Source organism: Streptomyces sp. NPDC041968 (assembly GCF_055589025.1).
The window spans coordinates 566,237-621,927 of record NZ_JBVJCB010000002.1 but is presented as its reverse complement, the minus strand read 5'-3'; the positions used below and the strand labels follow the sequence as shown (position 1 = coordinate 621,927).

General features: G+C 73.4%; 51 protein-coding genes and 1 pseudogene (1 of these 52 cut by a window edge). 19 read left to right on the top strand and 33 right to left on the bottom strand.

The features are described from left to right. Positions 1-11: 11 nt before the first annotated feature. From ACZ6EG_RS07920 to ACZ6EG_RS07910, 3 genes are read right to left on the bottom strand one after another with little or no spacing between them, the layout of a single operon-like run. On the bottom strand, positions 12-737 hold the full coding sequence (locus ACZ6EG_RS07920; RefSeq protein ID WP_391969075.1) for a metallophosphoesterase family protein: 726 nt from the start codon (positions 735-737) through the stop codon (positions 12-14). Further along, entirely contained in the window at positions 737-1,033 is a 297-nt protein-coding gene (locus ACZ6EG_RS07915; RefSeq protein WP_391969074.1) for a BON domain-containing protein, read from the bottom strand. The genes ACZ6EG_RS07920 and ACZ6EG_RS07915 overlap by 1 nt, the downstream gene beginning before the upstream one ends. Next, positions 1,030-1,764: a nucleotidyltransferase family protein gene (locus tag ACZ6EG_RS07910; RefSeq protein ID WP_469602584.1), complete on the bottom strand. Its 735-nt coding sequence runs from the start codon at positions 1,762-1,764 to the stop codon at positions 1,030-1,032. The genes ACZ6EG_RS07915 and ACZ6EG_RS07910 overlap by 4 nt, the downstream gene beginning before the upstream one ends. Before the next feature lie 142 nt (positions 1,765-1,906). Between ACZ6EG_RS07910 and ACZ6EG_RS07905 the strand changes: the two genes are divergently transcribed. Next, complete coding sequence (locus ACZ6EG_RS07905; protein ID WP_391969072.1) at positions 1,907-2,212, top strand: hypothetical protein; 306 nt, start codon at positions 1,907-1,909, stop codon at positions 2,210-2,212. Between the two features lie 57 nt (positions 2,213-2,269). Here the strand turns inward: ACZ6EG_RS07905 and ACZ6EG_RS07900 are convergent, their stop codons facing one another. After that, the gene (locus ACZ6EG_RS07900; RefSeq protein WP_469602581.1) at positions 2,270-3,454 is read right to left on the bottom strand and encodes a PP2C family protein-serine/threonine phosphatase; all 1,185 of its coding nucleotides are present in this window, start codon (positions 3,452-3,454) and stop codon (positions 2,270-2,272) included. A gap of 178 nt (positions 3,455-3,632) precedes the next feature. Here ACZ6EG_RS07900 and ACZ6EG_RS07895 point away from each other — a divergent pair, with 178 nt between their 5' ends. Beyond that, positions 3,633-4,046 (top strand): SRPBCC family protein, encoded by a 414-nt coding sequence (locus ACZ6EG_RS07895; protein ID WP_391969070.1) that lies wholly within the window; start codon positions 3,633-3,635, stop codon positions 4,044-4,046. A gap of 166 nt (positions 4,047-4,212) precedes the next feature. Here ACZ6EG_RS07895 and ctaD read toward each other — a convergent pair whose 3' ends face one another. Beyond that, complete coding sequence (gene ctaD / locus ACZ6EG_RS07890; RefSeq protein ID WP_391969069.1) at positions 4,213-5,931, bottom strand: aa3-type cytochrome oxidase subunit I; 1,719 nt, start codon at positions 5,929-5,931, stop codon at positions 4,213-4,215. Between the two features lie 688 nt (positions 5,932-6,619). Between ctaD and ACZ6EG_RS07885 the strand changes: the two genes are divergently transcribed. The 4 genes and pseudogenes from ACZ6EG_RS07885 (at position 6,620) to ACZ6EG_RS07870 (ending at position 10,882) form a co-directional block, all read left to right on the top strand. Continuing rightward, the gene (locus ACZ6EG_RS07885; protein WP_391969118.1) at positions 6,620-7,654 is read left to right on the top strand and encodes a polyprenyl synthetase family protein; all 1,035 of its coding nucleotides are present in this window, start codon (positions 6,620-6,622) and stop codon (positions 7,652-7,654) included. A 112-nt stretch (positions 7,655-7,766) separates the two neighbouring features. Then, positions 7,767-8,116 (top strand): annotated as a pseudogene (locus ACZ6EG_RS07880) (ATP-binding cassette domain-containing protein); the annotation flags it as partial. A 707-nt stretch (positions 8,117-8,823) separates the two neighbouring features. Beyond that, complete coding sequence (locus ACZ6EG_RS07875; protein WP_469602578.1) at positions 8,824-10,152, top strand: cation:proton antiporter; 1,329 nt, start codon at positions 8,824-8,826, stop codon at positions 10,150-10,152. 286 nt (positions 10,153-10,438) lie between these two features. Then, positions 10,439-10,882 carry a hypothetical protein gene (locus ACZ6EG_RS07870; RefSeq protein ID WP_384698153.1) on the top strand — a complete coding sequence of 148 codons (444 nt, stop codon included), beginning with the start codon at positions 10,439-10,441 and terminating at the stop codon, positions 10,880-10,882. A 99-nt stretch (positions 10,883-10,981) separates the two neighbouring features. Here the strand turns inward: ACZ6EG_RS07870 and ACZ6EG_RS07865 are convergent, their stop codons facing one another. Beyond that, on the bottom strand, positions 10,982-12,145 hold the full coding sequence (locus ACZ6EG_RS07865; RefSeq protein ID WP_391969067.1) for a S1 family peptidase: 1,164 nt from the start codon (positions 12,143-12,145) through the stop codon (positions 10,982-10,984). A 316-nt stretch (positions 12,146-12,461) separates the two neighbouring features. Between ACZ6EG_RS07865 and ACZ6EG_RS07860 the strand changes: the two genes are divergently transcribed. From ACZ6EG_RS07860 to ACZ6EG_RS07830, 7 genes are all read left to right on the top strand, one after another. After that, positions 12,462-12,968 carry an SRPBCC family protein gene (locus ACZ6EG_RS07860; RefSeq protein WP_391969066.1) on the top strand — a complete coding sequence of 169 codons (507 nt, stop codon included), beginning with the start codon at positions 12,462-12,464 and terminating at the stop codon, positions 12,966-12,968. Next, on the top strand, positions 12,961-14,580 hold the full coding sequence (locus tag ACZ6EG_RS07855; protein ID WP_391969065.1) for a phytoene desaturase family protein: 1,620 nt from the start codon (positions 12,961-12,963) through the stop codon (positions 14,578-14,580). The genes ACZ6EG_RS07860 and ACZ6EG_RS07855 overlap by 8 nt, the downstream gene beginning before the upstream one ends. Before the next feature lie 46 nt (positions 14,581-14,626). Then, a complete protein-coding gene (locus tag ACZ6EG_RS07850) occupies positions 14,627-15,505 on the top strand; it encodes an SDR family oxidoreductase (protein ID WP_391969064.1) in 879 nt (292 codons plus the stop codon). 384 nt (positions 15,506-15,889) lie between these two features. Next, on the top strand, positions 15,890-17,407 hold the full coding sequence (gene crtI / locus ACZ6EG_RS07845) for a phytoene desaturase family protein (RefSeq protein ID WP_391969063.1): 1,518 nt from the start codon (positions 15,890-15,892) through the stop codon (positions 17,405-17,407). Next, complete coding sequence (locus tag ACZ6EG_RS07840; RefSeq protein ID WP_469602574.1) at positions 17,404-18,411, top strand: phytoene/squalene synthase family protein; 1,008 nt, start codon at positions 17,404-17,406, stop codon at positions 18,409-18,411. The genes crtI and ACZ6EG_RS07840 overlap by 4 nt, the downstream gene beginning before the upstream one ends. Next, positions 18,408-19,418, top strand: a complete 1,011-nt coding sequence (locus ACZ6EG_RS07835) for a DUF5914 domain-containing protein (RefSeq protein ID WP_469602571.1) — start codon at positions 18,408-18,410, stop codon at positions 19,416-19,418. The genes ACZ6EG_RS07840 and ACZ6EG_RS07835 overlap by 4 nt, the downstream gene beginning before the upstream one ends. A 15-nt stretch (positions 19,419-19,433) precedes the next feature. Beyond that, positions 19,434-19,922 carry an MSMEG_6728 family protein gene (locus tag ACZ6EG_RS07830; protein ID WP_356609564.1) on the top strand — a complete coding sequence of 163 codons (489 nt, stop codon included), beginning with the start codon at positions 19,434-19,436 and terminating at the stop codon, positions 19,920-19,922. A gap of 5 nt (positions 19,923-19,927) precedes the next feature. On the opposite strand, the gene ACZ6EG_RS07825 is transcribed toward ACZ6EG_RS07830, so the two are convergent. Continuing rightward, on the bottom strand, positions 19,928-20,650 hold the full coding sequence (locus ACZ6EG_RS07825) for a hypothetical protein (RefSeq protein ID WP_391969060.1): 723 nt from the start codon (positions 20,648-20,650) through the stop codon (positions 19,928-19,930). Between the two features lie 242 nt (positions 20,651-20,892). Here ACZ6EG_RS07825 and ACZ6EG_RS07820 point away from each other — a divergent pair, with 242 nt between their 5' ends. Next, positions 20,893-21,831: a DMT family transporter gene (locus tag ACZ6EG_RS07820; RefSeq protein ID WP_391969059.1), complete on the top strand. Its 939-nt coding sequence runs from the start codon at positions 20,893-20,895 to the stop codon at positions 21,829-21,831. Here the strand turns inward: ACZ6EG_RS07820 and ACZ6EG_RS07815 are convergent. The 7 genes from ACZ6EG_RS07815 to ACZ6EG_RS07785 form a co-directional block, all read right to left on the bottom strand. Next, positions 21,795-23,261 carry an MFS transporter gene (locus ACZ6EG_RS07815; protein WP_469602568.1) on the bottom strand — a complete coding sequence of 489 codons (1,467 nt, stop codon included), beginning with the start codon at positions 23,259-23,261 and terminating at the stop codon, positions 21,795-21,797. The genes ACZ6EG_RS07820 and ACZ6EG_RS07815 overlap by 37 nt on opposite strands. Before the next feature lie 231 nt (positions 23,262-23,492). Then, entirely contained in the window at positions 23,493-24,827 is a 1,335-nt protein-coding gene (locus tag ACZ6EG_RS07810) for a lipase family protein (protein WP_469602565.1), read from the bottom strand. Positions 24,828-25,447: 620 nt separating this feature from the next. After that, positions 25,448-27,520, bottom strand: coding sequence for an iron ABC transporter permease (locus ACZ6EG_RS07805; protein ID WP_469602562.1), 2,073 nt, complete (start codon positions 27,518-27,520; stop codon positions 25,448-25,450). Positions 27,521-27,527: 7 nt separating this feature from the next. Then, positions 27,528-28,511 (bottom strand): ABC transporter substrate-binding protein, encoded by a 984-nt coding sequence (locus ACZ6EG_RS07800; RefSeq protein ID WP_391969055.1) that lies wholly within the window; start codon positions 28,509-28,511, stop codon positions 27,528-27,530. Continuing rightward, positions 28,508-29,368 (bottom strand): ABC transporter ATP-binding protein, encoded by an 861-nt coding sequence (locus ACZ6EG_RS07795; protein WP_391969054.1) that lies wholly within the window; start codon positions 29,366-29,368, stop codon positions 28,508-28,510. Before ACZ6EG_RS07795 ends, ACZ6EG_RS07800 begins: the two co-directional genes overlap by 4 nt. 102 nt (positions 29,369-29,470) lie before the next feature. Then, positions 29,471-30,034: an MSMEG_1061 family FMN-dependent PPOX-type flavoprotein gene (locus tag ACZ6EG_RS07790; protein ID WP_391969053.1), complete on the bottom strand. Its 564-nt coding sequence runs from the start codon at positions 30,032-30,034 to the stop codon at positions 29,471-29,473. 254 nt (positions 30,035-30,288) lie between these two features. Continuing rightward, positions 30,289-31,467 (bottom strand): spore photoproduct lyase family protein, encoded by a 1,179-nt coding sequence (locus tag ACZ6EG_RS07785; RefSeq protein ID WP_391969052.1) that lies wholly within the window; start codon positions 31,465-31,467, stop codon positions 30,289-30,291. A 157-nt stretch (positions 31,468-31,624) separates the two neighbouring features. Between ACZ6EG_RS07785 and ACZ6EG_RS07780 the strand changes: the two genes are divergently transcribed. Further along, complete coding sequence (locus tag ACZ6EG_RS07780; protein WP_053126814.1) at positions 31,625-31,810, top strand: hypothetical protein; 186 nt, start codon at positions 31,625-31,627, stop codon at positions 31,808-31,810. An 18-nt stretch (positions 31,811-31,828) separates the two neighbouring features. Here the strand turns inward: ACZ6EG_RS07780 and ACZ6EG_RS07775 are convergent, their stop codons facing one another. The 7 genes from ACZ6EG_RS07775 to ACZ6EG_RS07745 all read right to left on the bottom strand — a co-directional run bounded on the left by ACZ6EG_RS07775 (position 31,829) and on the right by ACZ6EG_RS07745 (position 41,071). Next, on the bottom strand, positions 31,829-32,620 hold the full coding sequence (locus tag ACZ6EG_RS07775) for an SAM-dependent methyltransferase (protein ID WP_391969051.1): 792 nt from the start codon (positions 32,618-32,620) through the stop codon (positions 31,829-31,831). A gap of 113 nt (positions 32,621-32,733) precedes the next feature. Beyond that, positions 32,734-33,375, bottom strand: a complete 642-nt coding sequence (locus ACZ6EG_RS07770; RefSeq protein WP_391969050.1) for a sugar O-acetyltransferase — start codon at positions 33,373-33,375, stop codon at positions 32,734-32,736. Between the two features lie 93 nt (positions 33,376-33,468). Continuing rightward, positions 33,469-35,517 (bottom strand): RICIN domain-containing protein, encoded by a 2,049-nt coding sequence (locus ACZ6EG_RS07765; protein ID WP_391969049.1) that lies wholly within the window; start codon positions 35,515-35,517, stop codon positions 33,469-33,471. A gap of 120 nt (positions 35,518-35,637) precedes the next feature. Continuing rightward, positions 35,638-37,683 (bottom strand): beta-galactosidase, encoded by a 2,046-nt coding sequence (locus ACZ6EG_RS07760; protein ID WP_391969048.1) that lies wholly within the window; start codon positions 37,681-37,683, stop codon positions 35,638-35,640. A 78-nt stretch (positions 37,684-37,761) separates the two neighbouring features. Further along, positions 37,762-39,105: an ABC transporter substrate-binding protein gene (locus tag ACZ6EG_RS07755; RefSeq protein ID WP_391969047.1), complete on the bottom strand. Its 1,344-nt coding sequence runs from the start codon at positions 39,103-39,105 to the stop codon at positions 37,762-37,764. 81 nt (positions 39,106-39,186) lie between these two features. Beyond that, positions 39,187-40,137, bottom strand: a complete 951-nt coding sequence (locus ACZ6EG_RS07750; protein ID WP_391969046.1) for a carbohydrate ABC transporter permease — start codon at positions 40,135-40,137, stop codon at positions 39,187-39,189. 7 nt (positions 40,138-40,144) lie between these two features. Continuing rightward, positions 40,145-41,071, bottom strand: coding sequence for a carbohydrate ABC transporter permease (locus ACZ6EG_RS07745; RefSeq protein WP_469602553.1), 927 nt, complete (start codon positions 41,069-41,071; stop codon positions 40,145-40,147). A 319-nt stretch (positions 41,072-41,390) separates the two neighbouring features. Between ACZ6EG_RS07745 and ACZ6EG_RS07740 the strand changes: the two genes are divergently transcribed. Continuing rightward, positions 41,391-42,383 carry a LacI family DNA-binding transcriptional regulator gene (locus tag ACZ6EG_RS07740; protein ID WP_391969117.1) on the top strand — a complete coding sequence of 331 codons (993 nt, stop codon included), beginning with the start codon at positions 41,391-41,393 and terminating at the stop codon, positions 42,381-42,383. Between the two features lie 201 nt (positions 42,384-42,584). Here the strand turns inward: ACZ6EG_RS07740 and ACZ6EG_RS07735 are convergent, their stop codons facing one another. From ACZ6EG_RS07735 to ACZ6EG_RS07685, 11 genes are all read right to left on the bottom strand, one after another. Beyond that, complete coding sequence (locus ACZ6EG_RS07735) at positions 42,585-43,391, bottom strand: ribonuclease BN (RefSeq protein ID WP_391969045.1); 807 nt, start codon at positions 43,389-43,391, stop codon at positions 42,585-42,587. Positions 43,392-43,709: 318 nt separating this feature from the next. Then, positions 43,710-44,111, bottom strand: coding sequence for a hypothetical protein (locus tag ACZ6EG_RS07730; RefSeq protein ID WP_469602551.1), 402 nt, complete (start codon positions 44,109-44,111; stop codon positions 43,710-43,712). 144 nt (positions 44,112-44,255) lie between these two features. Further along, positions 44,256-45,479, bottom strand: a complete 1,224-nt coding sequence (locus tag ACZ6EG_RS07725) for a cytochrome P450 family protein (RefSeq protein ID WP_391969043.1) — start codon at positions 45,477-45,479, stop codon at positions 44,256-44,258. Further along, positions 45,476-46,708, bottom strand: a complete 1,233-nt coding sequence (locus ACZ6EG_RS07720; RefSeq protein ID WP_391969042.1) for a cytochrome P450 — start codon at positions 46,706-46,708, stop codon at positions 45,476-45,478. Before ACZ6EG_RS07720 ends, ACZ6EG_RS07725 begins: the two co-directional genes overlap by 4 nt. After that, positions 46,705-47,325: a GTP-binding protein gene (locus ACZ6EG_RS07715; protein WP_469602547.1), complete on the bottom strand. Its 621-nt coding sequence runs from the start codon at positions 47,323-47,325 to the stop codon at positions 46,705-46,707. Before ACZ6EG_RS07715 ends, ACZ6EG_RS07720 begins: the two co-directional genes overlap by 4 nt. Further along, complete coding sequence (locus tag ACZ6EG_RS07710; protein ID WP_356609609.1) at positions 47,306-47,653, bottom strand: DUF742 domain-containing protein; 348 nt, start codon at positions 47,651-47,653, stop codon at positions 47,306-47,308. The genes ACZ6EG_RS07715 and ACZ6EG_RS07710 overlap by 20 nt, the downstream gene beginning before the upstream one ends. Beyond that, entirely contained in the window at positions 47,650-48,057 is a 408-nt protein-coding gene (locus tag ACZ6EG_RS07705) for a roadblock/LC7 domain-containing protein (RefSeq protein WP_356609611.1), read from the bottom strand. Before ACZ6EG_RS07705 ends, ACZ6EG_RS07710 begins: the two co-directional genes overlap by 4 nt. Next, positions 48,054-49,763: an ATP-binding protein gene (locus ACZ6EG_RS07700; RefSeq protein ID WP_469602544.1), complete on the bottom strand. Its 1,710-nt coding sequence runs from the start codon at positions 49,761-49,763 to the stop codon at positions 48,054-48,056. The genes ACZ6EG_RS07705 and ACZ6EG_RS07700 overlap by 4 nt, the downstream gene beginning before the upstream one ends. Positions 49,764-49,939: 176 nt before the next feature. Continuing rightward, positions 49,940-51,253, bottom strand: coding sequence for a cation:proton antiporter (locus tag ACZ6EG_RS07695; RefSeq protein WP_469602541.1), 1,314 nt, complete (start codon positions 51,251-51,253; stop codon positions 49,940-49,942). Between the two features lie 75 nt (positions 51,254-51,328). Then, positions 51,329-52,021: a GAF and ANTAR domain-containing protein gene (locus ACZ6EG_RS07690; RefSeq protein WP_391969039.1), complete on the bottom strand. Its 693-nt coding sequence runs from the start codon at positions 52,019-52,021 to the stop codon at positions 51,329-51,331. Between the two features lie 116 nt (positions 52,022-52,137). Then, a complete protein-coding gene (locus tag ACZ6EG_RS07685; RefSeq protein ID WP_469602538.1) occupies positions 52,138-52,569 on the bottom strand; it encodes a hypothetical protein in 432 nt (143 codons plus the stop codon). Positions 52,570-52,719: 150 nt separating this feature from the next. On the opposite strand from ACZ6EG_RS07685, the gene nsrR reads away from it, so the two are divergent. Both nsrR and ACZ6EG_RS07675 read left to right on the top strand, forming a co-directional pair. Then, entirely contained in the window at positions 52,720-53,166 is a 447-nt protein-coding gene (nsrR, locus tag ACZ6EG_RS07680; RefSeq protein WP_469602535.1) for a nitric oxide-sensing transcriptional repressor NsrR, read from the top strand. Positions 53,167-53,276: 110 nt separating this feature from the next. Then, positions 53,277-54,473, top strand: a complete 1,197-nt coding sequence (locus ACZ6EG_RS07675) for a globin domain-containing protein (protein ID WP_469602532.1) — start codon at positions 53,277-53,279, stop codon at positions 54,471-54,473. Positions 54,474-54,511: 38 nt separating this feature from the next. Here ACZ6EG_RS07675 and ACZ6EG_RS07670 read toward each other — a convergent pair whose 3' ends face one another. Then, positions 54,512-54,862 carry a hypothetical protein gene (locus ACZ6EG_RS07670; RefSeq protein WP_391969036.1) on the bottom strand — a complete coding sequence of 117 codons (351 nt, stop codon included), beginning with the start codon at positions 54,860-54,862 and terminating at the stop codon, positions 54,512-54,514. 156 nt (positions 54,863-55,018) lie between these two features. Between ACZ6EG_RS07670 and ACZ6EG_RS07665 the strand changes: the two genes are divergently transcribed. Then, on the top strand, positions 55,019-55,691 hold the 5' portion of the coding sequence (locus ACZ6EG_RS07665; RefSeq protein WP_469602529.1) for an adenosylcobinamide amidohydrolase. Its footprint extends 11 nt past the window's final position; only the first 673 of its 684 coding nucleotides appear in the window; the start codon lies at positions 55,019-55,021; its stop codon lies beyond the right edge, outside the window.

Genomic DNA, 55,691 nt, shown 5'->3' with positions numbered 1-55,691 from the left:
CCCGCCCGCGGTCAGGCGGCCCCGAGTCGGTAGACGTTGAAGGCGCGGCGGATGACCGGCTGCGCCACGTTGCGCACCCGCACCCCGCCCGCCGTCATCCCGTGCTCCGTGCCCAGGTGGGCGTGGCCGTGCACGGCCAGGTCGGCGCCGGCGGTGTCGATCGCCTCGGCCAGCAGATAGCTGCCGAGGAACGGGTGGATCTCCGGGGGCTCCCCGGCGAGCGTGTCGGCGACGGGGGAGAAGTGGGTGAGCGCCACCCGGGCGGCACAGCCCTCGGCGTCCAGCTCCTTCAGCGCGGCGTGCAGACTGTCCGCCGAGCGGCGGGTGGTGCGGACGAACTCCTTCATGACCGGTTCGCCGAACTCACCGGCGCTGCGCCCGACGAAACCGCCGCCGAACCCCTTGGCCCCGGCGATGCCCACGCGCGTCCCGGCGCACTCGACGACGGTCGCCTGCCCCTCCAGTACGGTCACCCCCGCGTCCTGGAGCAGGGCGGTGACCTTCTCGGGCTGCTCGTCGTGGTGGTCGTGGTTGCCGAGGACGGCCACCACCGGCACCGGCAGGTCGCGTACCTCCTGCGCCACCACCCGCGCCTCCTCCGGGGTCCCGTGCCGGGTCAGGTCACCGGCGAGCAGCAGCAGGTCGGCGCATTCGGGCAGGGTCTCGAAGGCGGGACGCAGCAGCCCCTGGCTGTCCGGGCCCATGTGGATGTCTCCGACGGCGGCGACGCGGATCATCACAGCTCCTCCGCATGGTCGGGGCTGGTCGTCTCCGCCACCACGAGGTCGGCGTGCACGGTGAGGCCGGCCAGTTCCTCGCGGGCGACGCGCAATACGGTCTCGCGGCACTGAGCGGAGGGCACCGTGCCCGTGAGCGCGATGGCCCCGGCGCGGATCTCGGCGCGGACACCCAGCTCGCCCAGTTCCTCGGCGGCGAGCCGGTCGTGCAGGTGGGCGACGCGGTACTCGACGTTGCCGGCCGCGCCGGCGGGGCCGCTCGCCGCGGGCCCCTGGTGTGCGACGGGGTCGCTCATCGCTGTTCCTCCTTCGCGGCGGTGGCCGCCGCGGTGGCCGGGGAGCCGCCCGAGGCGCCGGCCGGAGGGATGATGTCCAGCCGTTCGAGGATGAAGAAGAACGCGGCCGGCATGGGGTCGTCACCGCACTCGCGGCGCAGCTCCTCCCAGTCGATCTTCTCCCGCAGGGTGCGGGCGATCGGCAGCACCGCACCGAAGTCGCAGTGGTGCTCGGAGAAGGCCGCCAGCAGCCCGTGCAGCAGGTCGGTCGGCGACAGCACCGGCATGAGGACGGAGTCGACCGAGAGGTCCTGGGCCCGGGCCAGCAGCTCCGCCGTGACGGGCTCGTGCGCCAGCTCGAAGATCAGGTCGACCTGCTGCCCCAGGCAGTTCGCCTTCAGCAGCCAGTCCTCGGGCGGCGTGTACACCGCCAGACCCGCCTCCCTGAGCGTCGCCGCGACGGCCTCCGCGTCGTCCGGCCGGATGCAGAAGTCCACGTCGTGCTGGAGGTTCTGGGTGCCGCCGTGCGCGTAGACGGCGACGCTGCCGGCCAACGCGAACGGGTGCTCCTTCTTCTTCAGGATCGACCCGACCTGTTTGGCGGCTTGCAGAATCGCCTGGTTGCGGTCGAGCGGGAGATCCTCGTGGCGTGGGTCGTTCAGGGGGACGAAGTCGGGGTCCCCCGCGGCCAGACGGAGCTCCGAAACGCCGGCGCGCTGGTCGAGAGCGCTGTCGTCGGCGTGCTGCGTCATTGCTGTCCCCTTCCGGACGGTCACCTTCCGTGGACCGGTCAGCCGGTCCGCCCCTGGGAATCCGGGTACCCGGCGTGGTACCCCCGACACGGGACGCTGTTTCGGGGTGAGCCGTCCGGGGGATCGGGGGCACTCGGACGGCATGGACGACAAGCAGCAGCCGACCGGACCCGAGGACCGACGCACCGTGGAACGGCTGGTCACGGCGTGGCTCGCGGAGACCGAGCAGCACGATCGCGCCGCGGCCCGGGAGGCCCGCGCCGGATGGGAGAGCGGCGCCCTCCCGGAGCGGGCCGCCCAGGACCTGGCCACCTGGGTCACCGCCAGGATCACGGACACGGGCTTCACCGAGGACGAGGGACCCTACGTCGAAGGACCCGTGCGGATCACCCCTGCCGACAAGGAGACCGTGCGCGACTGGCTGCGTGCACGGGGCCACCAGGTCTGAGACACGCCCCCCGCGCCACCGGGGCGCCCGCTCCACCCGGGAACGCGCCGCCGACGGTCAGCGGACCGGCGGACGCCATTCGAACATCAGGATCGTCGCGTCGTCCCGCAGCCGACCGCCCGACTGGGAGTCGAGGATCGAGTGGATCAGACGGCGCAGCGCCTCGGGTGCGAGCTCGCCGCCCGCCGTGGCCCGGATGACGTAGTCGGCGAACCGTTCGAGTCCGAAGAGCGTCTCCTCCGGGGTCCGCGCCTCGGTGACCCCGTCGGTGTACACCAGCACCCGGTCACCGGGCTCGAGCCTCGTCTCGTGCGTCCGGCGAGGAGCGGCGGAGAGCTGGGCCGGCGACCCCATCGGGGGGTCGGCGTCCCGTTCCAGCGCGTCGGTGATCAACTGCTCGTCCCTGATCAGGAGGGGCGCGGGATGACCGCAGTTGCTCCAGCGCAGCAGACCCGTCTCGAAGTCCAGCTGCGCGAGGACGGCGGTGCAGTATTGATCCGGGAGCCAGCGGGCCAGGGCGTCGTCGACGGAGGTCACGAGCGTGGGCAGGTCGGCCCCGTTGCGCCGGGCGTTGCGGCAGGCGGCCAGCGCCACCGCGCTGGTCAGCCCGGAAGCCAGGTCGTGCCCCATGGCGTCGACCACCGAGACGTGCAGGGTCGTCTGGGTGAGCGAGTGGTCGAAGGCGTCCCCGCCCAGCTCGTAGGCGGGTTCGAGGACGGCTGTCGACACGACGTGCGAGTTGCCGATGGTGCGGGGCGGCAGGAACGCGCGGAGCATCTCGGAGGGGAGGTGCATCGGCTCGGTGCGGGTGTGCCGGACGAAGGAGTCCTCGAAGGCCCGCTTCGAGGTGATCATCATGGCCAGCAGCGAGGCGAGGGCCCGGCCGCGGACCAGGGTGGCGGACGTGAGCGCCGAGGCGTGCACCGCCAGTACCCCCAGGCGCTCCGCCCCGTCCAGCAGGGGCAGCCACGCCGTGACACCGCCGGTCTCGGACTCCTCCACCCGCAGGGCCTGGGTCCGGTAGGCCCACCCCGCGAGCGAGCCGTCGACGGGGATGCTCGACGCCACGTCGGTCTGCGGCACGAGGTGCCGTTGCTGCAGGTCCACGAGGTAGACCACCGCGTGCTGCAGGTCCAGGGCCTTGGCACAGCGGGCCACCGCGGCGGACAGGTCCAGGGTCAGATGCGCGGGATCGGCGAGGAAATCCTGCAGCAGCACGTCGCTCGCCTCGGACGTGGACACCTCGTCTCCCCTCGCCGGTCCGCCCGCCGTGACGCCACGACGGGGCACGTTGCGCAGCAGTCTGGCACCGCACACCCGGCGCCGCCCGCCGAGCCGATCATTCGCGGGGCGCTTCGGCCCGGGCGGACGGGGGCACGCGTCCCCTGGTACGACGACGAGTGCCGAGGAGTGGTGACCCATGTCCGAGTACGAGCGTTCCCGCACCATGCCCGCCGGGGCGGAGCAGGTCTTCGACCAGGCCGCGAACGTCGGGCAGCTGGACACCTGGCTGCCCCGGGACCTGCACGTGGAGCCGGAGGACCCGCCCGCAGTCACCGTGCACGAGGACCGCACCGAGCAGGACACCTCCGCCCTGCTCAGCGCCCGGCCCGAGCAACTGCGCCTGGAATGGGGCACCCGCGACCAGGGCGCCTACGCCGGCTGGCTGCAGGTCGCCGGACTCGACGGCGGGGTCAGCGAGGTGACGGTGCACCTGTCCTTCTTCGACGAGGGCCACGACCCCGGGCGGCCCGCGGTGGACGAGGCCCTCGACAGCAGCCTGCGCCGACTGGAGGAGCGGGTCAGGACCCGCACCGGCGACGCGACGGCCTGACCGGTACGGCCCCACGACGTTCCGCGCCCCGGGGACCCGCTCCGCCGCGCCCGCGCGGGTGGCCCGCGGTGAGGGAGCGGCATCCGGACGTCACTCGCCCCCGCGGATCGCGACCCGGCGACCGCCCGTCGCACCCTGACGGGTGGCGTACTGCCCGATGCGCACCTCAGGAGGCGCGGTCCCCCTTGTGCCCCTCGCCGGGCTCCAGCACATCGCGCTGCCCCGTCCGTTCCGCCTGGTCCAGCTGGACCAGCTCGGGGTGGTGGAGGTCGAAGGCCGGCGACTCGGACCGCACCCGCGGCAGGGCGTGGAAGTTGTGGCGGGGCGGGGGACAGGACGTGGCCCACTCCAGGGAGCGCCCGTAGCCCCAGGGGTCGTCGACCCCGACCGGCCGGCCGTATCTCGCCGTCCGCCAGACGTTGTACAGGAACGGCAGCGTCGACAGACCGAGCAGGAAGGCCCCGACGGAGGAGACGGTGTTCAGCACCGTGAAGCCGTCGGCGGCCAGGTAGTCCGCGTACCGGCGCGGCATGCCCTCGGCGCCGAGCCAGTGCTGCACCAGGAAGGTGGTGTGGAAGCCGGTGAAGAGCGTCCAGAAGTGCACCTTCTCCAGCCGGTGGTCCAGCATGCGGCCCGTCATCTTCGGCCACCAGAAGCTGAAACCGCCGAACATCGCGAACACGATCGTGCCGAACAGGACGTAGTGGAAGTGCGCCACCACGAAGTACGTGTCGGTGACGTGCCAGTCCAGCGGCGGTGAACCGAGGACCACCCCGGTCAGCCCGCCGAAGAGGAAGGTGACCAGGAACCCGGCCGCCCACAGCATCGGCGGTTCGAAGGAGAGCGAGCCCTTCCACATCGTGCCGATCCAGTTGAAGAACTTCACCCCCGTCGGCACCGCGATGAGGTACGTCAGGAACGAGAAGAACGGCAGCAGCACGGCACCGGTGGCGAACATGTGGTGCGCCCAGACGGTGGCCGAGAGCCCCGCGATGGCGATGGTGGCGCCGACCAGCCCCATGTAGCCGAAGATCGGTTTACGGGCGAAGACCGGGATGATCTCGGTGATCACCCCGAAGAACGGCAGGGCGAGGATGTACACCTCGGGATGGCCGAAGAACCAGAACAGGTGCTGCCACAGGATCGCCCCGCCGTTCTCGGCGTCGAACACATGGGCCCCGAAGTGCCGGTCCGCCTCCAGCACCAGCAGCGCCGCCGCCAGCACCGGAAAGGCCAGCAGGACCAGGACCGAGGTCAGCAGCACGTTCCAGACGAAGATCGGCATGCGGAAGATGGTCAGGCCGGGCGCGCGCATGCAGATGATCGTGGTGATGAAGTTGACCGACCCCAGGATGGTGCCGAACCCGGACAGCGCCAGCCCCATGATCCACAGATCGCCACCGAGGTAGGGGGCGCGCAGCGGACCGCTGAGCGGTGTGTAGGCGGTCCAGCCGAAGTCCGCGGCGCCCTGCGGGGTGAGGAAGCCGCCGAGCACGATCAGGCCGCCGAAGAGGAACAGCCAGTACGCCAGCATGTTCAGCCGGGGGAAGGCCACGTCGGGCGCGCCGATCTGCAACGGCATCACGGCGTTCGCGAAGCCGGCGAAGGTCGGGGTGGCGAACAGCAGCAGCATGATCGTGCCGTGCATCGTGAACGACTGGTTGTACTGCTCGTTGGAGAGCAGCTGCAGGCCCGGCCGGGCCAACTCGGCCCGGATCAGCATCGCCAGCACCCCGGCGATCAGGAAGAACGCGAACGACGTGATGAGGTAGAGATGGCCGATCCGCTTGTGGTCGGTCGTGGCCAGCCAGGAGACGATCACTCGTCCCCTGCGGGAGCGCTTCGCCGCGGGGACCGGAGCGGTCGGTTCGGTCTGTGTCGCCATCAGACCAGGGCAACCCACCCCCGGCCGCACGTGTCGACGCCACGTCACACCCTCACGCGGTTGGGGCCGATTGGCTGATCGTTTGTATCCGTCCGGGTGTGCAACCACCCCGGAGGGGCGAAGCGGCCGTCACCCGAATGGCCCCCGCGCGCTACTGGTGACGGCCGATCCGGTGTCTCCTGGTGAGTGTCAGCGGCGTCCAGGCTGGGAGGCCGATCATGTACGAAATGTGCGTGGGCCCGGAGAAGGCGGGCGGAGCGTTGGTGTGGCACGTGATGGCCAAACAGGCAGCGGCCACTCTGTGCGGAGAGATGCTCCGCGAACGTATCGAGGCATCCGACGGTGAACGGGCGCGCCACTGCCCGGATTGCATGGCTTCCTTCGAGAAGCTGATGGTAAGCACACCGTGCTGACGGACCGTCCGCAACCGTCCGCCCCGCCGCATCCCGCGGCGGGGCGGACGGCGTACGTCCGCACCACTTCCGGTGCGGCCCGATTGTCGGCTGGGGGCATGGTCATAGAGCTGGGCTGCTTCGGTGATCTTTCGTCGGGTGGTGCCCGGAGCGGGCTTCCCGCGGCACGCCGACCGATTGACTGGGGGCGCGGCCGACGCGGCCCGTGCGGGCGTCGCCGGGTCCCGCTGTCCGTCTTCGAGTCCTGACCCCGTGAGGAGCAGTACGTGTCGCAGATGACCGACTCGGCCCCGGCAGGTGCCTTCCCGCGTCTGGAGTGGGTCGACGACGTGCTGTCGCCCGCTCTGCGGACGGCCGTCGAGTCGCTGCCCGCCGCGGAGCGCCTGGTGGCCCGGTACCACCGGGGCTGGTGCGAGGCCGACGGCGCGCCCCGCGCGTCCGTGTCCGGCGGTGGCAAGGCGGTGCGTCCGGCCCTCGCCCTGCTGTCGGCGGCGGCCGTCGGTGCGGACCCGGCGACCGCGGTGCCCGGCGCGGTGGCGGTCGAGCTGGTGCACGACTTCACCCTGCTGCACGACGATGTCATCGACGGCGACGCGCTGCGCCGCCACCGGCCCGCCGCCTGGTCCCTGTTCGGCACCCCCGCGGCCGTGCTCACCGGCGACGCCCTGCTGGTCGCCGCCCTGCGCGCCCTGACCCAGGCCGCACCGCGGCGCGCGGGGGCGGCCGTGCAGGAACTCGTGGCCGCGCTGCTGGACCTGGTGGAGGGCCAGAGCCACGACGTCGCCTTCGAGGCGGCCTACGACGTGTCGGTGGCGGACTACCTGAGCATGGCCGCGGGCAAGACGGGTGCCCTGATCGGCTGCGCCTGCGCGCTGGGCGGCGTGCTGGCCGGCGCGGACGCCGTCCGGGTCGGCGGACTGCGGGAGTTCGGCCGGCACCTCGGCGTGGCCTTCCAGTGCGCGGACGACATCCTCGGCATCTGGGGCCGCACCGCGCGCAGCGGCAAGCCGGTCGGCGCGGACCTGGCCGCCCGCAAGAAGTCGCTGCCGGTCGTGGCGGCCCTCGCGGCACCGGGCCCGGCGGCCGAACGGCTGCGTGAGCTGTACCTGGGTCCGCACCCGCTGGAGGGGGGCGACATCGACCTGGCGCGTCGTCTGGTGGAGGAGGCCGGCGGACGGCGGGCGGCCGAGGAGGAGGCGCGCCGGCAGATGACGGTCGCGCTGCGCTCCCTGTCCCTGGCGCGGCCCACCGCCGACGCCTACCGCCAGCTGCACGACATCGCCTGGGCGATGATCCGCCGCGAATCCTGAACCGCGCCGCCACCGCCCTCCCTCCCGACCGGTGGACCGGCCGGAGCGATGCGACCGCCGGTGCGTGACGTCACGTGCGGCGGACCGTTGTCCTGGCGATGACCGCTCCGTCCAGGAGCCCAGCACAGGTCACGTCCAGGTGCTCGGTCACGCGGCGGGCGCCTGGCCGCTGCGCACCCGCGTCGGCTACGTCACCCAGGCACCCTCCGTCCACGCGGACTGACGGTGCTGGAGAACCTGCGGTACTTCGCCGCCGCCCTCGGCATGCGCGGCTGGCGGCGCGAGGACGCCGTGGTCCGGGTCGTGAAGGAGGTGGACCTCGTCGCGTACGCCGACCAGCCGGTCTCCCGGCTCTCGGGCGGCCAGTACTCGCGGGTCTCCCTGGCCGTCGCGCTGCTGATCCGGCCCGACCTGCCGGTGATGGACGAACCCACCGTCGGGCTCGACCCGATGGTGCAGCGAGTGCCGGTCGTCGTCCAGGGCGGCCACGAGGATGGCCGTCTCGGTCAGTGACGATCACTCGGCTGGGGCAGTGTCGCCGCGCCGGCCCGGGGAAGGCGCCGTCCACGCCCGGGTGCGCAGTCCTCCCGCACCGGGGCGGCGGGATGTGCCGCGGCCGGGATCCCCGAGTCGGCCGCGGCGCACCCCTCTCATCGGCCGGGCCGCGCCGCTCTTCCCGCTCGCCTGGCGGCGCCCCCGGCCCGCCGTGATGGGTGTCGGCCACCGGGCGTTATGGGTGCCGTCCCCGATGGCGGAGCAGCGGCATGGCGTGTGACCGTGGAGCGACGCCGTGCCCCGGGGGGTCTTCGGGCGCCGGGAGGGTCGCGGGGAGGTTCGTCCCGCCTGGCCGCGGGTGCTGCCGCGTGGTCCGGGCCGGCCGCGCCGTGCGCGCCCGTGCACCGCGGTGGCCGGTGGTCGTCGTGGCGTACCGCCGGGGGCGGACCCGGGGCGTCCGGAGCGCGCCGCCCGTGCACGCCGCGGGCGCGACGGTGCCCCGCGCGGGCCGGGAGCGGTGCGCTGCCCGGGCCGGGAACGGTGTCGCGCCCCCGCGGTCGGCCGACGGCGCCCGACCGCACGACAGACGACGCGTCACAGATGAAGGAGAACCCGCATCCATCCCCGTCAAGTGAAGCCCTCCCGACCCTCCGCACGGTCGAAGGCGGTGACCCGTGGGACACGCTGACACCCTGCTCGCCATGGGCGGCGCCTTCCTGGCCGCCGCGTTCCTCGCCCGCCTCGGCGGCAGGATCGGACTTCCGACGATTCCGCTGTTCATGCTCGCCGGCATCCTGCTCGGTCCCCACACACCGGGCTTCGTCCTGGTCGAGGACGCGCACGACTTCGAGATGCTCTCCGCGCTCGGACTGGTGCTGCTGCTCTTCTACCTCGGCCTCGAGTTCCACCTCGACGACCTCAAGAGCGGCGGCAAACGGCTGCTGACCGCCGGCGGCGTCTATCTGCTGCTCAACGTCGGCGCCGGTCTGGGCTTCGGATTCGTCCTGGGCTGGGGTGTGCGGGAGGCGCTGGTGCTCGCCGGCGTGCTCGGCATATCCTCCTCCGCGATCGTCACCAAGATCCTCATCGACCTGGGCCGGATCGGGCGGCCCGAGACCCGGTTGATCCTGGGCGTCATCGTGGTGGAGGACATCTTCCTCGCGCTGTACCTGGCCGCCCTCCAGCCGGTCATCGCGGGTGCGCACGGTTTCGCGGACACGGCCGTGCAGGCCGGGAAGGCCTTCGGCTTCCTGCTGGTGCTCGCCGCCGCGGCCCGCTACGGCACGCGGCTCGTGGGCCGGCTGATCGCGACCCGGGACAACGAACTGCTGGTCATCAGCTTCCTCGGGGCGGCGGTGCTCGTCGCGGGCGTCTCGGAGGTCCTCGGCGTCGCCGACGCCATCGGCGCCTTCATGGTCGGCCTCATCCTCGCGGGCACCCCCTCGGGACCGCGAATCCGGGAACTGGTGCACCCGCTCCGGGACGCCTTCGCGGCCATCTTCTTCTTCGCGTTCGGGCTCGCCATCGACCCCGGCGACCTCGCGTCGGTCGCCGGCCCGGTCGCGGCGGCCGCGGCTCTGACCATCGTCATGAACGTCGTCGCCGGACTGTGCGTGGCCCGGGTGTACCGCTACGGTTCCGAACCCGCCGCCGAGATCGCGACGACCCTGGTCGCGCGCGGGGAGTTCGCGCTGATCCTGGCCGCCATGGCCGCGGGGGCGGGGCTGGACGGACGGCTCGCCCCGTTCATCGCCGGGTACGTCCTCGTCCTCGCCGTCCTCGGGCCCGTCTTCGCGGGCCGGGCGCACCTGCTCGCCGGTGCCCTGCGGGCCGCCGGGCGGCTGCTGCCCGGTGCCAAGGGAACGGCCGCGGTGCCGGGAAGCCGCTCCGGCGACGGTGACGGCGAAGGCGACGGCGACGACGCGGTGAAGGGCGGCTCCACTACGCCCGCGTCGGCCTCCGCCGGCGCCTCCTCCGCGCAGCCTGCCGAGGCCGAACGGTAGAGGTCCGGGACGGGGAAGCACGTCGGTGCGGGGCCGGTGTCGCGCTCCTGGACGGAGCGCCCCCGTCCCGCGCCAGGCCGCGGAGCTGCCACCCGGGGCCGGGTCTCCGCGGGGCCGTGGACCGGCGTCCGGCCGGCGCGACCCGCGCGGTCGTGGCGCCGGCCCGCCGTGACCGGTTGTCACCCCGGCCGGTACGGCGCTCGGCACCCCGGTGGGACAATCCTTCCGCAGGACCGGTGTCCGACGCCGTGGTCGGAGCCGTCCGGGACCGGAGGGAGTCGTCAGGATGATCGAGTGGGTGCCGCTGAGCCACGGCGTGAGACCCGTCCCCCGCCCGGTCGGGGCTCCCCTGGTGTGGGCGGGCGCGTTCAGCGGCGCCCTCGTCCTCGTCACGCTCCTCAACGGCACCGTGGGAGTGGGCCGTCCCGGACTCGCGCTGGCCGTGCTCTCCCTGCTGGCGGCGCTGCTGGGCATCTGGGCGCGGTTCACCGCGGCCCCCGGAACGGCCCTGCTGTGCTGGCTCTCCCTGAACGGCTTCGCCGTCCCGCCCGCCGGCACGCTGACCTGGACGGGCCGGCGGGACGCGCTGTGGTTGGCCTGTCTGCTCGGCGCGGCCCTCGTGGGCACGGCGCTGGCCCGCCTGGTCCACGCCCGGGCCGCCTACCGCCGGCTGACCACGGCGTCCGGCCCCGAGACGACGGAGCCGGGCGCGGGGCCCCTCGACCTCTGACCCGTGCCCGGCCGCCTCCGACCCGTACCCGGCGGGCGGTCGGGGCCTGCCGAGGAAGGCCCCGCCGGAGGTTCGGCGGAGCCTTCCCCGACGTCCGGATCAGGCCGTGTGCAGGGTCAGCCCGTAGCGGTTCAGGATCTCGTTGACCGGCTGGAACCAGGTCTCCCCGCCGCTGGAGCAGTTCCCCCAGCCGCCCGAGGTGACGCCCTGCGCCTGGTCACCGCTGAGGAACGAGCCGCCCGAGTCCCCGCCCTCGGCGCAGACACTGGTCTTGGTCATCTGGCGCACCGCGCCCTGGCTGTAGTTGACGGTCTCGTTCTTGGCCAGCACCGTGCCGCAGTGCCAGCGGGTGGTCGAGCCGGAGCGGCAGATCGAGGCTCCGACGGGTGCCTCGTTCGAACCGCGCACGAGCTGGTCCGGCACCGTTCCCCAGCCGAGCACGACCGGCACCGTCCACCAGCCGCTGCCGACGCTCACCCAGGCGTAGTCGTTCTCCGGGAACGACGAGCCCTGGAAGGTGCCGATGTACGAGCGGTCCCAGCCGCTGACCCCGGCTCCCGTGCCGCCGCAGTGCCCGGCGGTGACGAACCCGCCGTGCACCGAGAAGCCGATGGAGCACCGGACGTTGCCGGTGTAGTACGGGTCGCCGCCGACGGTGCCCGCCGCGAAGGTCCGGGGAGCCGACGGCACCGACCGCACCGTGACGGGCCCGGCCTCGCGGGCCCGGTCCACGAACCGCCGGACATCGTTGTCGGAACGCTCGCCGGCGACCACGTCGACGACCACGGTGTTGGCGGACGGGTCGACGCGCCAGCTGCTGACGCCGGCGGGCGCGTCCAGGCGGTCGATGCGTGCCATGGCCGCGTCGAGCTGCCGTGCGCTGTGCTCGACGGTGCGGACCTGCGCACCGGTGGCACCGACCGCCCGGACCGTGGCGGCGGGCGCGTCCGAGGTGAGGGCGACGGTCAGCCGCCCTGTCGCCGCGTCGAACCAGGATCCGCCGAAGGCGCCCCCGGCGGTCCGGCGTGCGGTGGGTTCGAGGGCGGTGGCGCGGCGTTCGGCCGCCAGCCGGTCCTCGGCCTCGGCCCGGGTGAGTCCGAAGTCCCGCTCCATGGCGTCGAGGAGGCCGGTGGAGGCTGCCGGGGCCTTCGTGGCGCCGGTGGGGGAGTCGGCCGCCGAGGCCGGCAGGGTGCCGACCGCGGTGAGGCTGCCGAACAGAAGGAGGCCGGCCAGGCCGAGGTGCCTGAGTCTGCTGCGTCTCACAGGAGTTGCCCTTCGTCGTTCCAGCTAGGTGGGGGTGGAACAACCGCGTTCTGAGAGCGCTCTCATCGGGTTGCTCCGAGCGTAGCCGGACCACATCGACAGGTCCATGCCAATGCAGGGCCTTTCCGTACGGCGTCCGGACCGGCCGGCAGAAGGAGGCGCGGGAAACCGTCCCCGCTCACCTCCCCGGCGGTCCGAGCCGCGCCGGGGCTTCCGCGGCCGGGCGCATCCGGGAAGTCGGCCGGTTGGCCGGTGCCGTACGGGGCACTCAGTGCTGCGTCCTCGCAGTGACGGTTACTGGGCGTGGGAGGCACGCGTGGCGGTGCGGCATCGGTTGGTCCAGGCGAGCCCGCAGGCGGTGTGGGACGTTCTCGCGGACGGCAACGAGTACGCGGACTGGGTGGTGGGCACCTCGGACGTCACCCCCAAATCCGGACGGTGGCCGGAAGTCGGCGCGACGATCGAGTACGAGGTCCGGCTCGGGCCGGTGCGGCTGCAGAACGAGTCGGTCGTCCGGCACTGCGAGCCGGGCTCCGTGCTGGAGATCGAGGCCAAGGCGGGCGTGCTCGGCACGGCACGCATCGCCATCGAACTGCGCCCCTGGGGCGAGCAGTGTCTCGTCATCGTGGACGAGCACCCGCTGCGCGGCCCCGGCGGCCTGCTGCACAACGTGGGGGTGGAGGCGCTGATCCAGGTGCGGCACCGGGCGATGCTCGCGAGGCTCGCGAAGCTGTGCGAAGCCGAGGCGGGGGAGCAGCGCCGGCCGGACCCGGCGGACTCGCCCGGCTCCGTGAGGTTCGAACCGGGAGCCGGTCATGCCTGACGCGGTCGTGATCGGCTCCGGACCCAACGGCCTGGTGGCGGCGAACCTGCTCGTGGACGCCGGCTGGAGCGTCGAGGTCCTGGAGGAGCAGCCCGAACCCGGCGGGGCGGTGCGCCATGACAGCGAGGTCGCCCCCGGCTTCGTCAACGACCTGTTCAGCTCCTTCTACCCGCTCGCCGCCGCCTCCCCGGTCCTCGCCGGGCTGCGCCTCCAGGACCACGGACTGCGCTGGGGGCACGCCCCCCATGTGCTCGCCCACCCCCTGACCGACGGCACCTGCGCCGTCCTGGACCGCGACGTCGCCACCACCGCCGCCTCCCTGGACGCCTTCGCGCCCGGGGACGGCGCCGCCTGGGACCGTCTGCACGAGGTCTGGGACCGCTACCGGGCCGACATCCTGGACGCCCTCTTCACCCCCTTCCCGCCGGTCCGGGCCGGTGCCCGGCTGGCGCTGCGGCTGCGCGGCGGGGGCGGGCTTCGGCTGGCGCGCACCCTGGTGCTGCCGGTGCGGCGCATGGGCGAGGAGGAGTTCCGCGGCGAGGGCGGAAAACTGATCCTGGCGGGCAACGCCCTGCACGCCGACCTCGCGCCCGAGGCCGCCGGGAGCGGCGGTTTCGGCTGGTTGATGTCGATGCTCGGCCAGACCTACGGCTTCCCCGTGCCGGTCGGCGGCTCGGGCGCCCTCACCGCCGCGCTGGTGCACCGGCTGCGGGCCCGCGGCGGCACCCTCCGGTGCGGGCAGCGCGTCGAGCGGGTCCTGGTCCGGAACCGGCGCGTGGCGGGCGTGCGCACGGCCGGCGGGGAGACGGTCACCGCCCGGCGCGCCGTCCTCGCCGACGTGTCCGTGCCCGCGCTCTACGGCGGGCTCGTCGCCCCGGAGCACCTGCCCGACCAGGTCCTCGCCGACCTGCGGCGCTTCGAGTGGGACTTCGCCACCTTCAAGGTGGACTGGGCCCTGGACGGCCCGGTGCCCTGGCGGTGCGAGGACGCGGCACGGGCCGGGACCGTGCACCTGGCCGACGGTCTCGACGAGCTGACCCGCTTCGCCGCCCAGATCGCCATGCGACAGGTCCCCGACCGTCCGTTCTCGCTGTTCGGGCAGATGACCACCACGGACCCGTCCCGCTCCCCGAGCGGCACGGAGTCCGCGTGGGCCTACACCCACGTCCCCCACGACATCCGGGCCGACGCGGGCGACGAGGGCATCACCGGCAGCTGGGACGCCAAGGAGCAGGAACTCATGGCCGACCGCGTCGAGCGCCAGGTGGAACGCTTCGCGCCCGGCTTCCGCGGCCTGATCCGGGCCCGCCGGATCCTGGCCCCGCCGACGCTCCAGGCCATGAACGCCAACCTGGAGGGCGGCGCCATCAACGGCGGCACCACCGCCATGCACCAGCAGCTCGTCTTCCGGCCCGTGCCCGGCACCGGACGGCCGGAGACACCGGTGACCGGTCTCTTCCTGGCCTCGGCGGGCGCGCACCCGGGCGGCGGGGTGCACGGGGCGCCCGGCGCCAACGCCGCGCGCGCCGCCCTGCGCCAGCACCGCTTCGCGGGCCTCGCCCGCGCGCAGCGTGCCCTCACCCGTCGCAACCGCATCGGCGACAAGCGGTGAGACGCCCGCCCGCGACACCCGTGTTCCCGGAGGAAGGGTCGGCCCGGTGACAGACAGCCCGCTGCACCACCGCATCGTCGTGGTGACCGGCGCCGCGCGCGGACTGGGTGCCGCCCTGGCCCGCGCGTGCGCCGACCGGGGCGCCCGGATCGCGCTGCTCGGCCACGAGAAGCCGCGGCTGGACGACCTGGCGGCCCGACTGCCGACGCCGGCCGTCGCCGTCGAGGTCGACGTCACCGACCCCGTCGCGCTGGACGCCGCCGCCCACGAGGTCCGCGAACGCCTGGGCACGCCGTCGGTGGTGGTGGCGAACGCCGGCATCGCCGAGGGCGGACCCTTCGGCACGTCGGACCCCGCCGAGTGGAGCCGCGTCGTCGACGTGAACCTGACCGGCAGCGCCCACACGGCCCGCGCCTTCCTGCCGGACCTGCGCCGCACCGCGGGGTACCACCTCCAGATCGCGTCGCTCGCCTCCCTCGGCGCCGCCCCCATGATGAGCGCCTACTGCGCGTCGAAGGCGGGTGTGGAGGCCTTCACCCACTCACTGCGCGCCGAGGTGGCCCACCACGGGATCGCCGTGGGCATCGCCTACCTCAACTGGATCGACACCGACATGATCCGCGACGCCGACCGGTACACGGTCCTGCGCGAGCTGCGGGCGCACATGCCGGCTCCGGCCCGCCGCACCTTCCCGGCTGAGCACGTCGCCGCCCGGCTGGTGCGCGCCGTGGAGCGCCGCCGCACGGCCGTGTACGTGCCCGGTTGGCTGCGCCTGGCGCAGGTGGGGCGTACGACCCTGCCGCCGATGGTCCTGCGCCTGTCCCGGCACGAGCTGCCCCGGCTGGAGGCGGAGGGTGCCATGGACCGCACCGGCCCGCTCGGCGCGGGCGGGCTGGCCGACCACGCGGAAGGGGCGGGGGCGTAGAGCCGTGGACGCGCCGGGGCGCCGCCCTGCCCCCGTACCCGCCCCCCGGTACCCACCGGCGCGCCCGCGGGGCACGGCTGCCGCGCCTTCCGGGACGGGACGAGTGTCCGCCGGGCGGGTGACTGCCGGGCGGGAACGGGCCCGGGCGGCGTCGGTCCCGAGGCGGCGGGGGAAAGCATGGCGCCGAGTCACCCCAGTGGCCCGTGGCCGCCGCCGGACGGTGCATCCACCGAGCGCCGCCCGGCCGAAGTAGCCGCAGCAGCCACCGTGCCCGGCACGGCTCACGCCGCGGCCGACGACGAGAGGACCCGGGATGCGCCCCAGCACCGCAGACGACGGCGGTCGACAGCCGCGTGAGCGGCAGTCCGCCGGAAGGGGCCCGCGATGACCCGGACGGTTCCCGGACGCACCGACCACGTCGTGGTCGTCGGAGCCGGGCTCGCGGGGCTGTCGGCCGCGCTGCACCTGCTGGGCTCCGGGCGACGGGTGACGGTGGTGGAGCGCGACCCGCTGCCGGGCGGCCGTGCCGGGCGGCGCGAGCGGGGCGGATACCTGTTCGACACGGGCCCGACCGTCCTGACGATGCCCCATCTGGCCGACGAGGCGTTCGCCGCCGTCGGCGACCGGTTGGCCGACCGGGTGGAACTGATGCCCCTGCACCCCGCCTACCGGGCGTGCTTCGCCGACGGCGGGACGCTGGACGTGCACACCGAGGCGGCCGCCATGGAGGCCGAGGTCGAACGCTTCGCCGGCGCACGCGAGGCCGCCGGGTACCGGCGGCTGCGCACCTGGCTGCGGGAGCTCTACACGGTGCAGATGCGCCGGTTCATCGACGCCAACTTCGACTCGCCCTTCGGCCTGCTCACCCCCGACCTGGCCCGGCTCGCCGCGCTCGGCGGCTTCGGCCGGCTGGACGCGCGCATCGGACGCTTCCTGTCGGACGAGCGCCTGAAACGGGTCTTCTCCTTCCAGGCCCTGTACGCCGGGGTCGCACCGGCCCGGGCGCTCGCCGCCTACGCCGTCATCGCCTACATGGACACCGTGGCCGGCGTGTACTTCCCGCGCGGCGGCATGCACGCCCTGCCCCGTGCCATGGCCGCCGCGGCCGTCGACGCCGGGGCCGACCTGCGCCTGGGACAGGACGTCACCCGTCTGGAACGCTCCGGCGACCGTGTCACCGCGGTCGTCACCGCCGACGCGCGCATCCCGTGCGACGCCGTCGTCCTCACCCCCGACCTCCCCGTGGTCCACCGGCTGCTGGGGCGCCGCCCGCGCCGCCCGGTCGGGCTGCGGCACGCCCCCTCCGCTGTCGTCCTGCACGCCGGCACCACCCGCACCTGGCCGCACCTGGCCCACCACACGCTCTCCTTCGGCGCCGCGTGGCGACGGACCTTCGACGAACTCACCCGGACCGGCACCCTGATGACCGACCCCTCCCTGCTGATCACCCGCCCCACGGCGGGCGACGCCTCCCTGGCCCCCGAGGGCCGCCACCTCCACTACGTCCTCGCACCGTGCCCCAACACCGACATCGGCCCGGACGCCCGGGCCTGGGACGACCTCGCGCCCCGCTATCGCGACCACCTGCTCACCACCCTCGAACGCCGGGGTCTGACCGGCATCGCCGCCGCCATCGAGGAGGAATGCCTGGTGACACCGGCCGACTGGACCGCCCAGGGGCATGCCGCCGGCACGCCCTTCTCGGTGGCCCACACCTTCGCGCAGACGGGCCCCTTCCGCCCCCGCAACCTGGTGCGCGGCACCGAGAACGCGGTCCTCGCGGGCTGCGGGACCACCCCGGGCGTCGGAGTGCCGACCGTGCTGATCTCCGGGAAGCTGGCCGCCGCCCGCATCACCGGAACCCCGGCACGCCGTACGGCGTCGAAGGGCGGCCCCCGGTGACCCGGCGCGAACTGGACGCCGCGGGCATCACCGACCCCGCCCTGCGTGCCGCGTACACCCGCTGCCGGCTGCTCAACGCCCGGCACGGACGCACCTACTTCCTGGCGACCCGTCTGCTGCCCGCCGACCGCAGACCGGCCGTGCACGCGCTGTACGGGTTCGCGCGGTGGGCCGACGACATCGTCGACGACATGGGCGCCGAGGCGACGACCGCCGAGCGCGCGGCCACCCTCGGACGGCTCGAAGGGCAACTCCGGCAGGCGCTCACCGGCAACCGGCCGGCGGACGAGCCCGTGGTGGTCGCCCTGACCGACACCGCCGCCCGGTACGGCATCGACCCGGCCCACTTCACCGACTTCATGGCCTCCATGCGCAGCGACCTCACGGTGACCGACTACCCCACCTACGACGACCTGCGCGCCTACATGCACGGCTCCGCCGCCGTCATCGGCCTGCAGATGCTGCCCGTGCTCGGCACCGTCACCCCCCGCGCCCGGGCCGCCCCGCACGCCGCCGCACTGGGCCTCGCCTTCCAGCTGACCAACTTCCTGCGGGACGTGGGCGAGGATCTCGACCGGGGGCGCGTCTACCTCCCGGCGGACCTGCTGGCGGCACACGGCGTCGAGCGGGACCTGCTGCTGTGGAGCAGACGGACGGGGCGCCACGACCGGCGCATCACCGCCGCGCTGCGGGCCGCCGAGGACCTCACCCGCGCCGTCTACCGCGAGGCAGCCCCCGGCCTGGACATGCTGGACCCGGTGGCACGGCCCTGCATCCGCACCGCCTACGTGCTGTACCGCAACATCCTGGACTCGATCGCGCGGGACGGGTACGCGGTACTGCACCGGCGTGCGGTGGTGCCGCGTCGCAGGCGCGCGGTCGTCGCCGCCGACGGGCTCGCCCGGGTGCTGGCCGCCCGGCTAGGAGCGCGGGGCGCCGCCGGCCACCGGACACCGCCGGTGACGTGCAGGAACGACGCCTGCTCCGCGAAGGAGGCCGGATGAGGCAGGACCCCGCCCCCCGCCGGGGGCGCTACCCCCTGCGGCTGCGCCGCCGCCCCGTGCCCTGGCAGCACCAGCGGCCGACCTGGCGCGAGGCGCGCCCCGCCCTCATCGCGGGGGCGCTCAAGCGCGCCCTGGCCCGCCCCTCGGGCAACTGGTACGTCCTGGGCGCGAGCACCGACGTACGGCCCACCCGCCCGCTGTCCGGCACGGTCGCGGGCGTCGAGGTCGTCGTCTGGCGGGACGCCACGGGGCGTCTGGTGGGCGGACCCGGCGCCTGCCCCCACCTCGGGGCCCCGCTGGCCGACAGCCCGGTGCGGTGCGGCACGCTCGTCTGCCACTGGCACGGACTCGCCCTGGAGGGCACCGCGTTCGCCGGCTGGGAGCCCTTCCCGGTGCACGACGACGGCGTCCTGGTGTGGGTGCGGCTGGACGCGGTGGGCCAGGAGCCCGCGACACCGGCGCCCGTCCTGCCGGTGAGGCCCGCGCGGGCGACGTCCCTGACCTCCGTCTGGCAGGGGGTCGGTGTCTGCGAACCCGAGGACGTCGTCGCCAACCGGCTCGACCCCTGGCACGGCGCCTGGTTCCACCCGTATTCCTTCGTGGACCTCACCGTCGTCGGGGCGCCCGGTGACGGCGAGGACGACGACCGCTTCGCCGTGGACGTGTCCTTCCGGCTCGCCGGACGTCTGGTGGTGCCCGTCCGGGCCGAGTTCACCGCCCCCGAGCCCCGCACCGTCGTCATGCACATCACCGAGGGCGAGGGCACCGGGTCCGTCGTGGAGAGTCACGCCACGCCGCTCGGCCCGGACGAGCAGGGCCGGCCGCGCACCGCGGTCGTCGAGGCGGTCCTGGCCACCTCCGACCGGCCCGGCTTCCCGGTGGCCCGCCGCCTGGCACCGGCCCTGCGCCCGCTGATGCGCGCCGCCGCGGGCCGTCTGTGGCGCGACGACCTCGCCTACGCCGAACGCCGCAGGCAGCTGCGCGACCAGGGCCGGTTCCCCGGCTGACCGGACAGGAGCAGCATGCAGACCTTCCTCCCGCACCCGGACTTCGCGGAGTCCGCGCTGGCCCTGGACCGCCGCCGGCTGGGCAAGCAGCGGGTCGAGGCGCTCCAGGTGCTGCGCGGCCTGACCGTGCCCGGCTACGGCTGGCGCCGGCATCCGGCGGTGCGGATGTGGACGGGCTACGAGGAGGCACTGGTGCGCTACGGCCTGGAGGTCTGCCGGGTCTGGCGGGAGCAGGGCCACCAGGACAGCTGCGCGGCCTCACTCGTCGCCGGTCTCGCCGTGTGCCGTCCGGGTGAGCCGGTGCGGGACCAGCCGGAGCTCGCGCGCGCCGGGGAGTTGCCGCCCTGGCTCGGGGACGAGGCCTTCCACCGCAGCCATCGCTCGGCACTGGTGCGGAAGGAACCCGAGGTGTACGCCGAGCTGTTCCCCGGCGTCCCGGACGACCTGCCCTACGTGTGGCCGGCCTCGGACCGGACGGGCGGGACGGAGGAGGCGGGGGAGTAGCAGGATCAGGCCTGCTGCCCGCCGGCCAGTTCCTTCATGTCGACGGTCTGGTCGGCCGGCGGCTGCTCGGGGCTCACCGGCTTGCCGTAGTCGCTGAAGGTGACGCTGCCCGGGTTCTCGCCGCCCTCGGTCTCGGTCCTGAGGATGTAGGGCTCCCCCTCGGTGGCGACGTACAGCGCGAGCGTCTCGCCGGAGCTCTTCTCCTTCGTCAGCTTCAGCGCCTCCTCGCCGTTCACCTCCGTCGTGTCGCCGCGCTCCATGCCCTGGCGCTCGGACTTGTCCTCGTCCATGGCGGCGACGAAGCCCCGCTTGTCGCAGACACCGGCGGCAGCGGCGTCGTTCGCCGGCATCTTCACCCACTTGCCCTGGAGCCGGGGGGCCATCTTCCGCGCCGCATCGGGCTGCTGCTTCAGGGCGTTCCGCCAGTACTGCTCGTCCCCGCGCAGGAAGAGGGTCGCCTCGGTGTGCCGCACGTCCGCGCGGGTGTCGGCGGCGCCGATGGTGCCCTGGCAGTTCTTCTCCTGGTCGACCGAGACGTCGATGGTGACGGTGCTGCCGTCCCCCAGGCGGGTGTCGCCCTTCACGTGCATGGACTTCGCCTGCCGGGTGGCCTCGACGGCCTTCGCGGCGATGTCGTCGGCGCTCTGCCCGTCGAACGGCTTGCTCTCGCCACCGGAATCGCCGCCGCAGCCCGCCAGTAGGGCGACGGAGACGCTCGCGGTCGCCACAGCGGTCGCTACCTTGATGCCGCGCACTGACAGCCCCTTCCCATGTCTGTTCATAACCGTCAAATCCCTTGGTCTGCCGATGTGTTGGCACCGGGACGTTCCGAATACCCCGAATACCCGCGACATGCACGTGAGGGAGGATCGGTGATGACCGTGTGAGGGCCGGCGGCCTCGATTGGTCCCCGAAGCCGCCCCGGAAGTGGACCCCGTGCGGGGCCGTCGCGCTCCCTAGCGTCGTCGTCATGAACGCCACCACCACGCGCGGAGCCCTGCTCGCCGCGCTCGCCTGTGTCCTCGTCGGAGGCTCCTTCACCGCCAACAGCCTGCTCGGCGACTATCCGTACGCGGGGGGCCAGTTCCTGCGCTACGGCCTGGCCTTCCTGCTGCTGGTCCCGTTCGCCGGCCGGGGCGCGGCGGCCCGGCTGCGTGCCCTGGGCGCCGACCGGTGGCTGCGCCTCGCACTGCTCGCGGCCGTCGGCATGGTCGGCTTCAACCTCGCCGTGCTCGCTGCGGAACGCAGCGCGGAGCCGGCGGTCCCCGGCGTCTTCGTGGGCTGCGCCCCCGTGGTCGTCGCGGTCGTCGTCCCGCTGCTGGACGGGCGCCGGCCGCAACGCGTCGTGCTGTACGGGGCGTCGCTCGTGGCCCTCGGGGCCTTCACGGTCCAGGGCTGGGGGCGCACCGACGGCGCGGGCATCGCCTTCTCCGTGTGCGCCCTGGTCGGGGAGGTCGGTTTCGCCGTCCTCGCGGTGCCCGTACTGCGGCCGCTCGGCCCCCGGTTGCTGTCCACGGTGGTGTGTGGCGTCGCGGCGGCCGAGTCGGCGGTCGTCGGTGTGCTGGCCGACGGCGCCGGCTGGCTGCGACGGCCGGACACCGCCGAGACCGGGGCGCTGCTGTGGCAGGCGGTGGTGGTCACCGTCGTCGGGTTCGTGTGCTGGTACATGGGCATGCAGCGGATCGGCGCGGAGCGGGCCACGCTGTACTCCGGCCTGATCCCGGTCGCCGCCGCCTGCACCGCGCCGCTGGTCGGCACGGGCTCCTACGGCGCCCCGCAGGCCGTGGGCAGCGCCCTGGTCTGCGCCGGTGTCGCCCTGGGCTCGGGCGTGTCTCTCCGCCTCGCCCGCCGGGGCGGTGCCCCGGCGACGCGTCAGCGGACCTCGGAGCGCTCCTTGGAGAGGCTGTAGAGGTCCTTCGAGGTGGTGATGAGCTCCCGCCGCTCCTGCCGGGAGCCGACCATGGGCTGCGAGCCGTTGAGCGGCACCTGGGCGCTCTCGGGCAGGAAGCGCACGGTCACCAGGCCGATGACACCGGCCACCATCAGGTAGAAGGCGGGCACCAGGTCGTTGCCGGTGACGCTGACCAGCGCCTCGGTGAGCAGCGGAGTGGTGCCGCCGAAGGCCGCGACGGCGAAGTTGAAGCCGATGCCCATGGCCGCGTAGCGCACGGCCGTCGGGAACAGGGCGGGAAGGGTCGCGGCGCTCGGCGCGGCGAAGCAGGCCAGCAGGGTGGACAGCAGCAGGACACCGGCGACCGGCGTCCAGGTGCCGTCCGCCCTGAGCAGCAGGAAGGCCGGTACGGCGAGGACGATCATCGCGACGGCTCCCACGGCGTACAGCGGGCGGCGGCCGACGTGGTCGCTGAGCCGGCCGAGGAAGGTGATCAGCAGCACGATCCACACCATGCCGATCAGCACCAGCACGTCGGCGAAACCGCTGGAGCGGCCCAGTGTCTCCGTCTGGTACGTGGGCAGGTAGCCCGTGACCATGTAGTTGGTGACGTTGTAGAGCAACACCAGGCCCATGCAGATCAGCAGCGGGCGCCAGTGGTCCTTGATGATGGTCTTGAACTCGCTGCCCGCCGACTCCTGGGCGAGGCTCTTCTCGTGCTCGTCGAGCTGCTGCTGGAAGGCGGGGGACTCCTCCAGCCTGAGCCGCATGTACAGGCCGATGAGGCCCAGCGGACCGGCGATCAGGAACGGGACGCGCCAGCCCCAGTCGAGCATCTGGCCGTCGGTCAGCAGCAGGTTCAGCACGGTGACCAGCGCCGAGCCGAGCGCGTAACCGACGAAGGTGCCGAAGTCGAGCCAGCTGGAGAGGAAGCCGCGCCGCCGATCGGGTGAGTACTCGGCGACGAAGGTGGTGGCGCCGCCGTACTCGCCGCCGGTGGAGAAGCCCTGGAGCATACGGGCGAGCAGCAGCAGGATCGGGGCGGCGATGCCGATGCTCGCGTAGCTCGGGATGAGGCCGATGGAGAAGGTGCCGATCGCCATCAGGATCATGGTCGTGGCGAGGACCTTCTGCCGGCCGAGACGGTCGCCGAGCGGGCCGAAGACGAGGCCTCCGATGGGGCGCACGACGAAGGCGGCGGCGAAGGTCGCGAAGGACGAGACGACCTGGGCGGTCGGGGAGGCGTCCGGGAAGAACACCTTGCCGATGGTGGCGGCCAGGTAGCTGTAGACGCCGAAGTCGAACCACTCCATGCAGTTGCCGAGCGCCGAGGCGCCGACCGCGCGCTTGAGGAGGGGCCCCTCGACGACCTGGACGTCCTCCTCGCGGAAGGCCCGCCTGTTGCGACGGAGCCGACGGGTCAGCTCCTCGCGCACCTGCCGCGGCATGTTCGCGACCGTACTCGGAATCCTCGCCCGCCCCAGGGGACCGGACCCGTCGTCCGGCTTCGCGTCCTCCACGCCGTCGCCTCTCTCTTGCCTCACCATGATTCGCCTGAGCGAATTCTGTGCCGCAATGATCGTTCGGCGCATGCCGGAGCTGCTGCCGGGGTGCGCGCCCGTCACACGCGGGGGCCCCGGCGGACGTCCGCCGGGGCCCCGTACGTGCGCGGGTAGGGCTCAGGGCTGTACGGGCATGCTCCAGCAGTTGGAGCCCGCCGGCTCCCCGGAGAGCCGGTCGGTGAGCCAGGAGATGGCCTTGCCCTGGTCTGCGAGGAGCGGGGCGAAGTGGTTGAGCAGACCGCTGCCGACGCCCGGCAGCACGACCGGGTCGTAGGTGACCTTCGCGCCCGCGCCGCACCAGTCGACGGCCAGTTGGCGGGACTGCCCGTGGGGGACCAGGTCGTCGCTGACGCCGGTGGCCACGCGCACGGGCCCGGCCGGCTTGAGCGTGCCGATCCGTTGTTCGGCCAGGAAGGCCTGGAGGGTCGGCTCGGCCCGGATGATGTCACCCAGCGACTGCCCGGTCTTCGTCCATGCCGTGCTGCTGTCGCCCCCGTACGCGAAGAGCGCGTCGCCGACGCACATGGTCGACAGGTCCTTCAGCGCCGCCTCGCCCGCGGTGTTCACGTACCGCTCGGCGATGGGCCGCAGGGCGGGCTCGGTCTGCAGGAAGCCGTTGAGCGACCACCCGAGGGCGCCCGCCAGGTCGCTGCCGTCGATCGCCTCGGTGACCTTCGTCAGGTCGGCGGGCGGAGCGCCGGCGTAGGTGCCCGCCAGCGGGACGTCGGGTGCGTAGGACGGCTGGAGTTCGGCCGCCGCGGCCGTCGCCCCGCCGCCCTGGCTGTACCCGAACAGGCCGACGCGGGAGTCGGGGGTGACCGACGCCGAGTCCAGGGAGCGTGCGGCGCGCACCGCGTCGAGCACGGCGTGCGCTCCGTCCACGCGGTTGACGTAGGTGTGCAGCCGGTCGGTGGTGCCGAGGCCGACGTAGTCGGTGACGACGACGGCGACACCGCGCAGCAGCAGCCGGTAGACCGACAGGTCCTCGTAGCCCACCGAGACCGTCTCGCCGTTGAGCAGCAGCGGGTGTTCCAGGGCCATGGAGGCGGCGCACTGGTCGCCCTGGCCCATGGTGCCGGGCGCGACGGCGACCAGGGGCCGGGGCCCCTCGCCGCGCCACTTCGCGGTCGGCTCGATGTAGGCGCCGGTCACGGCGACCGGTTCGCCGTTGGCGTCGGTGGACTTGTACATCATCCGGGTGGCCCGCCCGGGGAGCGGGCCGCCCAGGCTGGGCAGGCTGAGCGCCAGGCGCAGCGGCTCGCTGCGGATCAGCGCGCCGTCGGCGCCCGGCAGCGTGGACGGCGGGGTGTAGAAGGCGGGGATCTCGACGCCGCGGGACACCTCCGCGGTACCGGTGGCCGCCCCGTCGGCCGCTGCGGCCGGGACGGCCTGGGCGCCGAGGGCGAGTGCGACGGTGACCGCCGCGGCGAGCGTGCGGGGGCGTGGGGGCATGGCGAACCTCCTGGGGAAGGGCCGGAACCGGTCGTCCGCGGTCCGGGGGAGAGAGGGCCGTGGTCGCGCTGCTCCTGTGGGGTGACGGGACCGTACCCGGCCAGGCGTTACCGTGGGTAGCACCATGCTCATTACGGTTGAGTAACTTGACGCTTCGTCTAACAGCGGTGACCGAGGACCCGCGGTCGGCGCGGCGGCTGCAGAGGAGGTTCGGGACGTGCGAGGCGTCGACCGGGCGAGCGTCCACGCCGACCGGAACGCTCACGTTGAGGGTCTGGTGGGCGACGTCGCCGGTGGCGGTGGCGGTGGTGGTGGAGCCGGGCGCCCGTGGCCGGACCCTCCGGGACGCGGACGGCGTCCACCACGGCGTCGCACCGGCCACGACCGTCGACCCGACGGCGGCCGTCCGGTACCCGCGGCACCTCCGCGAGGCCGCCTGGTGGTCGGCGAACAGACCGCGCGGTTCTCGGGGCGGGGCCTGCTCGGCCGGGGCTTCGCCGGGCGGCGGACCCGCACCCCAGAGGCCGGCCGCGCCCAGGACGCGATGGTGCGAACCAGGACGCCCGACTTCGGGAGCGGCCGGATCTGCGGCGGCCTCGGGTGACGGGCCGGGTCTGCGGCTACCGGCGGCTGCGCACCAGGAGGTACAGGAAGTACGGCGTGCCGATGACCGCGGTCATGAGGCCCGCTCCCAGCTGGGCCGGGGCGATCACGGTGCGGCCGATCAGGTCGGCCGCGCACACCAGCGAGGCGCCGAGCAGGATCGCGACCGGCACCACCCGCGCGTGCCGGCGGCCCACGAGGGCACGTGCCGCGTGCGGGGCCACGAGCCCGACGAACGCGATGGTGCCCGCGCAGGCCACGGCCGTCGAGGTGAGCACGACGCTGAGCACCAGGAAGCCGAGGCGCCCCGGGGCCAGCCGCAGGCCCAGCAGCCGCGGGGTGTCCTCGTCCAGCGAGACCAGGTCCAGCTCGGTGCGCCGCGCGACGGCCACCACGATGCCGATCGCCAGCGCGCCGGCCACCGGCGCGATGTCCGGCATCGTGCGCCCGTACGTCGAACCCGACAGCCAGGTCAGCGCCTTGGTGGCGTTGAACGGGTCGGTGAGCACGATCAGCAGACTGATGAGCGCCGTGGTCGCGGCGGCGACGCCGATGCCGACCAGGACCAGCCGGTTCTGCTGGAACCCGCCGCGGGCGGCGAGCCCGAAGACCAGGGCCGCGGTGAGGCCGGACCCCGCGAACGCGGCGCCGGCCACCCCCCAGGTCCCGGCGACCGGCGCGGTGGTCACCAGGATCACGGCGCCCAGCGCGCCGCCGCCGGTGACACCGAGGACGCTCGGTTCGGCCAGCGGATTGCGGGTGACCGCCTGGACCAGCGTGCCGGCCAGGGCGAGCGCCGCACCGGCGGAGAGCGCGGCCAGCACCCGGGGCACCCGGGTGTCCAGCACAAAGGACACGGTCCGTCCGGCGTTGCCCTGCGCCCAGTTGACGACGTCACCGAGGAGCAGCTTGCTGTCGCCGACCAGCACGGCGGCGATCACCAGGCCGACCAGGACGGCCGTCAGGGCGGCCACGGTGGCCAGGAAGACGGTCCGGCTCGGGATGCGCAGCCGGTCCGGGGCGCCGGACCCGGCGGTGTCCCGCAGCCGCAGCGCCATCGCGACCAGGAAGACGGCGCCGACCAGGCTGGTGACCACGCCGGTGGGCACCGCCACCGACAGGTCGTCCTCGATCAGCGACCGCAACAGCACGTCGGAGCCGAGGACCAGGGCCATGCCGGTCAGCGCCGCCGCCGGCATCGCGACGCGGGAGCGGGCGAAGCCGCGGAAGTGCCGGGAGAGCGGACGGATCAGGGCGGGCGCGCACAGGCCGACGAATCCGATGGGCCCGGCGAGCGTGACCGCGGCCGCCGACAGCAGCGCCGCCAGGACCACGACGGTGACCCGGGTGGCGCGGACCGGGACGCCCAGTCCCCGCGCCGCGTCGTCGCCGAGGGCCAGGGCGTCCACCCGACGGGCCGTCAGCATCAGGCCGACCAGTCCGACGAGGGCGATGGGCAGCATCTGGAGGACGCCGTCGAAGCCGTTCTGGGCGATGCTGCCCTGGTTCCACTGGTAGAGGCCCTCGGTCTGCTCGGGGAAGAGCAGGAGCAGGCCCTCCGTCATGGAGTTCAGGCCCAGCATCAGCGCGGTGCCGGCGAGGACCAGCCGGACGGTGCCCGTGCCGAGGCCGGAGAGCCCGAGCACGACGGCCGCCGCGAGCAGTCCGCCGAGGAAGGCGACGCCGGAGGAGGCGATCATCGGCAGCGAGACGCCGGTGGCGCCGGCGAGCCCGAGCGCCAGGTAGGAACCGGCGTTCACGGCCAGGGTGTCGGGGGAGGCCAGCACGTTGCGGCTGACCGCCTGGAGCACCGCCCCGGCCGTCCCGAGCGCGGCGCCGACCAGGAGGCCGGCGGTCATCCGGGGCAGCCGGGAGGCGACGACGACAGACGCGTCGTCGGGGTCGGCCTGTCCGGTCAGGGCCTTGAACACTTCGGACGGGCCGACGGCGGCGGTGCCCTGGGCGATGTCGACGACGGCCAGGGCGGCGACCAGCAGGACGAGCCCGGCCGTCACCGCTGCCGCGCCCGACCGGGGCGTGGGAGCCTTCGTCGAGGGACGGGCAGCGGGTTCGGTTGCGGTGACGGCCATGGCCTCGCTACTTCGTCAGCGCGCCGACGAGGGCGTCGATGTACGCCTCCATCGACCCGGGACCGCCGAACATCCAGATGCCGTCGTCGAGCCGGTGCACGTCGCCGGCCTTGACGAAGGGCAGGGACTTCCACACCGAGTTCTTGGTCAGGGCGCCGGTGAACGGGGTGGCGCTCGGGTCGTCGTCGTTGCCGATGTAGGCGAAGTGCACGTCCTTGGGCAGGGCGGTCAGGCCCTCCACGTCGGTGGTCCCCAGGCCGTAGGCCTCGTCGCCCTTCACCTTCCAGGCGTTGGTCAGGCCGACCGCCTCGTTGACCTCACCGAGGAGCGAGGTCGCGGTGTAGGGGCGGATCGAGACCTGGTTGGAGGCGACGTAGCCGTCCGCGAAGGCGATCTGCTCGCCGGCCAGTCCGGCGTCGGCCAGTGCCTTCTTGCCCTCGGCGACCTTCGCCTCGAAGCCCTCGCGCACCGTCTTGGCCTGGTCGGTGGTGCCGGTGGCCTTGGCGATCAGGTCGACGTTCGTGAGCATCTGCTCGATCTGGCCCGCGCCGTCGGCGGACGTCACCTCCAGCACCGGGGCCACCTCGCGCAGCTGCTTCACCGCGGCGGGGGGCAGGTCGGTGGTGGCGACGATGAGGTCGGGGGCCAGGGAGGCGACGGTGTCCATGCTCGGCTCGCCGCGCGTGCCGATGTCCTTCGGCTCGTTCTTCAGCGGTACGGCGCTGTCCCAGGTCTTGTAGCCCTTGACGTCCGCGACGCCGACCGGGTCGACACCCAGGGAGACGAGGCTCTCGACGACGTTCCACTCGGTGGCGACGACCTTGGTGGCCGGGCCGTCGAGCTTCACCTCGGTGCCCTTGCCGTCCTTGAGCGTGATGGCCTCGGAGGCCTTCTTCTCGGACTTGTCGGCGGCGGGTTCGGTGGTGCCGCAGGCGGCGAGGGTGAGCGCCGCGGCGGTGGTGGCGGCCGCGGTGAGCAGGAGGCGTCTCATGAGGTGGTGCCGAGCCTTTCGGTACGTATGTGGTGGCGGCCGATCGGGCGGGTGCGCAACCGGCCGGTGAGGGGGTCGGTGTCGACGTCGATCCGGATGCCGTAGACGGCCGTCAGCCGCTCGGGCGTCAGGACGTCCTCGGGCGTGCCGTCGGCGACGATCCGGCCCGCTTCGAGCAGGGTGATCCGGTCGGCGACGGCCGCGGCCTGGTCGAGGTCGTGCAGCACGACGCCGACGGCGATGCCGTGGACGTCGGCCAGGTCGCGGATGAGGTCGAGGAGTTCGACCTGGTAGCGCAGGTCGAGGTAGGTGGTGGGTTCGTCCAGGAGCAGTACGCCGGTCTCCTGGGCGAGGCAGCTCGCGAGCCAGACCCGCTGCAACTGCCCCCCGGAGAGGTGGTCGGCGCCGCGGTCGGCGAGGCCGTCGACGCCGGTGAGGGCCAGCGCCCGTTCCACGGCGGCCGGGCCGTCCGGGTCCGGCCGACCCCAGCGCCCCCGGTAGGGGTAGCGGCCGAACTCGACGACGTCGCGCACGGTCAGGCCGCCCGGCGTCGGGCGGCCCTGGGTCAGCAGGGCCACGTACCGCGAGAACTCACGGGACGTCAGCGCCATGCCGTCGGTGTCGGCGTCGATCCGCAGCGTCGCGCTGCGGGCCCGCTGGAGCCGGGCGACGGTCCGCAGCAGCGTCGACTTGCCGCTGCCGTTCGGCCCCACCAGGACGGTCACCTCGCCGGGCCGCAGCCCGATCGCCGCGTCGTGCACGACGTCGGCACCGTCGTACGCGACGGTCACGCCCGTGGCCGAAAGCTCATGTCCGCGCAGGCGGCCGCCGCCGGCTTCGTCTTCACCAGATCTCACGTGGCGAAGGTTAGCCTAACCTAAAAAGGGCTGGTAGAGGCGGGGCTCACACGGTGCCCCGGCGGCTGTGCGGCGGGCGGGCCGACCGGGCCCCCGGTTGGCTCAATTCGCCTGCCAGGTCTGGGGTTTCCACACGCCCGACCGGTTCAGGGACTGCGGGCAATGGAGGTAGATCTCGTCGATCCGCAGGACCAGCGCGAGGTCCGGTCGGCGCCCGTCCCGGGCCATCGCGTCGAAGAAGGGCGCGTCGGTCAGGATGCGGGCCCGACCGTTCACGCGCAGCACCTCCTTGCCGCCCGGGACGAGGTACAGCAGGCCCGCGTGCGGGTTGTCGAGGATGTTGTGGAAACTGTCCCCGCGCCGGTTGCCCGGCCGGTCCGGCAGGACGAGGGTGCCCGGGTCCAGGACGTGCGTGAAGCCCGGCGCGTCGCCGCGGGGCGACACGTCGCAGTTGCCCGCGGTGTCGGAGGTGGCCAGCAGGCAGAAGGGGGAGCGGGCCAGGATGTCCAGATCCGCGTCCGTGAGCCGGTCGTGCACCTTGTCGATGACGACGGGCCAGGGCTCGCCCAGCAGTTCGCGCAGCTCGGCCCGCGAGCCGAGTTCGGCCCAGCCCTCCTCGTTGACGGTGCCCGGTCGGTCTCCGGTCGCGTCGATCGTGTGCGGCAAGGAAGGCTCCAGAGGTTCGTGCCGCCGGGGGTGTCGAGACCCGGCCGTTGGTTGCACAGAAAACATTATCCGATGTTAGGTTACCCTTACCTAACCTCGGAATGGAATCTTCCGGTGCGTTGGGCCGCCCCCGTGCCTTCCCGATGACCCGTCCATGCGCCAAGCCCCACCCGCCCGGCCCGGGCACGCCCCCCTCGCCCTCGGCGGCGACGTCGCCCGCGCGCTGGGCCGGCGCGTCGTCGTCGCGCGGCGGCTCAGAACGCGTACCGGACGCGCAGCCAGGGCGTGTGAGCCTCGACCAGCGCACGGAGCCGGGCGACCGCGTCGGCTTTGACGCCACCCCGGTACCGCACGTTCAGCGCACCGTTCTCGGACCGCTTGGCCTGCTGGAGGTCCGGTCGCCACAGCACTTCCTCGGCGCGCGGGTGCCAGCCCAGGTTCACCTCGTGCAGCTCCCGGTTGTGCGTCAGCATGATCACCTCGGCGGCGGCCTGCCGCTTGACCCGGGCAGGCAGGACGTCGTCGAGGTGGCGCAGCAGTTCCGCCCAGGCCTCCTCCCAGCCCGGCCGCAGGACGACGGGGGAGAGGTTGAAGTGCACCTCGTAGCCGGCGTCCAGGAAGTCGGCCGCGGCGGCGATCCGCTCGGCGACCGGTGAGGTGCGCAAGTCCAGCAGCCGGGAGTCCTCGGGCGGCATCACGGAGAAGCGGACGCGGGTACGGCCCCGGGGGTCGAGGGCCAGCAGGTCGGGATTGACGAACTTGGTGGCGAAGGACGCCTTGGCCGTCGGCCACTGTCGGAAGGCATGGACCAGATCCGCGGTGTTGTCGCAGATCAGGGCGTCCACCGAGCAGTCGCCGTTCTCCCCGATGTCGTAGACCCAGGCCTCGGGGTCGCACTGGTTCGGCTCCGGCTTCGGGCCCTGCCGGGCGATGTGCCGGCCGATGTGGGCGATGATCCGGTCGATGTTGGTGAAGACCGTGACGGGGTTGGCGTACCCCTTGCGCCGGGGCACGTAGCAGTAGGCGCAGGCCATCGCGCAGCCGTTGGAGGCGCCGGGGGCGATCCAGTCGGCGGACCGGCCGTTGGGCCGGGTGGCCGGCGCCTTGCGCTCGCCCAGCACCAGTGTCTCGCCCTTGACGCGCACCCAGCGTTCCACGTTCCCCTCGTTGCCGTGCAGGCCGGGGATGCGCCAGTGCGAGTCGACCTCGATCACCCGGGCGTCGGGGAACCGGGCCAGGACCTGTCGGCCGCGTTCGGACGCCGCCGCCGCCGGTTCGGCGTGGATCTCCCGGACCGGCAGCAGACGGCGCGCGGTCGCCGAGTCCCGGAAGAGCGGTCCGGTGGGGGCGGGGGCCGGCGGACCGGGGACGAGCGCGTCCAGGCCGAACAGGGTGCCGGAGCCGTCGTCCGGCGCGGAGGACGGGTCGTGCATGGGGTCTCCGGTGCGCTGGTGCGGAGGGACCGGACGGTGGTGCCGCGGTCCCCGTCCCTCCACTGTACGAAGCGCGCGGCGACGGCGGCCGTGTCACGCGGCCCGTCGGGGGCATACGCGTTCCACGGCACCGCCCCGGTGCCCCCGACCCGAAGGGATGTACACCGTGCTGGCCATCATCGCGGCGGTCCTGTTCCTCATCGCCTGGCTGATCAACGCGGCGGAGGTGTCGACCAACGACGTCTTCACCTCCACCAACGTCATGCTCGTCGGCCTCGCCCTGCTGGCCCTGCACGTCGCCGGCATAGGCAGCGGCTGGGCGGCCCGGGGGCGCCGCCGCTGAGCCGCCGCCCGGACCCGGTCAGGGAATGCGGGCGACGCCCGCGTAGATACCGCTCTCCTCCGGCGCGGGCCGCTCCTGGTCCGCGCCGCACCATTCGGTGGCGGTGACCAGCCCGGGCGGCAGCAGCTCAAGTCCGTCGAAGAAGCGGGCCACCTCCGTGCGGGTGCGGAAGCCCAGGCGGATGCCGCCCTTCGCGTACTGGGCGATCACCTGCTCCGCCAGCTCGGGGAAGATGTCGATCGCGGCGTGCGACAGGACGAGGTGGCTGCCCGACGGGAGCGTCTCGACCAGCCCGCGGACGATGCCGTGGGCGTCCTGGTCGTCCGGCACGAAGTGCATCAGGGCGATCAGCGACAGCGCGACGGGGCGGTCGAAGTCCAGGATCTCGCGGGCGCGCCGCACGATCTCCGCCGGCTCGCGCACATCGCCCTGAATGTAGTCCGTGGCCCCCTCGGGGCTGCTCACCAGCAACGCCTCCGCGTGCCGCAGCACGATCGGGTCGTTGTCGGCGTAGACGACCCGGGCGGCCGGAACCGTCCGCTGGACGATCTGGTGGAGGTTGGGCTCGGTCGGGATGCCCGTGCCGATGTCCAGGAACTGGTCGATGCCCCGGGCGGCCAGGTGGGCCACGGCGCGGTTCATGAAGGCGCGGTTCTGCCGCGCCGCGGCCCGCGCCTCGGGCGGCAGCGTCTCGCCCACCGCCTCGTCGACGGGGTAGTTGTCCTTGCCCCCCAGCAGCCAGTCGTAGACCCGGGCCGGGTGCGCCCGGCTGGTGTCGATGTGGGGAGGCTCGGAATGGTCCGTCGTCATGGCAGGCTCCGTGGTCCGGGAGGTGACGCATCGCCGCGATTTTCGATCATCGTACTGCTCCGCGGAGGGTGCCACGGGCCGGGCGTGCGGCCGGAGTTGACGGCCAGACGGGATCACTCGGCGGCCCGGCGCGCGGGGCGGGGCGGACGGTAGGCCCACTTCCGGTCCGCGTCCGTGATCTCGCGTGTCACCCGCGCCGGGTTCCCGGCGACGACGACCATGGGCGGCACGTGGGCCGTCACCACACTGCCCGCGCCGACCACCGATCCCCGGCCCACGGTGACCCCGGGCATGAGCAGCGCGCCGGCCCCGATCCACACGTCGTCCTCGATGCGCACCGGCGCCGAGAACTGCGTCCCGTCCCGGCGCAGGTCCGGGTGGACGGGGTGCCCGGTGGTGCTGACGGTCACGTGCGGGGCGAACATCACCCGGTCCCCGACGAGGACCTCCACGTCGTCGACGAGGGTGAGGCCGAAGTTGGCGTAGACGTCGTCGCCCAGGTGCACACGGTTGCCGTAGGCCACGTGCAGCGGCGGCTCGATCCACACGCCGCTGCCCACGGAGGCGAGCAGCTCCTCCAGGAGGGCCCGGCGGCCCTCCTCGTCCCGGGCCCCGGTCCCGTTGTAGGCGTCGGCCAGTTCCTTGCCCCGCAGGCGTTCCTGCGCCAGCCCCTCCAGGCCGGGCGCGCCGTCCGAGTACAGCTCGTGCGCCGCCATCCTGCGGCGGACCTCCCTCTCGCGCGGGTCGGTCGTCATACGTCCTCCTCCGGACGGTGCGTGCGGGTCGGCCCCGACCGCACCGCCTCCCGGGAGGCGGTGCGGTCGGGGCCGCGGGTGCCGTGAGAGGTGTCAGCCGGTGTGCCCGGTGGTCACGTCGGTCACCGTCCATCGCTGGTTGGCGCCGGAGTTGGGCGGCCACGTCGTGACGGCGGCGCCCTCGTGCGTCGCCTGGCCGCCGACTTCGAGCAGACGCCCGGTGCCCGCGTTGACCAGGGTCCAGGTGCCGTCACCGGTGGACGACATGATCCACTCGGCGGCCCGGTCCCGCTTGCCGGTGTCGGGTTCGGCCACCGGGACGTCGTCGCGCACGGCCAGCCGCGTCCCGTCCTGCGGGTTGGTGAAGACATGGCGGTCGAGGACGCCGCTGTCCTGACGGACCGCGCTCAGTCGCCACCGCTGGGCGCCCGTGCCGGCCTCGGTGCCGAGGACCAGGTCCCGGCCGTTCTCCCCGACGGTGACGGCCTTGCCGCTCTGGACGCCGGTCAGGGTGTAGGTGTGCCCCTCGCGCAGCGGGGCGGCGTCCTTCGCGACGCCGGAGACACCCTTGATCGCGAAGGAGGTGACGGACCGGGCCGGCACGGTGACGGTGGCCGTGCGGTCGCTCACCCTGACCGGGGCCTGCCGTACGAGCTTGCCGTCGGCGCTGGTCACGACCGGGGTGACGGTGGCCCCGCGGCGTACGTCGCGGAACTTCGTCAGGTCGACGGTGACCGTGCGGGCCGCGTCGGTGCGGTTGACGTGGACGAGCGAGGCGCCCTTGCCGTCGCGGGTGACGGCGGCGGCGCTGGAGGTGTCGTCCGTCCTGATCAGCCGGTCGCCGGGCTTGATGAAGTGGGTGAAGTTGCGGGCGGTGTCGAACTTGGTGTTGGTGCGGATCGGGCAGGTCTCCAGGGTGTCCTCGGCGGTGCAGTCGAACGGGAGCTGGATGCTGCCCCAGTTGCCGCCCTTCGCCGACTCTCCACCGGGCTTCATGTTGTCGTAGTCCTCGACGGGCTGCCAGAACACCCAGGCGCGGGGCTCCAGTTCGCGCAGGTCGTCGACGATCTGCTGGGCGAGGCCGAGGCCGGGCCGCATGTCCTCGAAGTCCTGGCCGTCCCCCCAGTCGCCGCCGACCTCGCTCATCCACAGCGGCTTGTCGGCGGCCTTGGCGAGGTCCCGCACGGTGGTGCGCTGCCCGGTGCCGTAGGTGTGGACGTTCATCTGGTCGACGAGGCCGCGTTCGGTCTCGTCGTAGGCACTCCAGTTCCGCGCGAACGTGCCCGGGTTGGTCTCGTCCATCGCCGAGATGCCCGCCCCGACCTTCGCCTTCCGCAACGCGGGGGCCAGGGCCCGCAGGACCTGGCGCTGCAGCTCGGGCCCCATGTGGGCGCCCTCCTGCCGACCGCCGACGGGTTCGCCGTCGGCACCCAGCCGGGTGCCCCAGTACGGGGTGTTGGGCTCGTTGAACGGGTCGACGGTGTCGACCTCGATCCCCTCGGCACGCTCCAGCCGCCGGGTCGCCCCGGCCACGTAGGCGGCGAAGTCGTCGACCGACTCGGGCTTCAACTGGTCGGCCGAGGCGTCGAAGCCGCCCGAGACGTAACCGCTGACGGTCATGAACCAGGGCGGGGAGTTGCTGAACGTCTCCCAGTGGTCGATGTCGTCCTTGATGCGCTCGACCCACCAGCGCTGGGTCGCGTCGGCGTCCTCGTTCCAGTCGGCCGGGTCGTCGGCGCTCCACCAGCCGGTGTCCTCGCGGGTGGTGCCCGCGGGCGCCTTCCACCAGCCCTCCACGGCACCGCCGGCCCGCAGGTAGTCCCGCACGTCCGGCGCGTTGCCGCCGCCGATGTTGTAGCGGGCGATGTTCAGCCCCAGACCGTCGTCGTCGAAGAGGAGCCGGGCCAGCTTCTCGCGGATCTCCGGCGGGTAGTCACCGGTGGCGTTGGCGAACCAGACCAGGCTGGTGCCCCAGCCCTCGAACCTCTCCTGCCGGTACGACGGGTCCGGCCGTACGGTGACCGAGGAGGTGGCCGTCGCGGGTTCGGCCTGGGCGGGAACGCTGATCAGGGCGGCCCCCGTGGCCAGGGCGGTGAGGGCGGCGGCCCCGAGGAGGCGTCTGCTGCGGGTACGGCGTGCCATCGTGTGCTCCCAACGGGAAGGTGTGGACGCTGCGGTGGCCCCTGCCGCCGACGTCCGGGCAGCAGGGGGTGACCTCGGAGCCGTGGGTGCGCTCCGAGGAGTCGGTGAGGGGGCGAGTGCTCAGGTGGTGGATGTGCGCAGCACGGCCACGTCCCGGGGGCCGAGGACGACGGCACCGCCGTCTCCGGTGGCGCCCACCAGGACCTCGCCGGTGAGCCCCGGGACGGTCACGGACCCGTCGGTCCGGTTGACCAGGAAGAGGAACCGGCCACCGGGTCCGCGGCGCACCGTCGCCTCCACCGATCCCCGTACGGCGGCGGGCAGTCCGCTCGTCACGCCGGCCGGTTCCAGCAGCCGCGGCAGCAGCGAAGCGAGCCCTTCGGCGCCGAGCCGCGTCGAGACGTAGGCGGCCGAACCGCTGCCCGCCGCACGCCGGGTGACGGCCGGCCGGCCCGCGTGCGGTCCGGTCGCGTAGTGGGACAGCACCTCCGTCCCCGGTGCGGTGACGGTGATGTGGTCGGTCCACAGGGTGCCGGTGCTCGTGTCGTCCAGCTCCACGCTCTGCCCGGCGGGCAGCGGGCCGAACTCCTCGACGCGGATGCCGAGCAGGTCCCGCAGGGCGCCCGGGTAGCCGCCGAGCCAGATGTGGTCGTTCTCGTCGACGACACCGGAGAAGTACGTGGTGACCAGGTGCCCGCCCTGCTCGGCGTAGCGCGTGAGGTCCTTGGCCAGCTCGGCCGGGACCAGGTGCAGTACCGGCGCGATCAGCATCCGGTGGCGGCCGAGGTCGGCGCCGGTGGTGACGACGTCGGCCCGGATGCCCAGGGCGAGCAGCGCGGAGTACCAGTCGAGCGCCTCCCGGTGGTAGTCGAGCAGCGACGTGGGGTGCGAGTCCTGCTCGCTCGCCCACCACGACTCCCAGTCGAAGAGGATGCCGACCTCGGCGGGCTCCCGCTCGCTGCCCGCGACCGGCGCCAGGGCCTTCAGGGTGTCGCCGAGCGCGGTGACCGCGCGGAACAGGTCGCTGTCGGAGCCCGCGTGCGGCACCATCGCCGAGTGGTACTTCTCGGCGCCGGCCGCGGACTGCCGCCACTGGAAGAAGCAGACCGCGTCCGCTCCGTGCGCCACGTGCGTCAGTGAGTCCCGGGCCAGCTCACCCGGTCGCTTGGCCAGGTTGACCGGCTGCCAGTTCACCGCGCTCGTCGAGTGCTCCATCAGGAACCAGGGCCGGCCGCCGGCGATCCCGCTGGTCAGGTTCGCCGAGAAGGACAGCTCGTCGCGTTCCCGGCCGCTCGGCACGACGTAGTGGTCGTTGGCGACGAAGTCCACCTCGTCCGCCCAGTCCGCGTAGTTCATGCCCTTGGTGCCGGGCATCACCATGAAGTTGGTGGTGACGGGGACGTCCGGCGTCAGCTCCCGCAGCACCTCCCGCTCCGCGCGCAGGTAGTCCTTCAGCGCGTCCGACGAGAAGCGCTTGAAGTCCAGCTGCTGGGTCGGGTTCGGGTGGGAGGCGGCCAGCCGGGGCGGCAGGATCTGCTCCCAGTCGCTGTAGCGCTGCGACCAGAACGCCGTGCCCCAGGCGTGGTTGAGGGCGTCCAGCGTGGTGTACCGCGCGCGCAGCCAGTCGCGGAAGGCCCGGGCCGCGTCGTCCGAGAAGTCGTGCGCGTTGTGGCAGCCCAGCTCGTTGTTGACGTGCCAGGCGACCAGGGCGGGATGGCCGGCGTAGCGGGTCGCCATCTCCCTGACCAGGCGCAGGGCGTGCTCGCGGAAGACCGGTGAGGTGGGGCGCCAGTGCTGGCGCGCGCCCGGCCACAGCGTCTCGCCCCGGTCGGTCACCGGGAGGATCTCGGGATGCGCGGTGGTCAGCCACGGCGGCGGGGACGCGGTGGCGGTGGCCAGGTCGACGCCGACGCCGTGGCGGTGCAGCAGGTCCATGACGTCGTCCAGCCAGGCGAAGTCCCAGACGTCGGGACCCGGCTGGAGCCGGGCCCAGGAGAAGATGCCCACGGACACGATGTTCACGCCCGCCTCGCGCATCAGCCGTACGTCCTCCTCCCACACCTCCCTGGGCCACTGCTCGGGGTTGTAGTCGGCGCCGAACCCCAGACGGGGGACGGGCGCACCGTCCGCCCCGCCCTGGAGACGGGAGAGGAGGGTGGAGATCATGGCGGTCCTTCCGGTGGGGTGCGTGCGGTGCGGGGGCGGCGCGTGCCGCGCCGGGCCCCCGCTTCGCTGCCGTTGCTGCTACTGGTCGACGGTGAAGCCCTGCTCCTTGCCGTACTTGACGGACGCCTCCTGCCAGGACTTCAGCCCCTCGGTCAGCGTGGTGCCGGACACGTACGCCTTGCCGACGGTGTCGTTGAAGACCGAGTTCGCGTACACCTGGTACGGCAGGTACGACCAGTCGTCGGGGACGTTCGAGGCCGACTCGGCGAAGATCCTGTTGGCTTTCTGGCCGCCGAAGTAGGGGAACGCGGTGTCCTGGAACCTCGTGGACTGCAGGTCCGCGGTGGTCGCCGGGAAGGCGCCGGCGCCGAGCCGGGTCTGCACGCCCTTGCCGGCGTTGGCGTACTCGACGAAGGCGTACGCCAGCGCCTCGTTCCCGCCCAGTTCCGGCAGTGCGAGCGCGCTGCCGCCGTTCTCGGCGCTGGTCCTCCCGCCCGCCTTCCACTGGGGCAGCGGGGCGACGCGCCAGTCACCGGCGGCGTTCTTCACGCCCGAGGCGAGGTTGGCGGGCATCCAGGCTCCGGTGGCCAGGGTCGCGATGGTGCCGTCGCCGAGGCCCTTGTACCACTCGTCGGTCCAGCTGGTGACGGGAGCGAGCAGCTTCTCGTCGATGAGCTGCTGCCAGGTGTCGGTGAAGGTCTTGGCGCCCTGGTCCGAGAAGTCGATCCCCACCTCGGTGCCGTCGACCGTGTAGGGGCGCGAGCCGGCCTGCCAGAGCATGCTGGTGGCGAAGCCCGCGTCACCGGTGTCCGCGGTGATGTAGGCCTTCGGGTCGGCCTCGCGCAGCTCGCGGGCGGCGTTCAGGTACTCGGCCCAGGTGGTCGGCACCTCGATGTCGTGCTTGTCGAAGACCGTCTTGTTGTAGAACAGCGCCATCGGGCCGGAGTCCATCGGCAGGGCGTAGACGCCCTCGCCGCCGGCCCGCACGCCGTTCCACGGGCCGGGGGAGTACTGCGCGGAGAGCTTGTCCGCGCCGAACGCCTTGAGGTCGGTGAGCTGCTCGGTCAGGGCGTACTGGCCCATGGCGTAGTACTCGATCTGGGCGACGTCCGGGACGCCCTTCTTCGCCGAGATCGCGTTCTGCAGCGCGGTGTACTGGTCGTTGTTGGTGCCCGCGTTGACGAGCTCGACCTTGACGCCGGGGTGCTCCTTCTCGAAGTCGGTCGCCACCTGTTCGAGCGTGGGCTCCCACGCCCAGACGGTGATGGTGCCGCCCTTCTTCAGGGCGGCCTGGACGTCCGCCTGGGAGACCGCCTTCCGGTCCGACCCTCCGTCGTCGGATCCGCCGCAGGCGGCGGCCCCGAGGGCGAGGGCGCAGAGGAGGCCTGTTCCGCGCAGCAGGCGGCGCGAGTGCTTGGGCATGGGTGTGCTTCCACTTCTTCGTGGCCGTGACCGGCACCGTTGGGGTCGGAGGGAGGGGCGTGGGAGGGGAGCGGGCGTGGGCTACCCCTTGACGCTTCCGGCGGCGAGTCCGGACTGCCAGTACCTCTGGAGCAGCAGGAACGCGGCGATCAGCGGCAGGATGGTGAGGAGGGAGCCGGTGACGACCAGGTTGAAGACGGCCTCGCCGCCGGCGGTCGCGGCCTGGGCGTTCCAGCTGTTCAGGCCCAGGGTCAGTGGATACCAGTCGGGGTCCTTGAGCATGACCAGCGGCAGGAAGTAGTTGTTCCAGGTCGCGACCATGGTGAACAGCAGGACGGTGACGATGCCGGGGGCCAGCAGCGGTAGCGCGACCCGGAAGAACGTGCGCACCTCGCCCGCGCCGTCGATGCGGGCCGCCTCCATCAGTTCGGTCGGGACGGCCTCGCTCGCGAAGACCCACATCAGGTACAGGCCGAACGGTGAGATCAGGGACGGGATGATCACCGCCCAGGGCGTGTTGGTGAGCCCCATCTCGCTGAACATCAGGAAGGTGGGCACCGCGAGCGCCGTACCCGGCACGGCCACCGCGCCGATGACGACGGCGAAGACGGCACGCCGGCCGGGGAAGTCGAACTTGGCGAGCGCGTAGCCACCGAGCACGGCGAGCAGGGTGGCGCCGCCCGCGCCCAGCACCACGTACAGCAGGGTGTTCAGCAGCCAGCGGGTGAAGACGCCGTCGTCGTAGGTGAAGGTCTCGCCGATGTTCTCCCACAGCGCGAAGTCGCTGTCGAACCACAGGCCGAAGGAGCGGGACAGGCCCTCCTGCGTCTTGGTGGCGCTGATGGCGAGCCAGACCAGCGGCACCAGGCTGTACAGGAGCACCAGCCCGGTCAGGACGGTCAGCAGGACGCTGCGCCGGGGCCTGTCGGGGGAGTGCCGGCGCCGCGGGGCGCGCAGCCTGGGAGCGGAGCCCGAAGCGCCGGACGGCGCGGTCGCGGAACGGTCGGTGACGGTGGCGACGGAACCGGTCATCGCTGCTTCACACTCCCTTGCGCATGCCGCGCAGCTGGACGACGTAGGCGACGACCATGGTGATCAGCCCCATGACGATGGCGACCGTCGCGGAGTAGTTGTGCTGCTGTCCGTTGAAGGACAGCGAGTACGTGTAGAAGTTCGGGGTGTAGTCGGTGGTGAGGGCGTTGGGGGCCAGCGGTTGCAGGATGCTGGGCTCGTTGAAGAGCTGGAAGCTGCCGATGATCGAGAAGATCGTCGCGATCACCAGCGCCCCGCGGATGGCCGGGAGCTTGATGGCGGTGATCACACGGATCTGCCCGGCACCGTCGATCTGGGCCGCCTCGTACAGCGAGTGCGGGATCACGCGCAGCGCCGCGTAGAAGATCAGCATGTTGTAGCCGACGAACTCCCAGGTCACGATGTTGCCGATGGAGGCGAGCACCAGGTCGGGGGAGAGCGGGTCGGGCAGCGAGACGCCGAACGCGCTGTTGATGTCGCCGACCAGACCGAAGCGGGTGCCGTACATAAAGCCCCACATCAGGGTGGCCACCACGGCGGGCACGGCGTACGGCAGGAAGATGGAGATGCGGAAGAAGTCCCGTCCGTACAGGCGCCCGCTGTCCAGCGCCAGGGCCACCAGCAGCGCGATGCCGAGCATGACCGGCACCTGGACGGCCAGGAAGAGCGAGACCCGGCCGATCGCGGCCCAGAACCGGTCGTCCTGGAGCGCCCGGGTGTAGTTGTCCAGTCCGACGAACGTGTTCCCGCCGATGAGCTGGTCGCGGAAGAGGCTGAGGTACACGGAGTACGCGATCGGCGCGAGGAACACCAGGGCGAACACGGCCACGAAGGGGCCGAGGAAGCCCCACCCCGTCCAGGAGCGGCGGTCCCGCCCGGTCGGCGGCGGCGCAGGCCGCGGCCCGGCGGCGACCGGCTCTTGCAGCGTCGTCATGTCGTCCCTCGCTCGTCCACGTCCTGGAACACGGGCGTCGGCCGGACGGTGCTCCGCGCGGGCCGCGCCCTGTGATGTTTACGCAAACATCGACCGCCTGGGTAGAGGGTGGTGAGTGTTATGTTTACGTAAACATCCGGTGGCGGCATGTCTACACTGCCCGGATGACGACGGTCAAGGGTTCGCGGAGACCCCGGACCGTGCGGGGAACAGGAGAGGTGGCGGACGGCGAGTGGGCACGGCAGAGAGGGCCATGGCGGAGGCGCCGGCGGCGGCCGCGGGCGCGAAACGCAGCCGCGGCGCCGGCCGGACGGCCTCGATGGCGGACGTGGCCCGGCTGGCGGGGGTCTCCTCGCAGACCGTCTCCCGCGTCTCCAACGGCTACGCCGGGGTGAACGAGGAGACCCGGCAGCAGGTGCTGGCGGCCATGAAGGAGCTGGGCTACCGGCCCAACAGCGCGGCCAGGGCGCTCAAACGCGGCGAGTTCCGCACCATCGGGGTCATCACCTTCTCGCTGGCGACCACGGGCAACGTGCGGACCCTGGAGGCCATCGCGACCTCTGCGGCGGGCGAGGGGTACGCGGTGACGCTGCTGCCGGTCGCCGTCCCCACCCAGGACGAGGTGCGCGGTGCCTTCTCCCGGCTGGAGGAGCTCGCCGTCGACGCGGTGATCGTCATCATGGAGGTCCACCTGCTGGACGCGGTGACCCTTCAGCTGCCGCCGCACGTCCAGGTCGTGGTGGTCGACTCCGACGCGGGTGAGCACTACACGGTCGTCGACACCGACCAGGCCGGCGGTACCCGCGCCGCCGTGCGCCATCTGCTGGACCTCGGGCACGACACGGTGTGGCACCTGGGCGGCCCCGAGGGCTCCTTCGCGGCGCAGCGCCGTACGGACGCCTGGCGGCGCACGCTCACCGAGGCCGGCCGCACCCCGCCGCCGCTGTTCCGGGGCGACTGGTCGGCGGAGTCCGGCTACCGCGCCGGCCTGGAGCTGGCCGCCCGGGAGGAGTGCACGGCCGTCTTCGCGGCCAACGACCAGATGGCCCTCGGCCTCCTGCGCGCCCTGCACGAACGCGGCCGGCGCGTCCCCGAGGACGTCAGCGTCATCGGCTTCGACGACATCCCGGAGGCCGGCTCCTTCCTGCCGCCGCTGACCACGGTGCACCAGGACTTCGCCGAGGTGGGCAGGCTCTGCGTGGAGGCGGTGCTGCGCAAGATGCGTCAGGAGGGCCCGGAGCGGGGCACGACGCTCGTGCCGACGCGGCTCGTGCCCCGGGCGAGCGCGGCGCCGCCGCCCGGGCGGGGGTGACCGGAGGGGCGGCCGGCTCGGGGGCGGTCGGGGTGCTCGGGGTGGTCGGCACGGGGCGATCGCGTACGGGGCGGGAGGGCGTGAGCACGGTCGGTGCCGGTGCCGGTCCCGGTTCTGGGGCTCTGCCACCGGTGTCGCGGTGGAAGCCGCCGGACGACGCCGCGTACGGCCGACCGCTGCGGCGCGCACAGCCGCACGCTGTCAGTCCCGGTCGACGCGGTCGATGTTCCGGGTCCACCAGTGGTGCTCGCAGAACCAGTGGCCGACCATCGAGCCGCCGAAGACGACGAACCCGACCCCGATCAGCCAGGACTCCACCACCAGGACGATGCCCACCGTGCCGTAGCTGATCGCGTTGTCGAGGATGAGCGGCGTGAAGACGAGGTAGGAGAAGCCCCGCAGACCGATCAGGCCCACCACGGTCGCGATGGCCCCGGGCAGCAGGTCCCGCCAGCGCACCTGGCTGCCCAGCAGGAAGTGCTGGCCCCACCAGAAGAACAGGACTCCCGTCGCCGTGGACAGGGCGATCCGCAGCGACCCGTGCAGGGCGGTCCGCGTCTGCACCTCCTGGTAGAGGTAGGCGGTCAGCGCGATCACCCAGGTCAGTTGCCGCCAGACGCGGTGCCACGGGCCCGAGGGGAGTTCCCAGATGCGCTCGTAGCCGTTCTGCACGCTCGCCGCGAAGGACACACCGAACACGGCCAGCGCGATGCCACCCCACACGCTCGTCGTGCCGACCACTTTGGGCGGCGGACTGAAGATGTCGGTCAGCACGCGGGCGGACCGGCCGGACAGTCCCATGCCGTCGGACAGCCAGGACGCGAACCCCCCGCGTCCCAGGGGGTCGAAGGCGGCCACCACGATCAGCAGCGGGGCCAGCGTGACCAGCGCCAGGGTGGCGAACCCCATGGCCCGGTGCATCAGCTCCAGGTCCCGGCCGCGCCGGACGAGGGAGGACGCGGCCAACCGGTCCCACACTCGGTGGAACGGCTGCCAGAACCGGTTCACGGGAAGCTCCTCGGGCGGGCCCCTCGACGGCGCGCGGACGCGCAACTGAGTGACCCGGGCGGCGACCGGACAAACGTGCCGCCCCCCGGACGCCCGCCGCACGCCACCCTGACGGCCCTTGCCGTGGGGCCGTCCGGGAGGGGGCGCCGCCCGACGCGGCCTCCGGCGCCTCGGCCGCCCCGATGGGCCTCCACGGCGGGCGAGGCCCGCGGGGCGAGCGACGCCCGCGGTCCGGGGGCTCGGCCCGGCGGTCCGGGGCGTCGGCGCCGAGCCGTACGGAGGGACCCGGCGCGCCCGTGGTCCGCCTCCCGGCCCGGGTCAGGGATCCGTGCGCTGCTGCTCGCGCATCCGCTCGTTGTGCCAGGCGATCGCGGCGCGTATCTGCGGCTCCTGGAGGCCGGTCCGGCAGCCGAGCTGGTCCATGGAGAGCCCCGTGGGACCACTGGTCAGGGCGCGGGTGAGCTTCGCCGCCCACAGCTCCTCCGTCACGAAGGGCCGGTGCGCGTAGCCGTCCTTGATCACCTCGAAGTGGGCGTCGCAGCACGCGGTGACGCGCCGCAGCCCGTCGAAGCAGTCCTCGGTGGCGTGCGCCGCCGAGGAGTCCGGTACGTAACCGCCCACGGCCTCCCTCTCGGGGAAGACCCTGGCGCACAGGTCGCACAGCTCCATGGGGACCGGCTTGGCGGCCCGACGGCTCTTTCTGCCCTTGCGCTTCCACATGGCGACTCCCGGGGTGCCACACAGCAGTGTCGACGCCGTGTGCCGATTCGGGTTCGGCGTCCGGAATGCCGGAGTTACCCGCAGGGCGGCGGGCAAACGCCCCGCGGGTACGCCCCTGGTCCGGCCCGGTGCGCCGGACGCCGGTCAGCCCAGCCGGACCGGCAGCTCGAAGAGGTCGTTCTGCGTGACCACCGGCTTGTTGCGCAGTTCCGAGGCCGGCACCGCCAGGTCCAGCCGCGGGAAGCGGGTGTAGAGGGCCGGGAGGGCCACGCCGGCCTCCAGCCGGGACAGGGCGGCGCCGGGGCACACGTGGGGGCCGTGCCCGAAGGAGATGTGCCGGCTCTGCGAGACGCGGGTGATGTCGAACTCGCCGGCCGAGGGACCGTGCGCCCGCTCGTCCCGGCCCAGCGCGCCGTACGACACGATCAGCGCGTCGCCGGCGGGGATCACCCGGTCGCCGACCGGGACGTCCTCGGTCGCGAAGCGGATCAGGACGTGCGAGGTGGGGGTCGAGTAACGCAGCGTCTCCTCGACGACCGCGGACCAGTCGGCCTGCCCGGACAGCACCAGGTCCCGCTGCTCGGGGTGGGTGGACAGGTTGACCACGGAGTTCACGATGAGCGAGATCGTGGTCTCGTGGCCCGCGGCCACCATCAGCTGCAACGTGGAGACGATCTCCTCGTCGGTGAGGTGGTCGCCGTCCTCCGCGGCCAGGATCAGGGCACTGGTCAGGTCGTCACCGGGCGCGGCGCGCTTCGCGGCGACCGTGTCGGCCATGATCCCGGCCAGCTCGGTGAGGGTCGACACGACCTCCTCGGGCGGCGTCTGCGTCGAGAAGAACTTCTCGAACAGCACCTTCAGCCTGGGCAGCCTGACCTCCTCGATGCCCATGAGGTCGGCGACGACGTACATCGGCAGCGGGTAGGCGAAGGCGGCCTTGAGGTCGACGACACCGCCGTCCGCCGGCAGTTCGTCCAGCAGCCGGTCGGTCAGCTCGGTGATCCGCTTGCGCATGTGCTCCACCCGGCGCGCCGTGAGCGCCTGCGCCACGAGCGTCCGCAGCCGCCGGTGCTCGGCGCCGTCCACGGTGAGCATGGAACGGCCCGGGTTGGCCAGCCCGATCAGCGGCCAGTCCGCGGGGATCTCGCCGCGCTGCCACGCCCCCCACACGTTGATGTCCTTGACCAGGCGGGGGTCGGTGAGGAGGGCCTTCGCCTCGGCGTGGTGGGTGACCGCCCACACGGGCACCCCGCCCGGCAGCTCCACCGCGGCGAGCGGACCGGCCGCGCGCAGCCGGGCGCTCTCGTCGTCCAGGTCGGTGACGAACGGGTCCAGAGGTATCCGGGCTTCTTCGGTGCCGGTCGTCATGCTGACGTGCCTCCCAGGGCGGTGGTCGGGGTGAAGCGCACGGGCAGTTCGGTCAGCCCCCGCAGCCAGGGCGAGGGGCGACGGGTGAGGGACCCGGCGGGTACGGCCAGGTCGATGTCCGGCAGCCGGTCGAGGACGACCTCGATGCCCGTGCGCGCGATGACCTCGGCGACCTCCTGGGCGGGGAACGGGCAGCGGTGCTCACCGTGGCCGAAGGAGAAGTGCGCGTTGTTGCCGCCGGTGAGGGCCGAGCCGTCGGTGCGGACCTGCGGATCGGAGTTGGCGCCCTGGAGACCGAGCAGCAGCAGGTCGCCGGCGCGGATGCGGCGGCCGCCGAGCTGGGTGTCGCGGGACGCCCACCGGCCGGCCACGTTCTGTGTCGGCGTGTCCTCCCACAGCACCTCGTTCATCGCCTCGGCGACGCTGTTGCGGCCACCGAACAGGGAGGCGGCGAAGCGGTCGTCGGTCAGCATCAGGCGCAGCGAGTTGCCGATCCAGTCCGCGGTCGGCTGGTGCCCGGCGGCCATCATCACCATCAGGTCCTGGGCGATCTCCTCCTCGCTGAAGCCGCCGGTGTCGGCCAGCATCCGGGAGGCGACGTCGTCGGCGGGCGCCGCCTTCCGGTCGGCGAGGAGCCGCGCCATCGACGTGCCGAGGTGCGTCTGGCCGGCGATGGCCCGCTCCCTGCCGTCGATCATGTCGTTGAGGGCGGTGACGAGCGCCGGGCCCTCCTCGTCGGAGAAGCCGTACAGGCGGGTCAGCACCCGCACCGGCAGCAGCATGGCGTAGTCGCCGACGAGGTCGGCCTCGCCCTTGGCGCAGAGCCGGTCGACCAGTTCGTCGGCGAACCGTTCGGCATGGCCCCGCAGCACGTGCGGGTCGACGGCCTCCAGCGCGTCGCTGATCATGGCGGCGCGCTCGCGGTGCCGCTCGCCGACCGTGTAGAGGATCGACGGCTGCTTGCGGCCGATCATCGGCAGCAGCGGCCAGTCGGCGGGGATGTTCTCCCACTGGTTCCACAGGTCGGAGTCCCGGCTGAACAGCACCGGGTCGCCGGTCACCTGGTGCAGTTCCCGGTAGCCGAGCACCAGCCACGCGGGGACGTCCCCGTCGAGCAGCACCGGGGTGACGGCACCGTGCTCGCGCCGCATCTGCCGGTACAGCAGGGCGGGTTCGGTCTGGAAGCGGGGACCGCTGAGCGGTACGGCGTCGGTGGCGTCGGTGCTCACGCGAACTCCTGTCGGGGCTGGGCGGCGTAGGACGCCTGGAGGTGCTCGACCAGCGCGATCAGCACCTGCTTGCTGGACTCGCGGGACCGGGCGTCGCAGGAGACCAGGGGCACCCGGGGGTCCAGGTCGAGGGCCTCGCGGACGGCCTCGGGGGAGTGCCGGGGGCCGCCGAAGTCGTTGCAGGCGACGATGAACGGCGTGCCGTGGTGCTCCAGGCGGTCGATGGCGTACCAGGAGTCGTCGATGCGGCGGGTGTCCACCAGGACCACCGCGCCCAGCGTGCCGGAGAACAGCCGGTCCCACAGGAACCAGAAGCGCTCCTGACCGGGAGCGCCGAACAGGTACAGCACGTTGCGCGTGTCGAGGCTGATGCGGCCGAAGTCGAAGGCCACGGTCGTCGCGGTCTTCCCGCGCACCTCGCTGATGTCGTCGACCGCCTCGCCGGCCCGCGTCATGGTCTCCTCGGTGTTGAGGGGACGGATCTCGCTGACCGAGCGGACCATGGTCGTCTTGCCGACACCGAACCCGCCCACGACCACGATCTTCAGACCGTTGTCGGCGGACGCACCCAGCGGTGTGCGCGCTGGTGTGGAGGCGTCAGAGATTGCGGAGTCCAACGAGCACCTGCTCCAGGATGTCGGGATCGGGGACGGCTGCCTTGCGCGGGTGGCGCACGCTCACACGCCCTGCGGCGTGCAGGTCGGAGAGCAGGATCTTGGTGATGCTCACCGGCAGCCGCAGTTCGGCGGCGATCTCCACCACCGCCGTGGGGGCCTCGGTCATCCGCAGGATCGCCGTGTGCTCCGACTGCATGCCGGGCCCCGGCTCGCACTCGGCGACGATGAGCGTGACCAGGTCGAAGGGGCTGTCGGGCCCCGACCGGCTGCGCCCCTGGGTGAGGGTGTAGAGGCGGTCGGGTGCGTCGTCCCTGCCGGGGCGGCTCATGACGTGCGGGGCTGCGCGGTGAGGTGCTCGCCGAGCTGCTCGATGAGCTCGCTCATGTTGTGCCCGACGAGCCCCGCGTCCGCGTCCTCCGAGGTGACGACGGCCAGGTGCGCGCCGTCGCCCGCCTCGACGATGAAGAGGATGCCGCCGTAGAACTCGGTCATGGCCGAGCGCACACCGCCGCTGCCGTCCCCGAACTCCACGGACGCGCCGTGGGACAGCGACTGGATGCCGGCGGCGATCGCGGCGAGCTGGTCGGCCTGGTCGACGGAGAGCTCGGGGGTGCGGCACAGTTTGAGTCCGTCCCGGGAGAGGACGAGCGCGTGCCGCGCGCCCGGAGTGCGCTCCAGGAGGCCCTCGATGAGCCAGGTGAGCTTCTCGTCGGCGGTGGTCGAGCCGGTCATGAGGTGGTGTCGCCTTCCGGGTGCGCGTGCGAGTGGGACGGGTGGTCGGGGGCCGTCTCGGTGGGTGCGGGGGCGGCGGGCTCCGGCTGCGGGGCGGTACCCCGCGAACCGGTGGGGCCGGCGGGCCGTACCGCCTGGCGGAAGCTGCTGAAGCGGGCCGCGCGCACCTTCGCGTCGTCGGCGGGCGGGGCGGGGCGGGGCTCGTCGGCCCTGGTCGTGGAGCGGCCGCGTTCGGCCGCGGCGAGGGTGCGGCCGCGGCGCCGCTTGGGCAGCTCGGTGGCCGGCTCGGCCGACCCGCCCGGCCCGCGGTCGGCGGACTCGTGGACGGGAAGCGGTTCGGAGTCCGCGCCGGCGGGGGCGAGGTCGTCGGCGCCGCCGGGAGCGGGCGCGGCGGCGGGTGACACCGTGGGGCGCGGCGGATCCGCCGCGGTCGCGGGGGCCGTGGCGGCCGGGTTCGTGGTGGTGTCGTCCGAGGCCGCCGCGGGCGCGGTGGTCCGGCCGGACGCCGCCGGGCTCGAGGCCGGGCTCTGGGGAACGGCCGGACCGCTCAGGATGTCCTGGGGGATGAGCATCAGCACGCCGGTGCCGCCGCGCGCGGACGGCCGGAAGGACACCTTCAGCCCGTACTTCGCCGACAGCCGGCCCACCACGGCGAGGCCCAGCCGGGTGCCGGTCAGGCCGCCGATCCCGGCGGTGTCGCCGGAGACCGCCTTCTGGGCGCGGCGCAGTTGCACCTCGCCCATCACCAGTCCGCTGTCCTCCACGGACACGATGACGCCGGCGGGCACCTCCTCCACGTACACATGGACCTCGGCGGTCGGCGGGGAGAAGTTCGCCGCGTTGTCCAGGAGTTCGGCCAGGGCGTGCATGACGCCCTCGGCGGCGTGCCCGGCCACCGCGCGGTCACTGGCCGAGTGGACGCGCACCCGCTGGTACCCGGCGATACGTCCCATCGCCCCGCGCAGGATCGACTCCATGCCGATGGGCCGCGCCCAACGGCGTCCGGAGCGGGCGCCGGTGAGGACGGCGACGGAGTCGGCCAGCCGGCCCGCCTGAGCGGTGCGGTGGTCGAGGTGCAGCAGGTCGGTGAGGACGTCCTCGTCGCCGTGCCGCTCCTCCATGGCCCGCAGGTCGGCCAGCATCCCCGTGGCCAGCGCCTGCATCCGGCCGGCCGCGTTGGCGGTCGCCGAGACGGCGGCGGCGCGCTCACTCGTCGCCTGCTCCAACGCCGCCCGCAGCCGGTCGGCCTCCTCGGTGAGCCGGGCGACCTCCTGGACCCGCTGCTCGGCCAGACGGCGGCGCTCGTGCTCGAAACCGTCCGCCAGTCGCTCCCGCTCCCGGTCGAACTCGGCCAGCAGCAGCGCCCGTTCGCGGTCGGCCTCCGCCCGCAGGCGCTGCTGCTCCCGTTCCGCCCGCTCGGCGAGGTGGGCGCGGTCCCGGGTGAGTCCGCTGACGTCCGCGCGTGCGGCGTCCAGCAGACGGCGGGCGGCCCGTCCCCCGCGCACGGCGTGCACGGCCACGGTCACCGCCACACACAGCAGGATCGCCGCGGCGCTCGCGCCCAGGCCGAGGGGAACCCGTACCGAGGGCGGTGCCGCGGCGACGGCGCCGCCCACGACGAGCGCCGAGACCACCGCGCAGGGCAGGGCCGTGGATACGAGGGCGCGGGGAGCGGTTCGGTCGCCGGGGCGGGCGGGCGCGGTCATCAATCGGGTCCTCGCCAGGCCGCCTAAGCGGCCCTCGTGTCGTCCTTCGGGGCGCGTGCGGGCAGGCAGCTTTCACGCGGCACGCAACTGGCGATCACTATACGAGAGTCGGCGATCCGAATGAGAAGGGTCTTGCTCAATTCCCGCGCGCTTTCCGTCGGTTTCTCGCGATGCGGTCACAGGCGCTCGCCGGCCACGTCGGCTTCGCTCGGCGTCCGCCCGGAGTGCCGGCGGCTGTGCGCCCTGAGCGTCCGCAGCCGGTCGAGGCGGGCGATCACGGGGGAGGCGGTCACCCCGTGCAGGACGACCGAGGCGAGGACGGTGAAGGCCACCACGGCCCACAGCTCCCCGGCCGGCACGTGGAAGCCCTCCGTTCCGAGGGCGTGCGCGAGATAGAACAGCGAGCCGATGCCGCGGATGCCGAAGAAGGCGGTGACGAGCCGCTCCCGCGGTCCCGCGGCCGTCCCGAGCTGCGCGACCCACCCGGCGGCCGGCCGTGCCACGAGCAGCACGAGCAGACCGACGGCCGCGCCCCGCCAGGTCAGGTCGGCCAACGCACCCTGCGCGACACAGGCCCCCAGCAGAAAGAGGAGCCCGGCGGTCAGCAGCCGCTCGACCTGCTCGACGAAGTCGTGCAGCACGGCGTGGTAGCCGTGGTCGCGTTCGGCGGCGCGGACGCTGCAGGCGGTGACGAAGACCGCCAGGAAGCCGTAGCCGTGGGCGAGTTCGGTGACGCCGTAGGACAGGAAGGTGGCACCCAGGGCGACGAAGCCCTCGCGGTGTTCGGACAACCGGAACGACTCCGGGCCGGCGCGGAAGAACAGCCAGCCGAGCAGTCTGCCGACGGCCAGGCCCGCCAGGACGCCGACCACGCACCCGTACAGCAGGTCGACCAGCAGCCAGTGCCCGACCCAGGCACCGGACACGCCGGTGCCCGCGGCCGCCGTCAGCGCGATCGCGGCCATGACGACCGGGAAGGCCAGGCCGTCGTTGAGACCCGCCTCCCCGGTGAGCGCGAACCGGACCTCGTCCTCGTCGTGCTCGGAGTCGGTGGGCGCGCCCACCCGCACCTCGGAGGCGAGGACCGGGTCGGTGGGTGCCAGCACCGCGGCGAGCAGCAGCGCGGCGGCCGGCGGCCAGTCCAGCAGCCACCACGCGAGCAGCCCCGTGGCCGCGATGGTCAGGGGCATGGTGATGCCGATCAGCCGCCAGGGAGCCTGCCAACGACGCAGACCGAAGGGACGGTTCAGCGCGAGACCGGCCCCCATCAGGGAGATGATCACGCAGATCTCGGTGAGGTGCTCCACCCACACGCGGTCGCGTACGAGGTCGATCTCGGGCAGCGGTGTGGGGAGCAGTTGCAGGGCGATGCCGCAGAGCAGGAAGACGAGCGGCATGGACAGGGCCCGTCCGGCCACCAGCCGGGGGATGACGGCCGCGCCGAGCGCACCCGCTCCCAGTACGGCGAAGGAGAAGTCGGCCATGGTCATCGCTGTCGTGTGCCCACTGCCGCCGGGCCGTACGCCATCCGGTGCGCGTCCCGGTCCGGGGCGCGCTCCCGCGGATCAGGGCGGGCCGCCCCGCTCGCAGACCTGGCGGGCGACGTCACGGAGCTTCACGTTGTGGTCCTGCGAGTACCGGCGCAGCACCGCGAAGGCCTGGTCCTCGGTCAGCCGCCGGCTGCCCATGAGGATGCCCATGGCCTCGCCGATGGTGTGCCGGCTGCCGATCGCCTCCTGCATCTGCGCGTGCGTGCGGGCGCTGGAGAAGGCGACGGCGGCGTGGGAGGCGAGCAGCCAGCCGGCCAGCTCGCTGGCCTCGGTGAACGCCCCCGGCCGGTAGGAGTAGAGGTTCAGGGCCCCGAGGTCCTCGTCCTCGGTGAAGAGCAGGAAGCCCATCATGCTGCCGAGCCCCAGCTTGCGGGCCTCCGGCACGTACTCGGGCCAGCGCCGTGCGTGGTCGGTGAAGTCGGCGATCCGGAACTGCCGCTGCCCCTCGGAGGTGCGCGCGGCGTCGAAGCACGGACCTTCCCCGACCCGCCCTTGCAGATCGTCGCTGTCTGCCACGACCTGGTCGGTGGGGGCGAGCGACTGCACCTGGTCGCCGCGCAGGATGAGGATGCCGGCGGCGTCGCAGCCCTCCACCAGTTCCGTGGCCGAACCGGTGATGCGCTCCAGTGTGTCGTTCACCGATTCCTGGGCCAGCAGATCGCGTGCCAGCGACGCCATCTGCTCGGCGAACCCGCGCCAGTCCTCCATATCGCCACCTCCTCGTTCCTAGGGGTGCCCAAAGACGACCGGACGCAACAGTAGGGGACCCGAACGCCGTGATCCCGTTCCCCGTTGCACGCAGGCCGGGCCGGCCGCCCCCGGCCTCAGGTGCCTTCGGGCCGGAGCCGGTCGGCGGCCTCCGGGGGCTGGATGCGCATGCCGGGGCGCCGCCGGTGAACGGTCAGGTACGTCACCCCGTCCGGGCCGGCGTGGACCGCGCGCGTCGAGCCGTGGGGCAGCCAGGCCAGGACGCCCGCGCGCAGGGGCCGCCGTCCCTCGGAGCCGACGAGGGCGCCCTCGCCGTCGAGGACGAGCAGCAGGACGTCGAGGTCCGGCTCCGTGTGGGTGTCGACCCGCCCCGCCGCCGGGATGCGGACGACGTTGGCGTCGAGCTGGCGTCCGGGCTCCGCGAGCCTCCACAGGGCACCGGCCGACAGGTCCTCGCCCGGCGGCAGGAGGTGCGCGAGGTCGCACAGTACTCGGGGTGGGGGAGCCGGTGCCGCCTGCACGGGGGATTCGCGGTCTTGCGCTGCCATCAGATGCCACCGTCCGAAGTGCCCGACTGGACTATCCCGCCGCCCCGTTGAGCGGTCGGCCCCGGCACGGCCGGTCGAGTGACGCACTCCACAGGCCGAGGGCGCGAGGTGAAGGCGAATCTAACATGCGTATTTGATAGCGTCCGGGCTGTGCGGCTGACGAAGTTCACCGACCTGGCGCTGCGCTCCGTGATGCGCCTGGCGGTCGTGAGAGACGGGGACGACCCCCTGACCACCCGCGAGGTGGCCGAGGCGGTCGGTGTGCCGTACACGCATGCGGCGAAGGCCATCACCCGCCTCCAGCACCTCGGCGTGGTCGAGGCGCGGCGCGGGCGTGGCGGCGGGCTCACGCTGACCGGCCCGGGGCGGCACGCCTCGGTGGGCCGACTGGTGCGCGAGCTGGAAGGCGACGGTGAGGTGGTCGCCTGCGAGGGTGCCTCGCCGTGCCCCCTGCGCGGGGCCTGTCGCCTGCGGGGCGCGCTGCGGGACGCGCAGGAGGCGTTCTACGCCGCGCTCGACCCGCTGACCGTGGCCGACCTGGTGGCCTCACCTACCGGCCCGGTCCTGATCGGCCTGACGGACCGCCCCTCGGGGTGACCCCCGCATGCCTCGGTGGGGCCGGCGGCTCGTCGGCGGGACCGTCGGTCGGGGCCGGTGAGGAGCCGATCCCGAAAACGCGAATGCCACTTACCAGTTTAGGAGTCACTGTGCTCTCCGAACAGTCGGTCCCCGTGGTCCGGGCCACCCTCCCGGCGGTGGGTGGAGCCATCGGCGACATCACCACCCTCTTCTACCGCAAGCTGTTCGACGCCCACCCCGAGCTGCTGCGGGACCTGTTCAACCGCGGCAACCAGGCCAGCGGGGAGCAGCAGCGGGCGCTGGCCGGTTCCATCGCCGGGTTCGCCGGCCTGCTGCTGGACCACCCCGACGCCCGCCCGGACGCGATGCTCTCCCGGATCGCCCACAAGCACGCCTCCCTCGGCATCACGTCCGAGCAGTACACGATCGTCCACCGCCATCTGTTCGCCGCGATCGCGGAAGTGCTCGGCGACGCCGTCACCCCGGAGGTCGCCGCGGCCTGGGACGAGGTCTACTGGCTGATGGCCCACGCGCTCGTGGCCCTCGAAACCCGCCTCTACCGGGAGGCGGGGGTCGCCGAGGGAGAGGTCTGGCGCCGCATGGAGATCGTCGGACGGCAGGAGCAGGGCCCCGACGCGGTCTCCCTCGTGCTCCGGCCCGCCGACGAGCACCCCGCGCCGCCGTTCCGCCCGGGCCAGTACGTCAGTGTCCGGTCCGAACTGCCCGACGGCTCCCGCCAGATCCGGCAGTACAGCCTGTCCGCCGGACCCGCCCGGTCCGACCGGCGCATCACCGTCAAGCGGGTCCGGGGCGGCGAGGGACCCGAGGGCGAGGTCTCGTCCTGGCTCCACGCCCACGCGCGCGAGGGCGACGTCCTCACCGTGTCCGCACCCTTCGGCGACCTGGCGCCGGCGGACGGCGACGGCCCCCTGCTGCTGGCCTCGGCCGGGATCGGGGTCACCCCCATGCTGGCCATGCTGGACCACCTGGCCGCGTCCGGCACCACCCGCCTGGTCACCGTGATCCACGCCGACCGCGATCCCGCCGCCCACGCCCACCGGCAGGAGCAGTTGGATCTGATACGCGCGCTGCCCGGCGCCCGGCTCCACCTCTGGTACGAGGAGCCCGGCGACCAGGCGCCGCACGCGTGGGCCGGCCGCGCCGACCTCGCCGGCGTCGAACTGCCGCCGGGCCTCACGGCCTACCTGTGCGGACCGGTGCCCTTCATGCGCGCCGTCCGCGGCGACCTGCTGCGCCGCGGTGTGCCGGCACAGGCCGTCCACTACGAGGTGTTCGGTCCCGACCTCTGGCTCGGACAGCCCTGACGGGCGGCGGGCACCCGCTTTCCACCGGTTCCTCCGGTCTAGGCCGCCGCGGTGAAGGCGGTGCTGATCGCCGTGTCCACCCGGGCGTGGACGACCAGCCGCGGGCCGGAGGTGTCGGCGTTGTTCTCCAGCAGCCGCCGGACGGGCGCGCTGTGGGTGACGACGCTCATCAGGACGTCCAGGCGGCCGCACCACTGGTGGGCCCGGAGCACGGCACTGACCGCGGCGGGGCCGGCGGCCCGGTCGGTGAGGACGATGACGACGGGGGTCGGCTTGTGGGCGTCGACCAAGTGGGTGATGCGCGTGGTCAGCGTGGCCCGCCCGTCGATTCCCGGGTCCTGGTCCACCGTGATGACCAGGACCCCGTGCTCCAGGGTGTGGGACAACATCGCGGCCTCCGATCCGACGCCTCATGGCGAAGCTGTGTCCAGTGAAAGTGCCGGGGACCGGGTCCGCAATACGCCCGTCCCGGCGCCGGAGCGGAGGGTTCGCGCTGAGTACGATCATCCGGTTCCGCCCCCGACCGCCCGAAGGAGCTCCCGCCGGTGCCCGCCCTCCTGCCACCGCCCCGTACCGGGCCCCCGCTGCTGACCCCTCGGCGCCTGACCCGTGAGGAGGACGGTGAACGGCTGCACGCCCTGCTGTGGTGCCCGGGCCCGGGCTGGCGGACGGCCAGCAGCGCCGTGCTGGGCGGCGGGGTCGGCGAACGCGCATGGGTGCTCAACGCCCAGGTCGCGCACGGCTATCGACGCACCGATCCCGCGCGGCACCTCGCGGACCTGGCCGGCGCGGCCGGCGCCCGGGGGCCGGGCGTGGGCCTGATGACGGCCGCCGACGTGTCCGCACCCGGCAGCGGGAGGGACGGCGGTGCGGAAGCCGTGGTGACCGCGGGTGTCTCGGTGCGCGGCTGGGCGGCCTCGCCCGCCGAGGGTGCCACCGGCGCCGCAGCACCGGGCACGATCAACATCGTCGCCGCCCTGCCCGTCGCGCTGAGCGACGCGGCCCTGGTCAACGCCGTGATGACGGCGACCGAGGCCAAGGTCCAGGCGCTGCTCGAAGCGGGCCTCGACTGCTCCGGCACACCGACGGACGCCGTGTGCGTCGCCGCCCGCGTCCCGGGGGTGGACAGCGAGGTCCACTCCTTCGCCGGACCGCGCTCGCAGTGGGGCGCCCGGCTGGCCCGAGCCGTCCACCGGGCCGTGCTCGCGGCGCTTCCCA

Coding starts and splice junctions, on each gene's coding strand:
- ACZ6EG_RS07920 (WP_391969075.1), bottom strand. CDS start 737: ATGATCCGCGTCGCCGCCGTCGGAGACATCCACATGGGCCCGGACAGC.
- ACZ6EG_RS07915 (WP_391969074.1), bottom strand. CDS start 1,033: ATGAGCGACCCCGTCGCACACCAGGGGCCCGCGGCGAGCGGCCCCGCC.
- ACZ6EG_RS07910 (WP_469602584.1), bottom strand. CDS start 1,764: ATGACGCAGCACGCCGACGACAGCGCTCTCGACCAGCGCGCCGGCGTT.
- ACZ6EG_RS07905 (WP_391969072.1), top strand. CDS start 1,907: ATGGACGACAAGCAGCAGCCGACCGGACCCGAGGACCGACGCACCGTG.
- ACZ6EG_RS07895 (WP_391969070.1), top strand. CDS start 3,633: ATGTCCGAGTACGAGCGTTCCCGCACCATGCCCGCCGGGGCGGAGCAG.
- ctaD (WP_391969069.1), bottom strand. CDS start 5,931: ATGGCGACACAGACCGAACCGACCGCTCCGGTCCCCGCGGCGAAGCGC.
- ACZ6EG_RS07885 (WP_391969118.1), top strand. CDS start 6,620: ATGACCGACTCGGCCCCGGCAGGTGCCTTCCCGCGTCTGGAGTGGGTC.
- ACZ6EG_RS07870 (WP_384698153.1), top strand. CDS start 10,439: ATGATCGAGTGGGTGCCGCTGAGCCACGGCGTGAGACCCGTCCCCCGC.
- ACZ6EG_RS07855 (WP_391969065.1), top strand. CDS start 12,961: ATGCCTGACGCGGTCGTGATCGGCTCCGGACCCAACGGCCTGGTGGCG.
- crtI (WP_391969063.1), top strand. CDS start 15,890: ATGACCCGGACGGTTCCCGGACGCACCGACCACGTCGTGGTCGTCGGA.
- ACZ6EG_RS07835 (WP_469602571.1), top strand. CDS start 18,408: ATGAGGCAGGACCCCGCCCCCCGCCGGGGGCGCTACCCCCTGCGGCTG.
- ACZ6EG_RS07830 (WP_356609564.1), top strand. CDS start 19,434: ATGCAGACCTTCCTCCCGCACCCGGACTTCGCGGAGTCCGCGCTGGCC.
- ACZ6EG_RS07820 (WP_391969059.1), top strand. CDS start 20,893: ATGAACGCCACCACCACGCGCGGAGCCCTGCTCGCCGCGCTCGCCTGT.
- ACZ6EG_RS07815 (WP_469602568.1), bottom strand. CDS start 23,261: ATGCCGCGGCAGGTGCGCGAGGAGCTGACCCGTCGGCTCCGTCGCAAC.
- ACZ6EG_RS07810 (WP_469602565.1), bottom strand. CDS start 24,827: ATGCCCCCACGCCCCCGCACGCTCGCCGCGGCGGTCACCGTCGCACTC.
- ACZ6EG_RS07805 (WP_469602562.1), bottom strand. CDS start 27,520: ATGGCCGTCACCGCAACCGAACCCGCTGCCCGTCCCTCGACGAAGGCT.
- ACZ6EG_RS07800 (WP_391969055.1), bottom strand. CDS start 28,511: ATGAGACGCCTCCTGCTCACCGCGGCCGCCACCACCGCCGCGGCGCTC.
- ACZ6EG_RS07785 (WP_391969052.1), bottom strand. CDS start 31,467: ATGCACGACCCGTCCTCCGCGCCGGACGACGGCTCCGGCACCCTGTTC.
- ACZ6EG_RS07780 (WP_053126814.1), top strand. CDS start 31,625: ATGTACACCGTGCTGGCCATCATCGCGGCGGTCCTGTTCCTCATCGCC.
- ACZ6EG_RS07775 (WP_391969051.1), bottom strand. CDS start 32,620: ATGACGACGGACCATTCCGAGCCTCCCCACATCGACACCAGCCGGGCG.
- ACZ6EG_RS07770 (WP_391969050.1), bottom strand. CDS start 33,375: ATGACGACCGACCCGCGCGAGAGGGAGGTCCGCCGCAGGATGGCGGCG.
- ACZ6EG_RS07765 (WP_391969049.1), bottom strand. CDS start 35,517: ATGGCACGCCGTACCCGCAGCAGACGCCTCCTCGGGGCCGCCGCCCTC.
- ACZ6EG_RS07760 (WP_391969048.1), bottom strand. CDS start 37,683: ATGATCTCCACCCTCCTCTCCCGTCTCCAGGGCGGGGCGGACGGTGCG.
- ACZ6EG_RS07755 (WP_391969047.1), bottom strand. CDS start 39,105: ATGCCCAAGCACTCGCGCCGCCTGCTGCGCGGAACAGGCCTCCTCTGC.
- ACZ6EG_RS07750 (WP_391969046.1), bottom strand. CDS start 40,137: ATGACCGGTTCCGTCGCCACCGTCACCGACCGTTCCGCGACCGCGCCG.
- ACZ6EG_RS07745 (WP_469602553.1), bottom strand. CDS start 41,071: ATGACGACGCTGCAAGAGCCGGTCGCCGCCGGGCCGCGGCCTGCGCCG.
- ACZ6EG_RS07740 (WP_391969117.1), top strand. CDS start 41,391: ATGGCGGACGTGGCCCGGCTGGCGGGGGTCTCCTCGCAGACCGTCTCC.
- ACZ6EG_RS07730 (WP_469602551.1), bottom strand. CDS start 44,111: ATGTGGAAGCGCAAGGGCAGAAAGAGCCGTCGGGCCGCCAAGCCGGTC.
- ACZ6EG_RS07725 (WP_391969043.1), bottom strand. CDS start 45,479: ATGACGACCGGCACCGAAGAAGCCCGGATACCTCTGGACCCGTTCGTC.
- ACZ6EG_RS07710 (WP_356609609.1), bottom strand. CDS start 47,653: ATGAGCCGCCCCGGCAGGGACGACGCACCCGACCGCCTCTACACCCTC.
- ACZ6EG_RS07705 (WP_356609611.1), bottom strand. CDS start 48,057: ATGACCGGCTCGACCACCGCCGACGAGAAGCTCACCTGGCTCATCGAG.
- ACZ6EG_RS07700 (WP_469602544.1), bottom strand. CDS start 49,763: ATGACCGCGCCCGCCCGCCCCGGCGACCGAACCGCTCCCCGCGCCCTC.
- ACZ6EG_RS07695 (WP_469602541.1), bottom strand. CDS start 51,253: ATGACCATGGCCGACTTCTCCTTCGCCGTACTGGGAGCGGGTGCGCTC.
- ACZ6EG_RS07690 (WP_391969039.1), bottom strand. CDS start 52,021: ATGGAGGACTGGCGCGGGTTCGCCGAGCAGATGGCGTCGCTGGCACGC.
- ACZ6EG_RS07685 (WP_469602538.1), bottom strand. CDS start 52,569: ATGGCAGCGCAAGACCGCGAATCCCCCGTGCAGGCGGCACCGGCTCCC.
- ACZ6EG_RS07670 (WP_391969036.1), bottom strand. CDS start 54,862: ATGTTGTCCCACACCCTGGAGCACGGGGTCCTGGTCATCACGGTGGAC.